The organism is Agromyces subbeticus DSM 16689 (assembly GCF_000421565.1).
GTDB classification, from domain to species: Bacteria; Actinomycetota; Actinomycetes; order Actinomycetales; family Microbacteriaceae; genus Agromyces; species Agromyces subbeticus.
In genome coordinates, this window is sequence record NZ_ATXG01000001.1 from 514942 (window position 1) to 570875 (window position 55934).

Below are 55934 nucleotides of genomic sequence, written 5' to 3' on the forward strand. Positions count from 1 at the left end.
TGATGGGCCTGAACACGGGTCTCGTCTCCAACGCCGCCGCGCCGTTCGGCGGCATCAAGCAATCGGGCATCGGCCGCGAGGGCGGGCTCGAGGGCATCCACGAGTACCTCGACACGAAGTACACCCTCATCCCCGTCAGCTGATCCACACCGCCGGTCGAGTAGCGAGCGCAGCGAGCGTATCGAGACCAGCAGCAGGGTCTCGATACGGCCCTGGAGGGCCTACTCGACCGGCGGAAACGAACTGAAGGAAGTACCTGCACATGGAACGCATCGACTGCGACGTCGTCATCGTCGGCGCCGGGGCATCCGGCCTCACCGTCGCCAACCGCCTGAAGGACGCCGGCCGCTCGGTCGTCGTGCTCGAGGCGCGCGAGCGGGCGGGCGGCCGTCTCTGGACCGACGACATCGACGGCGCGATGCTCGAGATCGGCGGCCAGTGGGTCTCGCCCGATCAGGATGCGCTCATCGAGACGCTCGACGAGCTCGGCCTCGACACCTACCCGCGCTACCGCGAGGGCGAGAACATCTACATCGGCCCCGACGGCGAGCTGAAGAAGTTCGAGGGCGAGATCTTCCCGGTGCCGCGCGAGACCGAAGAGCAGATCGTCTCGCTCATCGACAAGCTCGACGCCCTCGTCGCCGAGATCGACCCCGACCGGCCATGGGCCCACCCGCGGGCCAAGGAGCTCGACGAGATCTCGTTCGCGCACTGGCTCGAGACCCAGACCGACGACCTCGAGGCGCGCGAGAACATCGGCATGTTCATCGCCGGCGCGATGCTCACGAAGCCCGCGCATGCCTTCTCGGCCCTGCAGGCGCTGCTCATGGCGGCATCTGCCGGTTCGTTCTCGAACCTCGTCGATGCCGATTTCATCCTCGACAAGCGGGTCGTCGGCGGCCTGCAGCAAGTGCCGCTGCTGCTCGCCGAGCGACTCGGCGAGGCTGTGCGCCTCGGCCAACCGGTGCGCACCATCCGCTGGGGCGGCCTCGGTCAGGGGCGAGCGGATGCCGCGCCGACGGGTGTCGTCGCCGTGACCGACTCGCTCGAGGTGCACGCACAGCACGTCGTGCTCGCGCTGCCGCCGATCCTGATCAACCGCATCTCGTACGACCCGCCGCTGCCGCGTCGTCAGCAGCAGTTGCACCAGCACCTCTCGATGGGCTTCGTGATCAAGGTGCACGCCGTCTACGAGACGCCGTTCTGGCGTGCGGCCGGCCTCAGCGGCACGGCGTTCAGCCCGTACGAACTCGTGCACGAGGCCTACGACAACACGAACCACGACGACCCGCGCGGCACCCTCGTCGGCTTCGTCTCCGACGAGGAGGCCGACGGCGTCTTCTCGCTCACGCCCGAGGAGCGCAAGGCCAAGATCCTCGAGTCGCTGTCGCATTACTACGGGCCCGATGCGCTGAACCCGGTCGTCTACTACGAGAGCGACTGGGGTTCCGAGGAGTGGACCCGCGGCGCCTACGCCGCGAGCTTCGACATGGGCGGCCTCGCCCGGTACGGCTCCGACCTGCGAGCGCCCGTCGGGCCGATCCACTTCTCGTGCTCCGACATGGCGGGCAAGGGCTACCAGCACGTCGACGGTGCGATCCGCGTCGGCCGCGAGGTCGCCGCCGAGATCCTCGAGGCCGGCTGATGAGCTCGCCAGCCCGCATCGTCGTCGGCTACATCGCCAACGACAGCGGCGCCGACGCCCTCGCGCTCGCGACTCGCATCGCCCGCGCCAGCGAGGCCGTGCTCGAGGTCGTCATCGTGCTGCCGAGCGAGGCGCGCACGAGCATCGTGCCGAAGGATGCCGGGTACGAGCGCTTCCTCAGGGAGCGCTCGCGCACGTGGCTGGCCGAGGCCTCGGCCGCGCTCGGCGACGACGTCGCCCAGTCGCTGCACATCCGCTACGCGGAGTCGTTCGCCGAGGGGCTCATCGCCGCCGCGCACGAGTTCGACGCGGCGCTCATCGTCGTCGGCGCGGCTCGCGGCGGCCTGCTCGGGCGATCGCGCATCGGCTCCGTCGCGAACGAGCTGCTGCACTCCTCAGACGTTCCCGTGGCGCTCGCGCCGTCGGGCTCGCGAGAGGTGTCGCCCGGGCAGGGCGTCACCCGCATCACCGCCGCGGTCGGCACCCGGCCCGGCGCAGACGGGCTGATCGAGGCATCCGTTCGCCTGGCCCGGCTGACCCACGCACCGCTGCGCCTGCTCTCGCTCGTCTCCATCGACCTGCCCGCCGGCATGGACGAGGAGCTCGCCGAACTCACGAGCACCGTGCACGCCGACGAGGTGCTGCTCGCGGCCCGGCGCTCGCTGCCGGCGAGCGTGGAGGCCACGGCGGTCACCGCGAAGGGCGCCACCATCGAGGCGGCCGTGCAGTCGCTCGACTGGCACGCGGGCGAGCTCGTGCTCGTCGGCTCGAACCGGCTCGCGACGCCGAGCCACCTGTTCCTCGGCTCGACCGCAGCGAAGATGCTGCGCGAGCTGCCGGTGCCGATGATCGTGGTGCCGCGCACCGCGACGCCCGGCGCCACAACCTGAAAGAGATCGCAATGACGCACCCAGCAGAACCGACCGCGCCGCTCACCGAGGCGTCGCGCGCTATCGACGGCGCCGACCACGGCATCTCGAAGAAGGGCCTCTCGGCCGGGTCGGTCGGCCTGATCGGCGCCATCGTCATCGGCATCTCGTGCATCGCGCCGGCGTACACGCTGACGGCCGCGCTCGGGCCGACCGTGTCGGAGGTCGGCGTGCAGGTGCCGGCGATCATCCTCGTCGGGTTCATCCCGATGCTGCTCGTCGCGTTCGGCTACCGCGAGCTCAACCGTCGCATGCCCGACTCGGGCACCTCGTTCACGTGGGCGACGCGCGCGTTCGGCCCGTGGGTCGGCTGGCTCGCCGGTTGGGGTCTCATCGCGGCGACGATCCTCGTGCTCTCGAATCTCGCGGGCATCGCGGTCGACTTCCTGTTCCTGCTGATCTCGCAGATCGCCGGTAATCCCGATATCGCGGGCATCGCGGCGAACCCGCTCGTGAATGTGGTGGTGTGCCTGCTGTTCATGCTCGGCGCCACCTGGATCTCGTACCGCGACATGCAGACCACGCAGAAGCTGCAGTACTGGCTCGTCGGGTTCCAGGTGCTCGTGCTCCTGATCTTCTCGGTCGCCGCACTCGTCGAGGTCGCGAACGGCAACGCCTTCGACGCCACGGCGATCGACCTCTCGTGGTTCAACCCGTTCGCCGTCGAGTCGTTCTCGTCGTTCGCGGCGGGCCTCTCGCTCTCGATCTTCATCTTCTGGGGCTGGGACGTCACGCTCACGATGAATGAAGAGACGCGCGGCTCCGAGAAGACGCCGGGCCGCGCGGCGACGATCACCGTCGTCATCATCGTGGTGCTCTACCTGCTCATCGCGGTCTCGCTCATCGCGTTCGCGGGCGTCGGCGACGGGGAGTTCGGGCTCGGCAACCCCGACATCCAGGACAACGTGTTCTTCCACCTCGCCGGCCCGATCCTCGGTCCGCTCGCGGTGCTCGTCTCGCTCGCGGTGCTCACCTCGTCGGCGTCGTCGTTGCAGTCGACGTTCGTATCGCCTGCTCGCACGCTGCTCGCGATGGGCCACTACGGCGCCCTGCCCGAGAAGTTCGCGAAGGTCAGCCCCCGCTTCTTCACCCCCGGCTACGCGACGATCGTCTCGGCGACCGTGGCGTCGGGCTTCTACGCCGTCATGCGCTTCGTGAGCGAGAACGTGCTGTGGGACACCATCACCGCCCTCGGCATGATGATCTGCTTCTACTACGGCATCACGGCGTTCGCGTGCGTGTGGTTCTTCCGGTCGGTGTGGTTCCGCTCGGTGCGGAACTTCGTCTTCACGCTGCTGTTCCCGCTCGTGGGCGGCGTCATTCTTGCGGTGCTGTTCTTCACGACGCTGATCGACAGCATGGACCCCGACTACGGTTCGGGTTCGTCGGTCTTCGGCCTCGGGCTCGTCTTCGTGCTCGGCATGGTGGTGCTGCTCTCGGGCGCCGTGATCATGCTCTGGCAGTGGCGCAAGCGTCCGGCGTTCTTCCGCGGCGAGACGCTGTCGCGGGCGGTCGCCGAGGACTGAGCCGCCGCGCGCTCCTCATCGCCGCCCCAGCATCGAGTCGCCCGCTTCGGCCGGTGTGCGGGCGGCCGTACCCGCAGAAGTGGGCGAGTCGACGTCCGTGAGCGGGGTCAGCCGATCGGGGCGAGTGGTGGTGGCGTCCAGGCTCCGGTTCGAACGGCGTCGCGCGGCAGGTAGAGCCGCAAGTCGGCCGTGAACGGCTTGCCGGCCGGCGTGGGAAGCCAGTTCGACTCAGGGGTTCCGGCCGGCAGCTCAGGCGCGAACGTCAGGGTTGTCGCCCCGTCGGCGTCGGTTTCCAGGGGCCGACCGGATCCGACGGTGAATCGGCCCGCGCTGTTCGGGACGAGCATGTAGTCGGGCTTGCCGTACACCGTCAACGACCAGAATGCGTCGACGACCGCGTCAGGAAGCGCGTCCGGAGCGAACCTCATCCGGTACACGTGGTCGCCCGTGGTCGGGGCGCCGTTCGCGTCGACGTGAAGGAGTTCGTAGACGGCTTCCCTGGAGGAGTTCCACCAGATGCCGCCGAAGTTGGCGGTGGCGCGGAACCAGTAGTCGTCGCCGAACTTCGGGTACGCGGCGGTCGAGGACCATCCGTTGGTGACGTTGCCGAAGTGCACGACGAAGTCCATGAACGCAGGCACCGCGGCCGAGTGGATCTGCTGGTCGAGGTCCGCTGCGCGGTCGGGGTCGTCCCGCAGGAACGCGCTGATGCGGCGCACGATGGGCTGCAGCTCATCGGCTCTGCCGCAGGCATCCACCGGGGTGAGCGCGGCCGACAGGTATGGCTCGGTGAACATCCATGCCCCCGGCAGGTGCGCATTGTCGAACGCGGGGATCTCGATCGGAGTCGATACCGCCGGCGACCCGGTCGAGGAGAGCTTGAACCCGTGCTGGAGCTGCACCGCGGTATCGACGTCGTCTCCGATCTGGACGCGAGTGAGCAGCTCCGCCTTCGGCGACGGGATATCGACCCGGTAGCAGCCCTCGGGGATCTCGGGAGAACTGCCCGCCAGGCAGATCGCGTACCGCCCATTCGGATGATCCGGGAAGTTTCGGTCGTTGATGTTGTGCGTGATCTCCGCCCACTCGTCCACGATCTGGGCCGTGTAGTACCTGCCGGCCGGGACGACAGGGATCTCGAGGATCGAGGGGGTGTGCTCGTCGACGGCGATCCACGCCTCGGAGTAGACGACATCGAGGTTCGGGTTCACGAATGTGGGCGCGGATGCCGCGGAAGAGCCCACGACCACTGCCGGGTTGTGCTTGAGGACGTTGTACCCGACGCCGTCCTCGGCGAGATCGATCCCCTCCTGCCGCATCACCAGGTAGCGGCCCAGCAGGTACACCCACGCTTCTGTGACCTGCTCGTTCGTCGGCGAAGTCGTGTCAACCATCTACATCCCCCCAGATGCGCGATCCAGGTGATCGCTGCGCTTCCACCATATGTCGAGACGCTCCGAGAGCCCCGGTAGCGACGAAGAGTTGAACGAGCTGTAACAGGGGCTTTGCACGTGTGAGGCGCGGACTACTCCCAGGTCGCGGTATCCGGATCGATGCCGTGGTGGCGCGCTGATTCGTCGATGCTCTGACGGAACCACGTAGTGAGCCCGGCGGCTTCAGCCTGATGCTGTCCGGCCGCCCTGGGTCGAGCAGCGTCCGTCATGGAGATCTCCGATCCGTTCGTCTTCCGCAATCGCTCCCGCCTTACGAACCCCCGGGCACCCGCGGATCCCCCGCGCGACGGATTCAGCACCACGGGACACTCATCCGCCGACGCCGCTCAGCGTCGAGTCGCCCACTTCGGTCGGCGAGCGCGCAGTCGAACCCGCCGAAGTGGGCGAGTCGACGCGAACGACGCCAATCGCCACGAAACGGAGGTGTCGCAGGCGACGGTTCGCGACGGCGGTCGCGAGAGAAGAATAGGGTCGGCCCATGAGCAGAACAGACCGTGCGAGCCTTCTCGTCCATGTTCCTCGCGAAGACGCGTTCGCGGCGCTGACCAGTGAAGTCGCGCTGCTCAGCTGGTTGCCGCCGAAGGGCATGCACGGCCGGTTCGAGCGATTCGACCTGCGCACCGGCGGCTCATACCGCCTCGTGCTGACGTACGACGACGCCTCCGATTCACCGGGCAAGTCCTCGCCGGACTCAGATGTCTCAGAGGTTCGCATCTCGCGCGTGGACCCGGGCGAGCGGATCGTGCAGGAGGTCGATTTCGATTCCGAAGACCCCGCGATGCAGGGGACCATGCAGATGGAGTGGCAGCTGCGAAGCATCGAAGAGGGCACGATCGTCGAGATCGTGGCGCGGAACGTCCCCGATGGTATTCGCGCTCGCGACCACGCGGAAGGCATCACCTCGTCGCTCTCGAACCTCGCCGCGTACCTCGAGCCGTAGTCGCGGTCACGACCGCGCCGGCCGTCCCACGGTCGGCTGATCGATCCGCGTGACATCACGTGGAGCAGAGTGCGCGCCGCTTCCGTCGCATAGCCATGGCCCCATGCGGCCTGATTGAGGCAGTAGCCAAGGGAGGCGCTCCGGAAGTCGGGATTCCAGCCGTTGAAGGTGCACCAGCCGACAAAGGCCCGGTCGGACGTGCGCTCGATCGCCACGCGCGCACCGCTGCCTTCTTCCGCCATCCGCTGGCATCCAGCCATGAAGCGTGCGACCGAAGCCCTGTCGGTCCACGGCGGCGAGTCCCAGTAGCGCAACACGTGGGCGTCGCTCTGCAATGCATAGAGGTCGTCGGCGTCGGCATCATCGAACGGACGCAACCGAATTCGCTCAGCCTCCCCAAGACTCCGCGTACGACGCTACGCGGGTATCACGGGGGCCGGCGTCCACGTCTGGTCGAGGATGGCTGTGGTGGGCCCGTATGCGCGGAGGTAGAGCGAGAACGCCCCGTCGGGGGCAGGGAGCCAGTTGGCGATTGCCTCAGGGTCAGTGGGCATCGGGCCACCGGCTGTGATGGTGAGAGCTCCCGCGTCGTCGATGTGGAGCGTCTTGTTCTTGGTGCCGAGTGAGTAGCGGTTCAGGTCGTTGGCGTGGAAGAAGTGGTGCTCGTTGTAGAGCGTGAGCGACCAGAAGCCATCGACTGGGGGCAGGTCGCCTGCAGCGAACGTGACACTGTACGAGTGCGCGCCGTCGAGGCGGTCTCCGTTCGCGTCGAGGTCTTGGTAGTAGTAGCAGGTCTCGTTGGGACTGTTGACGAAGATGTTGGCCTTGGCCATCGCCGTGCGAGCGAGGTAATCGGTGCCGAATTGTGCGCCGTTGCGTTGCGTAGTCCAGTGGGCGGCACTCGGGATGCCGATATTGCGGAACTCGAAAAGGTCCTGGATTGGTCCTGCATCGGCTTCCTTGGCTGCCTCGACGACCAGGTCATGCACGCGCGGATCAACAGCCGCAGCGTCCACGAGGGTCCGGAACCAGTCGTAGAGCGCCGTCTCGCCGGGGCGTGGGGGGACCTCGTCGAGGACCGCGGAGAGATCGGTGACGAACGCCCCCGGGTCAACCCAACGTGTCTCGACCTCGCCGTCACTGTCATCGGCGTCGCCGTATGAGGGAACGGCACTCCAATCCATCGTCTTCGTCGTGCCGTCGAACTCGGCAAGGGGGTACATGCAGATCTGGTCGACCAAGGCCGCGATCGCGAGACGGTCCTCGGCGGTGTCGTCCATGAACACCCTCGGGATCACGACCCCGACCGCCGTGTCGAAGCGGAACACCCCGGCGATCTGGTCCGGAACATGCCCCTCCCACCCGGTCGGTGCCAGCAGATAGAAGCCAGGGGCGGTGTCGTACATCGCCCCCAGACTCACGAATGAATCGGTGCGCTGATCGACTGCTTGGTACACCCAGAACCTGCCACCGAAGTCGGGGACCTGAATGATTGACGGACCGACCTCGGCCGCGACCATCCCGAATCCGTAGGCGACGTCCTGGTTCGGGCATGCGACCAGACGCTCAGCCGGCTCCACGTAATCGCGCAGCATCGCCAACCGACCCAACGGTGCCACTGGCGCGATCCCCTTCAGCAGCCCCGGAGCCGGCAACTGACGCATGACCGACTGTCGGTTGTGCATGTTGATCAACGGCCACGCCCACAGATATGCCGAGGACGTGAGTAGGCGAACATAGCTGTCAGGGAGCTGGAACGTCGAAGAAGCCATGCTGCCATGCTGACAGTGCCGAGCAGGCGCGTCCAGCAAGTCGACGACCGGGGTCGAGGCCGTAACGGGGCAGAAGCAACCAAGGCGAGCGTGCCGCAGCTGATGGCAACGATGAGCATCGCAACAACGCCCGTGACACGAATTCGGTTTCTCCGTTGCGGCATCCGTGAATCGATCAAGAGCGTCGCCAGCGCGACCAACACCACTGCGCCTGCGCCAGCGAAGCTCCAGGCCGCCTGCACGGTGTAGTCCGACAATGGCCGCGGCGGCATCACGAGCGGGATAGCAAATCGCAGGTTCGCGAGGCAGACGAGCAGCCCGGCGAGTAACGCCGCCACGATCACAACGCCCACGGTCGCAGGGGCGACCCTGTGTCGTCTTGAAAGGTCATCGCGACCATCCTGCACTCAGCTGACTATCGACTGACGAATGACACATCGAGGTACAGCAGATGCTCGCGGGCGAGCACCGCGGTGAGAACCCGATCGCCGAGGTTCGCTGCAACTCCCAGAACGTGCGGGTCGGTGCCGATGCGCATGCCCTTCATGAGCCAACCGGGCCGCGCTGAGGCTGTCCGTCTGCAAAGCTCGATCGCGTGACCGTCCTCCGAATTGCGATCCTGTTCGTCCTCGCGGCCGTCGCGGAAATCGGCGGAGCCTTGCTCATCTGGCAAACCGTGCGCGAATCTAAGCCGTGGTGGTTCGCCGGCCTCGGCGTGGTCGCCTTGGGCGCGTACGGGTTCATCGCTGCGTTCCAACCCGACGCCAACGCCCAGTGAGGGCTGGACGTATCTGGTTCTGCGGCCTCAAGCCGCTTGCGCAGTGTGACAAGAAACCCGGGGTTTCGGATGTTTGTGGCGCCAGCCCCGAACTGCCGCCGACGCAGCCGCTCGAAACGGGAACTGCTGGCTCGATCTCGACCGAGTCGGAGTAGCGGGCGGGGTCGCAGAGTGTCCCTCGCCGCCGCGCCCCGCCCTGAGTACGATCTGGAGATGGGCAACCTCGACGATGTGCGCCCGCAGGGTGAATCCGAAGCCGCTCCCGAGAAGGAGCCGCCGTACCAGGCGCTCTTCCCGAACCTCGACCGCGTCTCGTCCTCATCGTTCAGAAGCGGCACGGTCAGTCGTCGACGCATCAATCGGGCGCTCGCTGTCATCGCGGTCATTCCCGTGGTGGTGCTCGCGGTCGTCTTCCTGCCCCAGCTCTTCAACCGGTGAGCCGAGGTCGCCCCTGCACCAGCATGGGGCGACCTCGCCGTCGGAGAGGCGCGGTGCGTCAGCCCGCGGCGACCGCGATCTCGTTGGGGGTCGCCTCGAGGTCACCGGTCGCGATGACGTCTCCGGTGCTCAGATCGACCGCGTGAACGCGGTTCGCGGCGGGCTCGGTGACGTAGGCGATCTCGCCGGAGATGACGATCGCGGGGTGGGCATCCTGCCATTCGGCCGGACCCTCCCAAGCCTCGATCACGGGGAAGGAATCGGTGATCTCGCCCGTTGCGGGGTCGAGCACGTGGATCGACCCATCGGTGGCCAGGATGTATGCGAGGTCGGCCGGCCCGCGCGCGACGTCGCGGAAGGTGTACTCGACGCCCTCGGGAAGCTCGACGACCTCGAGCGTCTGCGCAGCCGTGTCGATCAGCGTGACCGCGTCGAGCAAGTAGCCCTCGGCGTCAGGGTCGTTCTTGTAGTCGCCGACGATGATCGGGCTGGTCTCGCTGACGTAGGCGTTGCCGATGCGGCCGTACGGCTGGTCGGGTGAGTCGACCTTCACGATCTCGCCGTCGGAGTAGATCAGTGCCCCGTTCTCGCAGCCGAAGACGACGACCTCGTTCTCGGCGGTTCCCTCGCCGTGCACGCCGGGGCACTGGTCGCTCTCGGCGATCACCGCGCCCGAGGCATCCCGCACCGCGATGCCGTTGCGACCGTCGGCGTTGCCGACGGTCGTGAGGAACGTACCGTCTTCGAGCACGACCGAGACCCCGTGGTGCGCCTCGACGCCCTCGACGGTTTCGGTCTCGGGCAGTTCGTCGGAGCCAGCGAGGCCGGCGAGGTCGGCGGTCTCGAAGATGGTGGTGTCACTCGTGCCGTCGGCGTAGAGGATCGTCTTGCCGCCGTGGCGCACGACGTGGCCGGGGGCGTCGGCCTCGAACACGAGGTCGGTCAGCTCGGCGTCGCCGGTCGTGCCCGCCGCGGTGTCGAGCACCTGGAAGCCCTCGCTCATGGTCACCATGACGTGGCGGCCGTCACCGGCGGGGTTCAGGCGGGTGAACTGCTCGGCCTCGAGATCGGCGACGGTCTCGAGGGTTTCGCCGTCGAGCACGAGGATGCCGCCGTCGTAGGAGACGGCGAGACGGGCGCCCGCTTCGGCGGGGCTCGAGTCGCCGGCGTTGTCAGAGGCCGAGCCCGCGCTCGCGCCAGATGAGCAGGCCGCGAGTGTCACGACCGCTCCGAGGGTGAGTGCGGTGAGGCCCGCGCGGCGGAGGGGTGAGGTGTGCATGTGTGCTTCCTTCTTTCGGTGGTGGAATCGGGCGCTCAGGGCGAGAGCCCGGCGGTGATGCGCTGCGTGTTGACGCGCATCATGGTCAGGTAGTCGGGCGCGCCGCCGTCGGCGTCGGTGAGCGACTCGGTGAAGAGCTCGATGACGTCGACGTGCACGTCGGCTTCGCTCGCCAGGACCTGCACGAGCCGGTCGGGCGACGACGATTCGGCGAAGATCGCTGGCACCCCGGTCGACTCGATGGCGGTGGCGAGGTCGGCCAGGTCGGAGGCTGACGGTGCGGCGAGCGTCGTGCCCCCGGGAATCACCGCGCCGACCACCTCGAAGTCGAATCGCTCCGCGAGGTAGCCGAAGACGTGGTGGTTGGTCACCAGCGCCCGCCGCGCAGCGGGAATCGCCGAGAATGCGTCGGTCATCTCCGCATCGAGCGCCTCGAGGTCGGCGCGGTAGTCCGCGGTACGCGAGGCCACCGTGGCGGCATCGATGCCGTCGAGGCCGGCGAGCACGGGTTCGAGCGCGTCGATGACGTCGAGCATGCGGGCCGGGTCGGTCCAGAAATGCGAGTCGGGCATGCCGGCCGCGTCGCCCTCGCGGTAGTCGAGCACGTCGATCACCTCACCCGCGACGAAGGTCGCGACGTTGTCGGCGGCGGCACCGCTGAAGTGCTGCTGAAGCCCCTCTTCGAGGCCGAGCCCGTTCGACACGATCAGATCCGCAGTCATCAGCCGGCCCGCCTCCTGTGCCGAGATCTCGAACGAGTGCGGGTCGGCGTTCGGCTTCATCAGGGTCATCACCTCGGCCTGGTCGCCGACCAGCTGATCGACGACATCGCCGAGGATGTTCGTCGAGACCACGACGAGTGGGCGCTCATCGCCGACGCCCGAAGCGCAGCCGGCGAGACCGGCCGCGGCCGCGACCACGACGGCTGCCATCGCGGTACGCCGAGTGCGGATGCCGGATCGGAGCATGATCATCGCCCCGTCTCGGCGGTGAATGCCGGCGGCGTCGCCGTGTCGAAGGTGCGTGCGATTCGGGCGCCATCGGCGAAGTCGATCTCGAACAGTCGCTGTTCGACGGGCGCGCTGAGGTACGCGCGCTGCTGGTCAGCGATGAGCGCGGGCGCATGCCCCGCGGCCAGTGACTCGGCGACGAGCGCATCGGTCTCCCCGAGCACCGAGCCGTCGGCCCCGCTCAGCACGAGCACGCGCCCGTCTGCAGCGAGGGCGAGCACATGCTCGTCGTCATCGTCGACCGCCGTCGCACTCACGAGCGGGGCCGGTGCCGGCAGCAGCCGCCACGACCGCGCACGGGTGTCGAGCAGCCAGATGCCGTTCGTTCCGGCGAGGCCGGCCACCGTCGGGCGGCCCTCGCGGTTGGCGAAGGCGGTCGCCGCCGGTGCGGTCGCGTCGGCGGGATAGGGAACCCGTTCGAGCGTGAGCTCGTCGTCGTCCACGGTCGCGAGCAGGGCTCCGTCGCGGCATCCGATGACCGCGCCGACCCTGGTCGTGATCGTTCCGGATGCGTCGGCGCACGGTTCCCGGAGTCCGGTCGGTTCACCGTCGGCGGTGTAGCCCGCCACGGATGTCGCGACGCCGTGCTGCCCCTCGGTGACGAGTGCGAACGAGCCGACCGGCACGGTCATGCCGGCATGCCCGTCGGTCTCGAGTCGGAAGCGTTCGACCACTTCGCCCTTCGAGAGGGCTTCAGTGTCGAGGAGCACGGCCTCGCCCGAGCCGGCGAAGAAGAGGCCGGTGCCGCCGCTGGTCGAGAGGTTGGTCGTCGCGACCGTGAGCGCACCCTCGCCATCGACCGTGCCGAGGAGGCTCGGGTCGGCCCGGTAGTAGTGGAAGTGGTCGACGTGGTCCCACGTCCACACGCCGCTGTCGACGATCTCGAGGCCAGCGTCGGTCTGCACGAAGAGGTACCGGCCATCGGTGGTCATCGCGAGCGGTGCGTCGATCGTGCCGAGATTGCTGACGCGTTCGGAGAGCAGGTCGAGGTGGGTCACGGCCCCGGCGGGATCGATCGTCGTGAGCCCCAGCTGCGGCTCCGCGAGTTCGGCGGCGCCGGCGACCGCGCCATGGCCAGCGGTGGCGCTCGCTCGATCATCGGAGGTCGAGGTCGAGGTCGAGGTCGTGGAGGCCGGTGCGCCGGCGCAGGCGCTGAGCGTCAGGCCGAGGGCGGCGAGCATGGTGAGGGGGAGGGTGCGGGAGCGCACGGTGTCCTTCCAGGAGGGTTCGGATCAGGCGAACCGAGGCAGTTCCGGCCGGGGATCGCAAGCAGGTCGTCAGGCGGTCATGGGTACGGCGAGTGGTCGAGGTCGCACGAGATCGATAAGCGATCGAGTCGCCCACGACAGCGCCGCGAGGAGGATCGCGGCAGCGGCCACGGATGCGCCTGCGGCGGTCGCCGCGTGCCAGGAGACGAGCAGTCCGATGACGACGGCGGCGACGCCGAGCACTGCGGCGAGCAGCATCCTGCTGGGAATCCGGTTCGTCCAGTGACCGGCGGCGACGGCGGGTGCGAGCAGCAACCCGACGACGAGGAGGGAGCCGACCGCCTGATACGAGGCGACGACGGCGATCGTGACGAGGCCGACGAGTGCGGCCTGCGCGAGGCGCGGCTTCAGGCCGAGCACTGCGGCGATGCGTGCGTCGAGGGCGAGCGCGACCAGCGAGCGGTGCGCGACGACGGCGACGATGATTCCGACTGCGGCGGCGATCGAGAGCAGCACGAGGTCGGCGGGCGCGATGGCGAGGATGTCGCCGAACAGGATGGAGGTGGCGTCGGTGGCGAAGCTGCCCGAATGGGAGATGATGATGACGCCGAGAGCGAGCATCGACACGAAGAGCAGGCCGATGCTGGTGTCGTACGACAGCTTGCCGCGGCGCTGCAGCGCCCCGATGCCCACGCTCATCGCGATCGCGCTCAACGCGCCGCCGGCGAGCACCGGCAGGCCGAGCACGGTCGCGAGGGCGACACCCGGCAGCATGCCGTGGGCGAGCGCTTCGCCAAGGAACGCCATGCCGCGGATGACCACCCAGGTTCCGACGACTCCGCACAGCACGGCGACGAGGCTGCCGCCGAGCAGGGCGCGCTGCAGGAAGTCGAGCGCGAACGGCTGCAGCAATGCTTCGGTCATCGGGGTCACGATGTCCGACCGTAGCGTTAACGATAATGATTCTCAAACTCATATACTGACCAGGTGCCGCTCCTTCCCGCCCTGCCCCCTGCCGTCGTTCGCCTTCGCGGTATTCACGTCGCCTTCGCAGGTCGACCAGCTCTCAGCGATGTCGATCTCGACATCGAACCGGGCGCGGTGACGGTCATCGCGGGCCCGAACGGCGCCGGCAAGTCGACGCTCCTCGAGGTGATCGCGGGCACCCGGCGGCCGGTGTCCGGTACCCGCGCTGCGGCCGGCGCGATCGCGTTCGTGCCCCAGCGCACCGCGGTCTCGGACCGACTGCCGGTGACCGTCAGGGATGTCGTGACGGTCGGCGTTTGGGGGCGCATCGGTTCATGGCGGCGACTGGACGCCGACGCCCGTGCCGCCGTCGATGACGCGCTCCAACGGCTGAGGATCGCCGAGCTCTCAGCGCAGTCGTTCGCCGCGCTCTCGGGTGGGCAGCGTCAGCGAACCTTGCTCGCGCAGGGCGTCGCCCGAGGCGCCGAACTGCTGCTGCTCGACGAGCCGACGACCGGGCTCGACGCCGACAGCGCCGAACGCATTCGCGCGGTCATGCGCGTCGAGGCCGACCGTGGGGCGGCGGTCGTCTGCGTCTCGCATGATCCGGCCGTGATCAACGACGCCGACCGCATCGTGCGCCTCGCCGACGGTCGCGTGCTCGCCCACGCGGAGCGCTGACACTCCAGCGCGTGAGCAGCCCCGCGGCCCTGCTGCCCGCTCTCCGCCCCCGCCTCGCCGCTACGCTTCGTAGACCGTCGTTCCGGCGACCACCGTGCGCACGACCGCCGCAGTGAGCAGCGACTCCTCGCCGGCGGCGAACACGTCGGTGTCGAGCACCGCGAAGTCGGCAGCGAGCCCGGCACGGATGCTGCCGCGCACGTGCTCCTCGCCACATGACGCCGCGGCATCCCGAGTCGCGTGCACGATCGCCTGGGCGAGCGGCAGCGCGAAGTCGGGCCGGTTCGGCTCGAACGACGAGTCGAGCGCCGAGCGCCGCGTCGCGGCGATGTACATGTTCGGCAGGGCTCCGTGCGGCGCGGTCGGGGCGTCGGTCGAGAAGGCGAGCCGGGCGCCGGCATCGACGTACTCGGGCCACGCGAAGCCACGGTCGGCGCGGTCGTCGCCGAGCATCGCGGCCCAGTTGTCCCAGATCGCGGGGTCGGCGTGCACGGGCTGCATCGATGCGGTCACGCCGAGCCGCGACATCCGATCGGCCGTGCCCGGCGCCGCGTACTCGAGGTGCTCGATGCGGTGCCGGCGCTCGCGCTCGCCGTTCTCGAGCTGCGCGTGCTCGATCGCGTCGAGGGCGAGGTCGCTCGCGAGGTCGCCGATCGCGTGCATCGCGACCTGCAGGCCCGCGGCATCGGCCGCGGCGACGACGGGCTTCAGCCGGTCGAGCGGCCAGATGGGGTCGGCGTTCGAGCCGTCGGCGTACGGATGCCGCATGGCCGCGGTGCACGCATCGATGACGCCGTCGAGCACGAGCTTGATTCCCGCGACGCGCAGCCAGGGCGAGCCGATCTCGCGCGCGAGCTGGGCGGCGCGCTCGACCTGGGCCAGGTTCTGCGCGTCGTCGCCGGTGTTGCCGACGAACCAGTGAGCAGCAACGCGGATCGGCAGGGCGCCGCCCCGTCGCTCGGCGGCGCGCTGGAACGCGGCGAGGCCGAGCTCGTCGAACGCCATGTCGACGACGCCCGTGACGCCGGTGGCCAGATAGGCGTCGATCGTGCGCTCGACGGCGCGGTCGCGGTCGTCGTCGGTGGTGACGGTGGCGAGGTGGCCCCACACGTACTGCTGCGCCGCGGTCTCGTAGAGCATGCCGTTCGGCTCGCCGTCGTCGTCGCGGCCGATCGTGCCGCCGATGGGATCGGGCGTGTCGCGCGTGATTCCGATCTCAATGAGCGCCGCGCGATTGAGCCAGCACGAGTGGTAGTCGTTGGCGTCGAGATACACCGGCACGTCGGCGACCACTGCGTCGATCATCGCCGCGGTGGGCGAGCCGCCGGGAACCGAGTCGAAGAGCCAGCCGCGCCCGAGCAGTCGAGGCGCACCGAGGTCGGCGGCCCGAGCGGCCACGAGCCGCGACTGGATCGCGTCGAGCGTGCGGGCGTCGGTGAGTGCCACGCGCCCGAGGGCCTCGCCCATCATGACGAGGTGCGTGTGCGCGTCGGTGAACCCCGGCAGCACGAGGCCCCCGGCCAGGTCGATGGCCGCGACATCCGTGCCGGCCGCTTCGCGAGCGCCCGACTCGTCACCGACGTAGACGAGCGTGTCGCCGTCGACGACGAGCGCCTCGGCCCATTCGGTCGCGGCGTCTGCGGTGAAGACGCGGGCGTTGGTGTAGAGCGTGCGAGTCACGCGGAAACCTCCTGGTCGTCGAGTGAGAGTGCGAGAGCGGCAGCGGATGCCTCGGCGCGCTCGCGCCGCGTCGAGAACAGGGCGACGCCGGCGACCGGCACGGCGAGCACGAAGCTCGCGATGCCGAGCACCACGGCGAAGCCCTGGAAGCCGAAGACCTCGACGAGCGCAGCGCCGATGACGGGAGTGAGGCTCGAGCCCACGAGGTAGATCGCGAGCAGCGGCGCCGACCAGCGTCCGTCAGCGTCGAGCGCCGATGACGTCGAGACGAAATACATGAAGGCGACGGCGTAGAGCGAGTTCCACGCGATGAAGACGACGATGAACATGGTCGGGTCGGTGACGAAGCCCTCGACGAACTTCAGGACGCCGCCGCCGACGAGCAGCACGGCCAGCGGCACCGCTCGACCGAGCCGGTTGCCGACGATCATGAGCAGCACGGAGCCGATGAGGCCGCCGGCCGTCGCCCCGCTCAGCGCGATGCCGAGACCCTCGGGGGTGAGCGCCGCCTGCGCTTCGCCCATCACGCCCGCCATCGCCCAGAGCGAGTCTTCACTGATGGCCCAGAGCGCGAAGGTCACGAGCAGCGTGAAGCCGGCGATTCGCACCGCGCGCGGTGACGGAATCGCCCGCGATGCAGCTGCTGCCGCCGACAGCGCGGGCACAGCGGCGGTCGGCGGCACCTCGACGGGAACGGCTTCCGCGACGCCTGCGGCGGCCTGCGCGTCGAGGACCGGTGCTGCCGGCAGCCAACGGCTCACGGCGAGTCCGATGAGCGAGAAGATCGCCAGCGCGCCGAAGACGTCGATCGGCGCGAGCCCGATGAGCGGGATCACGGCGAGGATGACGGTCACGACGGCACGGTTCGCGAGCCCGTTGAAGCCGGCGACCCGGTCGGGGTTGGTGAACGCTGCGATGGCGGCGCCGCCCGCGGCGACGGCTCCGCCGGCGCCGATGCCACCGACGATGAGTGCCGTGATGACGACGGCGGGTGTCGGCACGAGCGCGGCGAGGGCGAACCCGAGCACCGAGACGGCGAGTCCGGCACGGGCGACGACGAGGCGCCGCGGCCCGGCGCAGAGGGGTGCGATGGCGAGGCCGGTCAGCGCCGTCGCGAGCAGGGTGGCGGTGATGATCCAGCTCGCGGTGAGCACGTCGGCGCCGATGGCCTGCTGGAGCGCGCTGATCATGTACGGCGAGAGGTTCACGCCGAGGTAGCCGGCGATGCCGATGGTGAAGGTGGCGGTGGCGCTCGGCAGGCGGAGCGGGACTCGCGCGGTGAGATCGGAGTAGGACACGGAGGTCTCCGGAGGGGTGCGGGCACGTCGATGTGCCGAGGTGGGGGAGCGCGGCGGGGTGTCGTCGCGATAAATGAATGGTGTTCGTTTATTATGCATTCGAGAGCCGCCGATGGGAAGCGCGAGTTTCGATTCTCGCCACATAGGCTGGTTCGAGGCTTGATCGAGGAGGTTCGGATGGCGCGGCCGAGAGTGCCACTGCTGTCGACCGAGCGCATCGCAGACGCCGCCATCGAGCTCGTCGACTCGGGCGACACGTTCGGTGTGAACGCGCTCGCGCGTCAGCTCGGCGTCACGCCCTCATCGCTCTACAACCACGTCGACGGGCGCGACGGCATCATCGAGGTCATGCGGGGCCGTCTCGGCGAGCGATACCTCGCTGTACCGCCGACCGGCACGTGGGACGAAGTCGTCGAGCAGATCATGCGCGCCTCGCGGCGCATGTATGCGGAGCATCCGTTCGTGGTCCCGCTCATCGTCGGCAAGACGATCACCCACCCGCTCGTGATCGCCAGCTACGACACCCTGGCGACCGCACTGCTCGGCGCCGGATTCCCCGACGACGAAGTGCTCGTCGTCGTCGCCATCCTCGACGCGTTCGCGATCGGCTTCGGACTCGACCTCGCCTCGCCCGACCACATCTGGCAGCCCGAGACGCCCACCGTGAACCTCGCCCGGCTGCTCGCCGACGCCGAGACCGGCGACGAGCGATCCGACCGCGCCTTCGAGATCGGCCTCGAGCTCCTGCTCGACGCCCTGCGCATGCGGCTCGGGCGGCTCGACCTCGACTGAGCGGATGCCTCTTCCGCCCGCGGCATCCGTATCGATACGGTGATCGGTGGGCGCCCCGTTCGCGGGCGCGAGAAACGGGGACCCGAATGGCTGCACTCGACGACATCATCGCCAACCTTCCGATCGGCGACATCGCCGCGAAGCTCGGCGTCGATGAGGCGACCGCGAAGCAAGCAGTCGACGACGCGCTGCCCGCGCTGCTCGCCGGCATGGGCGCGAACGCCGCCGATCCCGCGGGCGCCGCCTCGCTCGAGAAAGCGGTCGCCAAGCACGACCCGAAGCTCATCGAGGGCGGCGTGAACCTCGACGACGTCGACGAAGACGACGGCAAGAAGATCGTGAAGAACGTATTCGGCGGCAACACCGACCAGGTCGTGAAAGCCCTCGACAAGAAGGAGGGCGGCGCGGGCGATCTCATCGGCAAGCTCCTGCCGATCCTCGCGCCGATCGTGCTGAGCTTCCTCGCCGGGCAGTTCCAGAAGAAGCAGGCCGAACCGGCCGCCGCGTCGAAGGAGTCGAGCGGCGGCGGCATCGGCGACCTGCTCGGGGGCCTGCTCGGCGGCGGCTCCGGCTCATCGGGCACCGGTGGCGGTGGCGGCATCGACCTCGGCGGCATCGTTGGCGGTCTCCTCGGCGGCGGCTCGGGCTCCGGCGGCGGCGGCGGCCTCGGCGACCTGCTCGGCGGTCTGCTCGGCGGCGGCAAGCGCTGACCTTCGCTGGTCGAGCAGGGCGCTGTACCCCTTCGCCGGTCGAGTAGGGAGCGAAGCGAGCGTATCGAGACCTCTCGCGGGGTCTCGATACGCGTCCTCCTTCGTCGGTCGCTACTCGACCGGCGGTGCTCGACCCCACTGCATAGACTGACGGGGTGCCAGTGAACCCCGAGCTGCAGGGGCGGGTCCTCCCGCCCACCGAGCCCTACCTCGTCGGTCGTGAGAAGGTGCGCGAGTTCGCGCGCGCGGTCTTCGCGACGAATCCGATCAACCTCGACCCCGAGGCGGCGCGCGCCGCCGGGTACGCCGATGTCGTCGCGCCGCCGACGTTCCCGATCGTGGTGCAAGAGCTCACGCTCGCCCAGCTGTTGGCCGAACCCGACGCCGACATCGACTTCTCACGGGTCGTGCACGGCGACCAGCGCTTCAGCTACACCCGCCCGGTCGTCGCCGGCGATCAGCTCACCGCGACCCTCACCGTCTCGAGCGTGAAGTCGCTCGGCCCGCACTCGATCGTCGTGGCCGAATCGGTCATCGTCGATGCCGACGGTGCCCACGTGGTCACCGCCGTGTCGCAGCTCGTCGTGCGAGGAGAAGACTGATGCCCACCCCCGACTTCGCATCCCTCACCGTCGGCGACGTCGTCGCCGAGCGCTCGTTCCCGCTCACCCGCGACTCGCTCGTGCGCTACGCCGGTGCCTCGGGCGACTTCAACCCCATCCACTACCGTGACGACGTCGCGGCAGAGGTCGGCCTGCCGGGCGTGCTCGCCCACGGCATGCTGACCATGGGGCTCGCCGTGCAGCCCGTCGTCGACTGGGCCGGCGACCCCGGCCGCATCGCCGACTACCAGGTGCGCTTCACCCGCCCCGTCGTGGTCGACCCGCAGGCGGGTGCCACCATCGACGTCACGGCCAAGGTCGGGCAGCTCGACGAGGCGGCATCCGTCGTTCGCATCGACCTCACCGTGAAGGTCGGCGACGAGACGGTGCTCGGCAAGGCGCAAGTGCGCGTCTCCCTCGGCTGACATGAGCGGCGACATCCGCTTCTCCGAGCTCACGACCCTGCAGGTCGGTGGCCCGATCGACCGGCTCGTCACGGCCACGACGCAGCGCGACCTCGTCGACCTCGCGGTCGAGACCTGGGCGACGGATGCCCCGTGGCTCGCGCTCGGCGGCGGTTCGAACCTGCTCATCGGCGACGAGGGCTTCGCGGGCACGGTCATCAGGGTCGCGACGCGCGGCATCGAGGTGCTGCCCTCCACCGGCTCGGGGCTCGGGTCGGGCAGCGGCGAAGCATCCTCTCGAGACCATGAGCACTCCGCGCGACTGCGAGTGCAGGCCGGCGAGTCGTGGGACGACCTCGTCGCCTGGACCGTCGAGCACGGGTACGCGGGCATCGAGGCGCTCTCGGGGATTCCGGGCTCGGTGGGCGCGGCTCCCGTGCAGAACATCGGCGCCTACGGCCAAGAGCTCGCGTCGACGCTCGTGGCGATCGAGTTCCTCGACGAGGGTACCGATGCCCCTCGGCGCATGACGGCCGACGAGCTCGAGCTCGAATACCGCACGTCGGTGCTGAAGCAGGGCTTGCGCGGCATCGTCGTGACCGTCGAACTCGAGCTGCACGACACCACCGCCGAGCGGGCCGTGCTCGGCGAGGCCCTCGGCCGGCCGATCGCCTACGGGCAGCTCGCCGATGCGCTGCACGTGCAGCAGGGCGACCGGGTGCCGATCGCGAAGGTGCGCGAGAGCGTGCTCGCGCTGCGCGCCTCGAAGGGCATGGTGCTCGACCCTTCAGACCCCGACTCTGTGAGCGCCGGCTCGTTCTTCACGAACCCCATCGTCAGCGAGCACGTCGCGCGCCTGCTGCCGGCGTCGGCGCCGCGCTGGTACGTGGAACCCGATGAGCCCGACGAGGTCGTGCCGCTCGGGCCGCTGGCGTCGGCCACACCGCTCGACGACTTTCTCGCGCACCAGGCCGAGCTCGACGCATTCGATGCCGACGCGCTCGAAGCTCCTGAGGCCGAGACCGGGCCGCTCGTGAAGCTCTCGGCGGCATGGCTCATCGAGCAGTCGGGCGTCCGGCGCGGATTCGCACTGCCGGGCTCGCGCGCCGCGATCTCGTCGAAGCACACGCTCGCCCTGACGAATCGCGGCGGCGCGACCGCCGAAGAGGTCGCGTCGCTCGCGCGGTTCGTGCAGAGCCGGGTGCAGGCCGAGTTCGGCATCGTGCTGCGGCCCGAGCCCGTGCTCGTCGGCCTCGAGCTCTAGCTGTACGAGGCGGGCAACTGCAGGCGGTGGCGCGGTGTGAGAGCAGCGTTTGGATGTGTCATGAGTTCCCTCCAAGACGGAAAGGGGCCAGCCGAATCCGGCTGGCCCCTTCAGGTTGCGAGTGCAGTTCAGCTGGTCTGCGACGCCGCCGACCGAATGACCTTGGCGAGGTCGCGGGGCCGGCTCCACATAGGCCAGTGCCCCGTGGGGAGGTCGACGATGTCGACGTGTTCGAGATTCGCGACCTCGGCAAACATAGGGTGACCTGCCTGGACCAGCTCCATCACCTGCTCGCCCGACATTGAGCAGCACACCAAGGTCGTCGGGACGCCGTGGCGGGCCTCGTTCGCGAGCTCGACGGGCTGACGAAGCACTGAGGCAGGCTCCGGGACAGCCCTCACCCGGAATCGCTCAAGGGCCTCGGCGCTCAGGCCTTCGAGGCTCGCCTGCTGCCCGAGGGCATCGAACGACGGCAGAGGCAGTTCTTCGAGCTCATCCGGAAAGTCAGGGGCGAACACGCTACCGTCCGCCACCGGGCCGGAATCGACCCATACCACCCGGGAGACAAGCTCGGGGTGCCGGTCGAGGATGAGGCTGACGGGGGCGTTAGCCCCGCTGTGCGCGACGAGAATGGCAGGCTGATCGCCGTGCTGAGCGATGACGTCTCGGATCGCTGCTGCCTGGTCGTCGAGAGTCTTCGCCGCGCGGTTGGTGTCGTCTCCGTCGAGACCAGGCAGAGTCATCGCGACTGCGCGAGTGTGGTTGGTTTCGAGGTGTTCAAGGACTTCGTCCCATGCCCATGCCCCCAGCCAATGGCCGGCGATGAGAACGGTGATCGGACTGCTCGTGGGAGTTGTCATGTGACAACCCTCCCAGCCGGGATCGACAAGAGCGTGTCACTATTTATGTCATGAATTTGCCAAGGCCTGAACAGTGAGGCGAGCCGAACGTCTTCATGCCCTGTCCGAGATGTTGCGTCGCAGCGGCGTGCGGGGAGTCTCCGCTGAACGGTTGGCGCGAGAGTTCGAGGTGTCGGTGCGCACTGTCAAGCGAGACCTCGATGCGCTGGAGAACAGCGGCGCGCCGATCTGGTCTCGCCCGGGTCCGGGTGGTGGATACGGGCTGGCCAAAGGCGCATCGCTGCCTCCTGTCACCCTGTCCCCGGCGCAGGCCGTGGCGCTCATGACAGCTGTGTCCGCCGCACCCGATGCTCCTTACGCGGATCTGGCTGCAGCTGGCATCCGGAAGATCATGGACGTCCTCGATCCCAGGACCCGAGCGCAAGCCGACGAGCTGGCCCACCGAGTCTGGGTCAATGTGCTTCCTTCCTCCTCGCGCGCCATCAGGTCAGCACTCGAGGAGGCCATGGCCGAGCAGCGGGTGATTCGCATCCGCTACACATCACGAGACGGCACCACGACCACCCGTGACGTCGAGCCCGTGCTGTTCGCTTCCACGAGCGGCCGGTGGTACCTGGTTGGGTGGTGCCGTCTGCGCGACGCGATGCGATGGTTCGCCGCGTCACGCATCGAGTGGGCCAGCGTCACCAAGATGGCCTGTAGCGGCCACACCATCCACGAGGTCGGAGAGCCCCCGGAGAACGCCAGACCGGTGCACGGCTGGGGCGAGTGACTGCCTCGATCAACCTCTCCTGTCAGTACATCAGCGGCGGGCGCGCTCGCCTCGGCGAATGAGGCCGACGATGCCGAACAGGGCCACGATCACCCCCAGGGCGACGACAGCGTAGAGCGTGGCGGTGAGCGGACTGAGTGTCGTGAGCCAGCCGCCGACCGAGTCGCGGCGGGATGGGTCGATGAGGATCCAGAGCGTCGTGGCGGCGGCGGATCCGTAGAGCAGCGCCCAGACGATGGCTCCCCATCGCACGGTCGGTCGTGCAGCGGCCGACGCGACCGACGTGTCGACGCTCGCCGGTGATGCCGGCGGAGCCGGTGGCGCCGGCGCGACCGGCGGGGTGCCACTGGCGGGGCTGCTCCAGTCGGCGAGGATCGCCGTGACGGCGGTCTCGGCCGAGCCGGCCGGCTTCTCGGAGTCGGGCGTGTTCGTGGTCATGTCAGTTTCCTTCCCGGATCTCGATGTGCACCATGCCGGAGTTCTGTTCGAGCACGATCCGCGCGTCGACGGGGTCGCCGCCTGCGGTGTATTCGCCGATGCCGCCCTCCCCGCCGAGCAGCAGTGCCTCACGATCGAGGCCGCCGAGCTGCGGGGTCGAGCTCGATGAGAAATCGGGTGACCACACGACGACGTCGACGTGACCGGCTTCGCTCGCGTCGAGCACCACCCGGGCGTTCGGCTCGACCGTGATCCAGGAATCACCAGTGCCCTGCCGCAGTTCGATGACGGGGGTGGTGTCGTCGACGCGTCTCGGGCCGACATGCATGTACGCATCACCGAACGGCTGCACGAGCCGTTGCGACTGGGACAGCGGAATCCCGTACCCCGGCGGAACGAGCACCCCCTGCGGCAGGATCGACGCCACGAGCACGCCGATCGCCATCGCAATCGCCGTCAGTGTCGTCATGAAGGCGAGCCCTCCGCTGCGCCGCCGCCGAAGTCCGGCGATGAGCATGCCCACGGCGAGCGTGAGCGTCGCGACCCCGAGCGCGATCGGGATCGCGAACTCCGCGACATCCGAGCTGCCGAGCGACCAGATGGCCCCGACCGAGCCGGCGACGATGGCCAGCCCGAGGAAGGTGAAGACGAAGGCGGCGCTCGCTCGCGGGCGGCTGGTGCGCCGCGCTGCCCGTGCCTCGTCGGCCTGGGCCGTGAGCAGGCGCGCCTTCTCCTTGTTCTCGGCGGCGGCCAGTGCTCGCGCCGCGCGTTCGGCGTCGTCCTGGCCCGTCTTCCATTCGGCGTGCGACACGCGCCAGGCCTCGTGCTGTGCGCGCCAGTCGGCGATCGCGGCGGCGTCTGCGCCCTCGGCCGGCACCGCGGGTTCGACGTTCGAGACCGGTGCGGCGATGCCCACCGCGGCCGGGGGAGCGCCTGCGTCGCTGCCGAACTGGGCTGCGCCCGTGGCGGAAGCGGACGCGGGCGTCGACGTCCCGGTCGCCCACGCGGCATCCGGCGTGTACGCCGTGGCCGACGAGTGGTACCCCGGAGCGGCGGCGGTCGCCGCGGAAGCCATTCGCGGCCCGCCACCGCCCGGGGGGTTCTGGGCGGCCCGCCGCGCGAGCCACACGACGAGCGCGACGACCGCACCGACGACGATGAGCACCCACAGCACTCGCAGCGGCCAGAGCAGGTTGAAGCCGAAGAGTTGGTTGTCGAGGGTCGGCCAGTCGGGCCACCAGCGCCAGCCGAGCCACCCGCCCTGCACGAGCGGAACGAGGCCGATGACGCCCATGACCGCGATGCCGACCATCGCCGGGTCGACGATGCCCCGCGTCAGCCGTTCGAAGTGGATCTCGCCCTCGGTGTCGGGCAGCAGCAGCCAGGCGATCGCGTAGAGCAGCACGAACGGGGCACCGAGCACCGCGATGACCACGACGATGCCGCGCACGATGATCGGGTCGATGCCGAGGCGCGCGGCGACACCGGCGCAGACGCCGCCGAGCCACCCGGCACGCCGGGGCAGGCCGAGTCGGTGCAGCCAGGCGTAGAAGCCGTTGCCGGTGCCCGGCGCAGCCGCGGCGTCAGCTCGCTGATCGGTACCGGCCGCGCCGGGAGCACCGGAGGATGGAGTCGACCCGGTCGCCCCTTCGGCGGACGCGCCGGGCGCCGCGGAGTCCCCCTTCGCGTCGTCGTGCACGTTGTCCGCCTCTGGGGCAGTCGGGTTCGTCTCCATGCTTCGATGCTGGCAGCGATGACGGATGCCCCGCCATGGGGTGAATCCCTGATTCGACCCTGAGCGTGGCGCACCGACCGCGGCGGCCGCGTCAGGGTCTGCTTGGATGGCTGCATGGATAGCGGGGCGGTGAGGGCCACGGATGCCGCGGCATCCGTCGACGCCGAAGCCGCCGACGCCGCCGAGAACGTGTCGACGACGGCGCGATCGTCGACCGCCGCGACCATTCCGCGAATGACCCGGCCCCGCGACTGCATGGCCACCGGCGTCGCCGCCGGTCTCGCCGACCATCTCGGCTGGTCGGTCTGGTTGGTTCGCGCGGCGTTCGTGCTCGCGACGATCGCGGCCGGTGCCGGCGTGCTGCTCTACCTGTGGCTGTGGGTGTTCACGCCGTGGCGCGAGGGTGACCAACGCCCGACCCGAAGTGCTCCGGTCGCGTGGCTGCTGGTCGGGGCATCCACCGTGTGCCTGCTCGGTGTCTGGATCGCCAGCGGCGTCTGGACGCTGGCCGCTGCGGAGATCGAGGGATCGCGAAGCCTCGTCACGCTCGCAGGCATCGCGTTCGCCGTCGCGGCTGCGGCGTGGGCGACCCTGATCGACCGACCCGACCCGGCTCGAGGGCCTCGCCACGAACTCGCGGTGCGCGCGTTCGCCACGGTGCTGTTGGCGATCACCGCGCTCGTGCAGATCTTCATCGTGAGTCGCCAGTCCGACACCGTCGTGAGCTTCGCCGTGGCGCTCGCCGCGGTCTTCGGCATCGCGCTCGTCTACGTGCCGACCCTCATCGCCGCGTGGCGCGACCTCACGGTCGAGCGAACCAAGCGCATCCGTGAGGAGCAGCGCAGCGAGATCGCCGCGCACCTGCACGACTCGGTGCTGCAGACGCTCGCACTCATCCAGAACCGAGCGGGCGCGACGAGCGAGGTGGCTCGCATCGCGCGGGCGCAGGAGCGTGAGCTGCGCGACTGGCTCTTCGCCGGTGACGCACCCGCCGACAGCGACCTCGGCACCGACCTGCGCAACTTCGGCGCCGCGCTCGAGATCGACTACGCGGTGACGGTCGACGTGGTCGTCGTGGGGGAGTCGCGCGAGAGCGCGAGCGGCGAGGTGGCGGCGGCGGCTCGTGAAGCGATGCTCAACGCGGCCCGACACGCGGGCGGCGAGGTGTCGGTCTACGTGGAGTCGTCGCCCGACGCCGTGGAGGTCTTCGTGCGCGACCGCGGGCCGGGCTTCGCGCTCGCCGAGGTGCCGGGCGACCGGCTCGGCGTGCGCGAGTCGATCATCGGCCGCATGCGGCGCTCGGGCGGATCGGGCGAGGTGCGGCCGGGCGCGGGTGGCATCGGCACCGAGGTGCGGCTGCGGTTCCCCTCCGAGCGGGTGGAGGCGAGTCGTGGCTGAGCGCGTGCGCGTGGTGATCGTCGACGATCACTCGATCTTCCGCTCCGGCCTGAAGGCCGACCTCGACGACTCGATCGAGGTCGTCGGCGAGGCGTATGACGTGGAGTCGGCGGTCGCGGCGGTGACGGATGCCGCGCCCGACGTCGTGCTGCTCGACGTGCACCTGCCCGGTGTGGCGGTACCGGCGGGCACGAGCGGCGGCGCCGAGGTGATCCGTCGCGCCGCGGCATCCGTGCCGTCGACTCGCTTTCTGGCACTCTCGGTCTCGGACAAGGCCGAAGACGTCGTGGGCGTCATTCGCGCCGGCGCCCGTGGCTACATCACGAAGGGCTCATCAGGAGCCGATGTCAGCCGAGCGGTGCAGGCCGTCGCAGGCGGCGACGCCGTGTTCTCGCCGAAGCTCGCGGGCTTCGTGCTCGACGCCTTCGGGGCGGCGGTCGGCGAGACCGCGGCAGCGAGCGACGAACTCGACCGGCTCTCAGCTCGCGAGCAGGAGGTCATGCGGCTGATCGCCCGCGGCTACGCCTACAAGGAGGTCGCGGCCGAGCTCTTCATCTCGACGAAGACGGTCGAGACGCACGTCTCGGCCGTGCTGCGCAAGCTGCAGCTCTCGAGCCGGCACGAGCTCACGGCCTGGGCGAACGCGCGGCGGCTGCTGTAGGCCGCTGCTTGTCGAGGTTCGTGCTCGCCGGCCGGTAGACGTCGAGCGCCGCGGGCACGATTCGCACGGTCGTGCGGTAGCCGGGTGCTGCGGTACGAGCGGATGCCTCGACCGGCTCTTCGATCGACACCTCGCCGTCGTGCGCGAACCCGGGCGGCTGACCATGTCTCGGCCGCACGAGCACCTCGATCGACTCGCTCGTGAACGACTCGAACCGCTTCGGCAGCAGGCGGATGCGCCGCAGCAACGTGCTCGTGCGCCGGCCGAAGGCGAGCGCTCCGGCCGCCCGCACCCGCGAGCCGGCGTGCAGCATGCGCACGTCGAGCACGCCGCCATCGAGGCGCCGGCGCTGCATCGGGGCGGGGATGCCGGGGTCGTTCAGCCCGACGCCGACGTAGAGGGTCCAGACCAGGGCACGCCGGCCCTCGACGATCACGGTGACCGGGGCCGAGCGCCGCAGCACTCGCACCGCGGCGATGAGCGCCGCGGGCCACTTGCCCCATCGAGGTTCGCGTCGCTCCCGCTCGGCCACGAAGTCGGGGTAGAGACCGACCGAGGCGGTGTTCAGCACGGTGATCGGCGGCCCGCCGGCGAAACGCAGCTCGGCGACGTCCACCCGCACCCCCTCGCCGCGCTGCAGGGCATCGACGGCGAGATCGACGGATGCCGCGCCCGCCGCGCGCGCGAAGTGGTTGAACGTGCCGCCGGGCACGACCAGCAGCGGCACACCCGCCGCGCGGGCCTCGTGTGCCACCGCGGCCACGGAGCCGTCGCCCCCGCAGATGCCGACGATGCGCGGCGGATGCTCGCGGGCGAGTGCGGCGCGAACCGCGGCGGCCGGGTCGCCGTCGTCGCCTGCATCGTCACCGTCGACCAGGTGCAGCTCGGCAAGTGGCAGCCTTCGCTCGAGCACCCGCACCGGGTCGCCGCGCAGCACGCTCGTGCCCGAGGCGCGGTTGACCGCGATGAACACGCCGCTGCCGTCGGGAGAGGCTGGCAGCGGTCGGTCGTCCCCGCTCGCCGCCCACGCGTCGAGCGGCGTCGGCCCTGGTCGCGCGACGAGCGCGCTCAGCCCCGCGACCCCGGCGCCCAGGGCGAGCCCGCCGACGACGTCGGAGAGCCAGTGCGCACCGGTGTGCAGCCGCGAATAGGCGACGCCGAGCGCGGCCGGCGCGAGAGCTGCGCCGAGCCGCGGCGACTCGATGGCGATTCCCGTGGCGAAGGCCGCGGCGCTCGCCGAGTGCCCTGATGGGAACGAGGGCGTGATGGGCGGCTTCGGCAGGTGCCGGCCGATCGGCACATCCGCCAGCAACGGCCGGTCGCCGCCGAAGACGCGCTTGGCGATGACGTTGGTGAGCGCGCTCGCCATGAGCAGCGAGCCGAGCCCGCGTGCCGCCACGCGGCGACGGCCGATCACGGCGAGCACGCCCGCGATGGTCCACCACAGCACGCCGCGGTCGGCGAAGCCCGAGACGCGCGACCAGAACCGGTCGGCCAGCGGATGGGTGCGGCGGGCGTTCACGGCTCGTGCGGCCGCGGCATCCGCTCGCCGAACCCAGGCGGGCAGAATTTTCGTACGTTGTACGGCGACGCGAACGTTCCGGAACACCACGCCGTCATCGTAGGCGCGTGTGATCGCCCCGTCGACGGGTTGTCAAATGGTTCGGCGATGGGGTCGGCCCGGCCGGCCGACCCCGGGCTGCGCGCCTCGGCACGCTGTTAGCCCTGGCCCCAGAACGCGTCTTCGCCATGACCGTCTTCGGAGAACAAGTGCACCTCGACGATCCTGCCGTCGCGAACGGTGAGCAGGTCGACGCCCGACATGTCCATCGAGGCTCCCGCACGACTGCCGGTGAACCGCACCGGCACGGCGACGAGCTCGCCGTTGACCATCGAGGGCCCGGTGACCGCGAGCTGGAAGCTGCCCTCGCTCGCCTCCATCATGCCGCCGAGCAGGGCGCCGACGCCGGCGACGCCGTGGTGGTCGCCCGAGAACCGGTTGGCGCCGGGCTGGTGCCAGGTGACGGTGTCGCTGAACTGCGCCATCACCGTGGGGATGTCGCCGCGCCCGAGGGCGTCGAAGTAGGTTGCCGCGACTGCCGCGGGGGTCTGTTCGGTCATGTTGTCTCCTTCGTGAGCTGGTAGGAGCCATAGTTTCAGATGGTAACTTGTTACCTCAACGTAACTGGAGGCGAACCATGACAGCACCGGCGACCGAGCCATCGACGGCGCAAGCACCGGTGTGGAACGTCATGCTCGCCACGTGCCCGTCGCGCACCTCGCTGGCGAAGATCGCCAACAAATGGACGGCGATGATCGTGATCGCGCTGAGCGACGGCCCCGCCCGGTTCGGCACGATCCGCCAGACCGTCGGCGGCATCAGCGGCAAGGTGCTCGCAGAGACGCTGCGCGACCTCGAACGCGACGGCGTGCTCACGAGAACCGCCTACGACGAGATGCCCCCTCGCGTGGAGTACGAGCTCACGCCGTTGGGGCTCACGCTCCGCGAGCCGCTGACCGCACTGGGCCTCTGGGCCGAGCAGCACATCGAAGAGGTGCTCGACGCTCGCGACGTCTACGACCGGCGAACCGACGGCGACGGCGCCGGCGCCTGACGAGGCGCGCGTGCGCTCAGTCGCGCTCGAGCAGCGACTCGCGCACCTCGCGCCGCAGCACCTTGCCGATGAGTGAGCGGGGCAGCTCGTCGAACGGCTCGATGCGGCGCGGCACCTTGTAGGCCGTGAGGCTCGCCCGGCAGAAGTCTCGCAAGGCCGACTCATCGAAGACCGCGCCCTCGCGCAGCTCGACCGCAGCGGCGACCGCTTCGCCGCCCGAGGCGCGTGGCAGCCCGACGACGGCGGCCGCGCGCACGTCGGGGTGCGCGAGCAGCGCCGCCTCGACCTCCGACGGCGAGACGTTGAAGCCGCCCGTGATGATCAGCTCCTTCACCCGGTCGACGATCGTGACGAAGCCGTCTGCCGAGACGCGCACGATGTCGCCGGTACGCAGCCAGCCGCCGGGCAGCAGCGTCTCGGCCGTCTCGGTCGGGCGACGCCAGTAGCCCTGGAACACCTGCGGGCCGCGCACGAGCAGCTCGCCGGCCTCGCCAGCGGGCCGGTCGGCGTCGGGTTGCGCGGGGTCGACGACGCGGATCTCGGTGCTCGGGAACGGCACGCCGACGGTGCCCGGGCGGCGGGTCGGTCCCATCGGGTTGCCGAGGGCGACGGGCGAGGACTCGGTCATGCCGTAGCCCTCGACGAGGAGGCCGCCGGTCGCCGTCTCCCAACGGTCGACCGTGGCGATCGGCAGACTCATCGCGCCCGAGATCGCGAAGCGGATGCTCTCGAGCGCGCGCGGGCGGCCCGCCGAGGCATGCACGAGCTGGTCGTAGATCGGGGGCACGGCCGGCAGGAACGTCGGCGGCGAGTGGCGCGCCGCGGCGAGCACGAGCGTGCTGTCGAACTTCGGGAACAGCACGAGTCGCGCGCCGATGCTCATCGCGAACGTCAGGCACAACGTCATGCCGTAGGCGTGGAAGAGCGGCAGCACGGCGTAGAAGACCTCGTCGCCCTCGACGAGCCCCGGCACCCATGCGCGGCCCTGCATCGCGTTCGCGCGCAAGTTGCGGTGGCTCAATACGGCGCCCTTCGGCGTGCCGGTGGTGCCGCTCGTGTACTGCAGCACGGCGGTGTCGTCGAGCGATGGCCGCGGATGCCGCTTGGCGATCGCCCGGCGCGAGGTGAGACGTTCCCACGGCACGAGCCCGCGGGCGCGCGGGGTCGTGGTGAGCGCGGCACGCGAGCGTCGCGCCCGGGGGAGCGGCAAGCGCAGCGCCATCCGCTTGCCGAACGGCAGCGCACGAGCGAGATCGACCGCGACGATGTGCTCGGGCCGGATATCGCGGGGAAACTCGGCGACCGTGTCGGCCACGTTGTTCCACACGATCGCGACGCGGGCGCCGTGGTCTTCGAACTGATGCCGCAACTCGGGCGGCGTGTAGAGCGGGTTGTGCTCGACGACGATGGCGCCGAGGCGCAGCACCGCGTAGAACGCGACGACGTGCTGCGGGCAGTTCGGCAGCACGAGGGCGACCCGGTCGCCGGGCCCGATGCCGAGCCGGCGAAGCCCCTCGGCGGCCGAGGCGATCTGCGCGCCGAGCTCGCGGTAGCTCGTCTCGGCGCCGAAGAACTCGAGCGCCGTCTGCCGCCGGAATCGATGCACGGCGTCGTCGATCATGTCGACGAGCGTCTGCGTCGGTTCGTCGATCGTGGGCGGCACGCCCTCGGCGTAGTGGTCGAGCCACGGTCGGTCGTCGTACGGGTTCATGCGTCGCGTTCCCCTCGAATCTCGCCGTTCCAGCGTAGGCCGCTCGCGCTGAGCCTGTGCTGTGTCGGCTGAGTGATCGGTCAGATGAGGCCGAGTTCCATCGCTCGGGTGACGGCGCGCGTGCGGTCGTTCACCTCGAGCTTCTCGAACACGTGCAGCAGGTGCGTCTTCACGGTCGCCTCGCCGATGAAGAGCGCGCGGGCGATCTCGGGGTTCGAGCGGCCCTCGGCCACGAGTCGCAGCACCTCGAGCTCGCGCGGCGAGAGCGACGGCGGAGCGACGGATGCCGCCTCGGCACGCACCCTCGAGACGAGCTTCGCCGCGATCGACGGCGCGAGCACGGTCTCACCGGCAGCGACCGCACGGATGCCCGCCACGATCTCGGCCTGCGGCGCCGCCTTCAGCAGGTAGCCGCTCGCCCCCGCCTCGATCGCGGCGAGGATGTGATCGTCGGTCTCGTACGTCGTGAGCACGAGTACCCGGGTGCCCGGTGTCTCGGCGACGATTCGGGCGGTCGCACCGGCGCCGTCGAGCCGCGGCATCCGCAGGTCCATCAGCACGAGGTCGGGGCGTTCGGATGCCGCGACGGCGACGGCCTCTGCACCGTCGGCGGCCTCACCGACGACCTCGAGCCCCGGCTCCGCTTCGAGCAGGCCGACGATGCCGGCGCGCACGATGGGGTGGTCGTCGGCAACGACGATGCGGATCGTGGCGGTCACGGGGTCTCCTCGATGGTGGGGGACGATTCGCTTGCTGGGCGGGGGATGCCGACGCGCAGCACGGTGCCGCCGGTGGGTCCGGGCTCGATCGAGAACGTGCCGCCGACGAGTGCGGCGCGGTCGCGGATGCCGGCGAGGCCGAAGCCGGACTCGCCGGGTGCTGCCGTGCCCGGACCGACGCCGTCGTCGGCGACGGTCAGCACGATCTCGCCGTCGCGCGCCTCGACGGTCACACTGGCGTGCGCCGCCCGGGCGTGCTTGCGCACGTTCGCGAGCCCCTCTTGCGCCGAGCGCAGGAGCACGACCTCGTGCTCGCGGCTGAGGCCCGCGGCATCCGTCGTCGCCGTGACCACGACGCCGGTCTCGCGCTCGAAGTTCGCCGCCAGTCGGCCGAGTGCGTCGCCGAGGCCGGCGCCCGGCTCGACTGGCGCCAACGACGCCACGAGGCCGCGGGCCTCGGTCAGGGCCTCGCGCGCCATCTGCTCGATGAGCTCGACGTCGGCGCGAGCGGATGCCGCGGCCTCGCCGTCGACCGGCGCGAGCCGCGTGCCCGTGCGCTGCGCGACCATGACGAGGCCGGTGAGGCTCTGCGCGATGGTGTCGTGGATCTCACGGGCGAGCCGGGCGCGCTCGTCGACGACGCCGGCGTCGCGGTGCATCGCGGCGAGTTGCCCCTGCGCCGCCTGGAGCTCGTCGAAGAGCCGTGCCCGCTCTTCGCCGATGCCGGCGATGTGGGTGATCCACAGGCCGAGCGCGAGGCTGAAGGCGAGCGACAGGGTGCCGACGCTGATGCCGGCGACGATGCCCGTGCCCGGGTCGTCGGCGAAGTGCATCGCGTAGCCGACGGAGACGGCGAGGGCCATGCCGACGTTGACGACGATCGCCCGCTTCGTCGACGGCGCGGTGACCCAGATGTACGGGTAGGCGAACGTCTGCATCGTCGCGAAGGAGGCATCGAAGGCGGTGCCCACCCCGAGCAGCACGGCGAGCACGGCGGCACCCACGAGATGGTGGCCGGCATCCTCACTGCCGATGCGGCCGCGCAGGTAGCCGAAGTACACGGCAAGGAACGCCGTGGCCGTGGCCCACGCGCCCCAGTCGTTCGGGCCGTACGGCGGCTCGATGACGGTGAGGATCACGGTCACGGCGGTCACCGCGACCGCCGCGACATCCCACCATCGCCTGTTCACCATGCTGCGAGTGTCGCACGCCGCCTAGGCGTCGCGGCGGATCCAGCGAAAGGTGACCCGGCTCACGATGAGGCCGACGACGAGCCAGGCGAGCAGTGCGACGGCGACCCAGCCGAGCTCCCACGCGCCGTTCATCTCGCTCGCCGCGAACTCGTCGGGCAGGAACGCCGCGCGCATGCCCTGCGCCATCCACTTCAGCGGGAACAGGCTCGCGATGTTCTGCATCCATTCGGGCAGCCTGTCGAACTGCAGGTAGACACCCGAGATGAACTGCAGCACGAGCACGATGGGAATGACGACGGCGGTCGCCGACTTGCCGCTGCGCGGCAAGGCCGACAGTGCGATGCCGAGCAGTGCCGACGCCGTCAGCCCGAGCACGAAGACCCACGCGAAGGTGAGCCACGACTCGAGGTCGGTGGGCAACGCGATGCCGAACACGGTCGCCGCCGCGAGCAGCAGGAGCGCCGCCTGCAGTGCGCCCGTGACGAAGACCTGGCCGATCTTGCCGAGGAAGTACGACACTGGCGACAGCGGCGTGCCGCCGAGGCGCTTCAGTGTGCCGTCGCTCTTCTCGGTCGCGATGTCGACGGCGAGGTTCTGCACCCCCGAGAGCAGCACGCCCGCGGCGAGCATGCCGGGCAGGTAGTAGGCGCCCACGCTGATCTCAGCGCCGGGCGGGCCGATCTCGCCCGCAGAGCTGAACGCGGCGGTGAAGATGCCGAGCATGATGAGCGGAAACAGGAACGTGAAGAAGACCGCATCGAGCGAGCGGAAGTAGCCCTTGGTCTCGTAGCCGACGCGGGCGGTGCCGATGGTCATGATGCCGGTGCTCATGCGAGCGCCTCCTCGTCGTCGTGTGCGGCTGCGCCGGCGCTCGCGGCGTGCACGAGTTGCAGGTAGATGTCTTCGAGGCTCGGGCGGATGACCTCGAGCCCCACGGGCTCGCCGCCGGTGTCCACCGTTTCTGGAGCCTGCCGAAGGGATGCCACGAGCTCGGCCGGTCGCTCGGTGCGAACCTCGCGCTGGGTGCCGTCCCCGGTGCGCCAGCGCACGATCGGCACCCGTGCCTCTTCGCCGCCGAGGGTGGCGACGGGGCCGACATCGACGAGACGCCCGTCGATGATGACGCCGGCCCGATCGCCGAGCTGCGCCGCCTCGTCGAGGTAGTGCGTCGTGAGCAGGATGGTGGTGCCCTCGGCCTTGAGGCGTCGGATGAGCGCCCAGAACTCGCGCCGCGCCTCGGGGTCGAAACCCGTGGTCGGCTCGTCGAGGAAGAGCAGCTCGGGCCGGCCGACGATGCCGAGCGCGACGTCCACGCGTCGGCGCTGGCCGCCCGAGAGCTTCGCGATGCGGGTACCGGCCTGCCGTTCGAGACCGACCGCGGCGATCACCTCATCGACGTCGCGCGGCCTCGGGTAGTAGCCGGCGAACTGCCGCAGCTGCTCGCGCACCGTGAACTGCCCCGACTCGCCGCTCGACTGCAGCACGATGCCGATGCGGGCCTTCCAGTCGAGGCCGCCGCGCGCGGGGTCGACGCCGAGCACGCTCACCTCGCCGGCGGTGCGCAGACGGTAGCCCTCGAGGATCTCGACCGTCGTCGACTTGCCCGCCCCGTTCGGGCCGAGCAGGGCGAAGGTCTCGCCGTGCGCGATGTCGAGATCGATGCCGTCGACGGCGGCGACCCCGGCGTAGTCCTTGCGGAGGCCGCGGATCCGCACCGCGGCATCCATGCGTGTCATGTCCATACCGGAAGCCTCTCGCGGCGGGCCGGCGACCGACAGCCCCCGACGGTTCGATTCGCCCATCCACCGATCGGTGGATGTGTGCGGACCGCCCGGGGCGGGCCCGCTCGTGGCTAGCCGGGTGTACCGGGATCGGGCCGAGGCGCGGCCGAACGCTCGACCTCGGCGAGGCGCCGCTCGAGGAAGCGTCGTTCAGGTGCCGTCGGCGCGAGGGCGATCGCCTCGCGGTACCGGGCGGCGGCCGGCTCCGCTCTGCCGGACCGGCGCAGGAAGTCGGCCTGCGACGCCGGCAGCAGGTGGTATCCGGACAAGCGAGCGGATGACTCGAGCGCCGCGAGTGCCGCAAGGCCGGCGTCGGCGTCGGTCGCCATGCCGATCGCGATCGCGCGGGCGAGTTCGACGAACGGAGATGCGCCCTCGGTGATCGCCATCAGTTCGTCGTAGCGGTGCACGATCGCCGCCCAGTCGGTCGCCTCTGCCGCCTCCGCGCGAACGTGCACGGCCTGGATCTCGGCCTGTACCCGATAGGGGCCGCGATCCACCGCAGGAATCGGGTCGAGCAGCGCGAGCCCTTCGGTGATGAGTGCTCGATCCCAGCGGTCGCGGTCCTGCTCTTCGAGGGGCACGAGCTCGCCGTCGGCATCCACGCGCGACCCCGCCCGTGCGTGCTGCATGAGCATGAGCGCGAGCAGGGACCGGGGTTCGGCGGTGTCGGGAAGCAGGTCGACGACGAGTCGCACCAAGCTGATCGCTTCGAGGGCGAGATCGACTCGCTGCAGGCGATCGCCCGAAGAGGCGACGTAGCCCTCATTGGCGATCAGGTAGAGCACCGCGAGCACTCCGTCGATCCGGGCGGGGAGCGCCTCGGGCAGCGGCACGCGGTACGGAATGCCCGCGTGCTGGATCTTGCGCTTCGCGCGCACGATGCGCTGCGCCATCGTCGACTCGGCCACGAAGAACGCGCGTGCGATCTCGCTCGTCTCGAGCCCGCCCACCGTGCGAAGGGTGAGCGCGACTCGCGACTCGATCGTCAGGGCGGGGTGGGCGCACGTGAAGATGAGGCGAAGGCGGTCGTCCCACTCGAGCTCCTGGTGGGCGGCCGCGATCTCGGCCGGGTCCGGCGGTCCACCGATGCGGCCGGCCAGTGCTTCCTCCGACATCCACTCCCTGACCTTTCCCGACTCGACGGCGCGACGGCGCAGCCGGTCGAGCGCGAGGTTGCGTGCGGCGGTCGTCAGCCACGCGCCCGGATTCGACGGCACGCCATCGCGTGGCCACGTGGCTGCCGCGCGCTCGAACGCCCCCGAGGTCGCCTCCTCCGCGACATCCCAGTCACCGGTCGTGCGGATGAGCGTTGCCACGACCCGCGCCCACTCCGTCTCGAACGCGGAATGAAGGGCGAAGCCGACCGCCGCCCGTTCGCGATTCAGAGGGCCGCTCCGATGGCCGCGTCGAGCGCCTCGGCGGCGGGCGGCTCGAGCCGCACTCCACGCTCGTCTGCCTCCCTCCGGGCGCGGGCGGTGTGGTCGTCGTGCACGTCGAACGGCCAGAGCGGACGCAGCTCGAGGATGCCGCCGCTGGCCATCGGATGCTTCGACGCGACTTCGATCGCCTCGGCGAGGTCGCGCACCTCGAGCAGGTCGAAGCCCGCGATCCACTCCTTCGACTCGGCGAACGGGCCGTCGCTCACCAGTAACTCGCCTTGCCGCCGGCTCACGAACGTCGCGTCGTCCGGGCCGTGCAGCACCTCGCCGAAGAGACGGGTGCCGCGGGCGTCCATCTCGGTGACCCAGGCGTCCGGATCGTCGCTCGCGGCGGCTTCGGCCGGAGCCGCTGCCGCTGCCGCTGCATCTTCGGCCGTTGCCGCCTCGCTGCCGCCGTCGTCGCCGATCACGGCGCGTCGCTCACTCGACTCGGCCACGACGAGCATGAGGTAGCGGCGGCCGCTCGCCGTGCGCTCGAGGAAGTCGGCCGGGACGACGCGCGCCGCGGGGTCGGCGTCGGGCCACCGCATGAAGGGGCGCACCTCCACTCGCCCGAAGGCGGCCGCGGGATGCCGCGACGCGATCTCGATCGCCTCGTCGAGGTCGGCGACGTCGATGATGTCGAATCCGCCGATCGATTCCTTCGACTCGGTGAAGGGCCCGTCGGTGACGAGCAGTCGCCCGTCGCGCACCCGTACGGTCGTGGCGTCGTGGTCTGGCCGCAGACGCTCGCCGTACTCGGACGCGCCTCGACGCCCGAGATCGTCGACCCAGTCGCCGATGTCGTCTTGCGCGGGAACGTAGGCGATGGGCTCGTCGCCCTCGGCGTAGAACAGTGCGTATTCCATGGTGGAATCCTCTCTCTCGGTCACGCTACGCAAGTACGACGAACGGCGACAGCCGTTCTCGACACTTGTGCCGTGATCGGTGAGATCGGGTTGCGTGGGCTGCGTCAGTGCGGCAGCACGAGCAGCACGCCGAGCACGACCATCACGACCGCGATCACGCCGTCGAGCACGCGCCACGCCCGAGGGCTGGCGAGCACCCCGCCGAGCAGCCGCGCTCCGTAGGCGAGCCCGAAGAACCAGAGGAGGCTCGCGAGCCCGGCGCCGGCCGCGAACACCCAGCGCAGTTCGCCGTGCGTGTTGGCGACCGAGCCGAGCAGGAACACCGTGTCGAGGTAGACGTGCGGGTTCAGCCAGGTGAGGGCAAGGCAGGTCAGCACTGCGGTCGCCAGGGTGCCGGTGGTGCGTCGCGTGAGCGTCGCCGTCGACGAAGCGGATGCCCCGGGGCGAGGGGGCGCCGCGGGTGTCCCGACCCGGGCGTCCTCCCGCCACGGGGCATCCGTCGTCTCGGATGCGTCTCCGGCCTCCCCGTCGGCGACGAGCGCTTCACCGCTCGGCCGCAGGGCGCGCCGGGCGGCGAGCACGCCGTAGGTGACGAGGAACGCGGCGCCCGCCCAGCGGATCACCTCGACGAGCCAGGGCACCGCCGTGAGTACGGCGCCGATGCCCGAGACGCCGACCATGATCAGCGCGAGGTCGCTCAGCGCGCAGATCGCGGCCACGACGAACACGTGTTCGCGTCGGATTCCCTGACGCAGCACGAAGACGTTCTGCGCGCCGATCGCGATGATGAGCGAGAGGCCGAGGCCGAGGCCGGCGAGGGCGGTGGAGATGAGCACGGGATCGACGGTACGGGTCGCGGCATCATCAATCCAGCTCAGGTTTCTGCAGCGCCATTAGCATTGCTTCAGATGGAGATTCCGCTCGACCTCGCCCGAACCCTCGCCGCCGTCATCGACGAGGGCACCTTCGACGCGGCCGCCCGACGCCTGCGCATCACGCCGTCGGCGGTCTCGCAGCGCGTGAAGACGCTCGAGCAGCAGCTCGGCCGCGTGCTCGTCGTGCGCTCGAAGCCCACTCGCGCCACCGATGCCGGTGCACCCATCGTGCGGCTCGCCCGCCAGCTCGCCCTGCTCGAGCACGATGCGCTCGCCGAGTTCGGGCTCGACGAGGCATCCGCCCGGCCGGTCTCGATGCCGCTCGCGGTCAACGCCGATTCACTCGCGACGTGGTTCCTGCCGGCGCTCGCCCGCGTGGCGGAGCGATTCCCGGTGGTCTTCGACCTGCACCGCGACGATCAGGACTTCACCGCCGGGCTGCTCGAGTCGGGCACCGTGATGGGCGCCGTCACCTCGCAGTCGACGCCGGTGGCCGGATGCCTCGTGACCGCACTCGGCGTCATGCGCTACGAAGCCGTGGCGACGCCCGCGTTCGCGGCGCGGTGGTCGCTCGATCGGCGTCGCGCTGGGTCCGACGAGATGGCTGCCGCGCTCGCCGCCGCGCCGCTCGTCGACTTCGATCGCCGCGACGATCTGCAGCGCGAATACCTCGCGGCCGCGGAGGTCGACCCCGATGCGCCGCCCCGGCACTACGTTCCCGCGTCGAGCGATTTCGCGAACGCGGTCAAGCTCGGCCTGGGCTGGGGCATGCTGCCGGCGTTCCAGTCGGTCGACGAGCTCGCCGCGGGTTCGCTCGTGCGGCTCGGCGGCGCACCGATCGACGTGCCGCTCTACTGGCAGCAGTGGAACCTGCGATCGACCCTCCTCACGGCCGTCGCCGACGAACTCGCCGCCGAGGCGCGCATCGCCCTCGCGCGGCCCTGAGGCCCGCGCATGCTGCGAGTCGGCGGAAATATGAGACGACGCGCCGCAGGCCGGCGGCGCGTCGTGCGGATCATCCGCCGACTCGCAGACCGGATGCAGCGGCGTCAGGTCACGCGAAGAGGCGCTGCAGGCGCTGCACGCCCTCGAGCAGGGGGGCGTCGCCGAGCGCGTAGCTCAGGCGCAGGTAGCCCGAGGGGCCGAAGGCCTCACCGGGCACGGCCGCGACCTCGGCCTGATCGAGGATCAGGTCGGCGAGCTCGAGCGAGGTTGTCGGCGTGACACCGCCCCATTCGCGGCCGAGCAGTCCCGAGACATCCGGGTACACGTAGAACGCGCCCTGCGGCACCGGCACGGTCATGCCGTCGATCTTCGAGAGCTCGGCGACGATCGTGCGGCGTCGGCGATCGAAGGCCCGGCGCATCTCTTCGACGGCGTCTTGCGGGCCGTTGAGTGCGGCGATGGCGGCGCGCTGCGAGATGTTCGAGACGTTCGACGACAGGTGCGACTGCAGGTTCGCGGCGCCCTTGATGACGTCGGCGGGACCGACCATCCAGCCGAGGCGCCAGCCGGTCATCGCATAGGTCTTCGCGACGCCGTTGACGAGGATCGTCTGGTTCGCGAGCCCCGGCACCGCCTCGACGATGGAGACCGAGCGCGGCGGCACCCCGTCGGCCTCGTCGGCGTAGGTGAGGTTCTGGTAGATCTCGTCGGCCACGACCCAGATGTCGTGCTCGAGCGCCCACTCGCCGATGGCCTGCACCTGCTCGGCCGAGTAGAGCGCGCCTGTGGGGTTCGACGGCGAGACGAAGAGCAGCACCTTCGTGCGGTCGGTGCGGGCGGCCTCGAGCTGCTCGACGGTGACGAGGTAGCCCTGCTCGGCGCCGGCGAAGACGTCGACCTGGCGCCCACCGGCGAGCTTGATCGCCTCGGGATACGTGGTCCAGTACGGCGCGGGCACGAGCACCTCGTCGCCCGGGTCGAGCAGCGTCTGGAACGCCTGGTAGACGGCCTGCTTGCCGCCGTTGGTGACGACGACATGGCCGGGCGAGACCTCGAGCCCCGAGTCGCGCAACGTCTTCGCCGCCACGGCCTCGCGCAGCTCGGGCAAGCCGGCAGCGGGCGTGTAGCGGTAGTTCTTCGGGTCGTGCGTGGCCGCGAGCGCCGCCTCGACGATGTAGTCGGGCGTCGCGAAATCGGGCTCGCCCGCCGCGTACGAGATGACCGGGCGACCCTCGGCCTGCAGGGCCTTCGCCTTGGCATCGACCTTCAGGGTCGCGGACTCGGCGATGGCGGCGATTCGGGCGGAAAGGCGGGGCTTCTCGGTCACGCGACCAGCCTACGGCGTGTGCCATGCCGTGTGACAGGGGGCGGATGACCCGAATCGACACGAACCACGGGCGATCCGTCCGGCTCGAGATTTCTCTGGGACGCGCGTCCCACTCTTGCTACGCTGCCCACGTGATGGCGCGAACCCGACGGGGTCTCCTCGCCGGTGTCGCGCTCACGGTGCTCGTGGCGCTCGGCGCCGGCGTCGCGGTGGTGCTCGCCGACGAGCTCGGCATCCGCAGCGAACCGTCGGACATCCCGGCCGAGGTGCTCGCGGCCTCGCCCGAGACGGCGCCGATCCTCCCGCCCGACTTCACGGCGATCACCGCACCGGCCTCGTTCCGCATGGAGCTCGCGGTCGACGAGCTGCGCGACGCTGTCGTCGATGCCGAGGCGACCGTGGGCTCGGCGACACTCGACGTCGTCATCGTCGAGGGCGCGAACGCAGGCGAGGGCGACATCGACGAGTCCTACCGCATCGAGGGCACTCCCGACGCCCTGCGCGTGGTCGCGGCATCCGAAGCCGGCGCCGTGCTCGGCGTCTACGATCTCGCCGCAGCCGTGCGCGACCGCCGCTCGGTGAACGAACGCCTCGGCGATACCGTCGACTCGCGGCTCGGGTTCCGAATGGTCGACCTCGGCGCCGTCGGCGTCACGGTCGACGAATCGGAGTGGATCGCCGGCGACGACTATTCGCACAACTCGAAGGCCTTCGCCGACGTCATCCTCGCCGACGCCCCGTACATCGATGAGACGGCCCTCGCGGCCGCCCGCACCGACTTCGAGACGTACGTGCGCCACGCGCTCGCCGAGGGCTACAACGCCATCGCCATTGCCGGCTTCGTCGAGTACCTCACGTTCTCGGGCGTCGGCGACGGCACCGAGGTCTACGACGCCGACGACTCGCACATCGCCCGCGCGCAGGCGATGCGCGATGCCTTCGGCCCGATGTGGGAGTACGCGCACGACGCCGGCCTCGACGTCTACTTCCGCACCGACATGCTCACCCTCACGACGCCGCTCGAGGAGTACCTCGTCGACCGCTTCGGCGGCCTCGCGACCGAGGACCCGGCGTTCTGGGACGTGTACGCCGCCGGTCTCGACGAGCTGTACGCCGAGATGCCGTATCTCGACGGCGTGCTCATCCGCATCGGCGAGGCGGGTCGCGTCTACGACCTGCCCGGCTGGGACTACTACTCGAAGCTCGCCGTCACGACGGTCGGTTCCGTGCGAGCCATGCTCGAGGCGTTCACCGCGCAGGCCGAGCGCACCGACCGCGAGGTGATCTTCCGCTCGTGGAGCGTCGGCGTCGGCGCCGTCGGCGACATGCACACGAACGACCACTCGTACGAGGCGGTGCTCGGCGGCATCGACTCCGACGCGCTCATCGTCTCGACGAAGTACACGCTCGGCGACTTCTACAGCCACCTGCCGCTGAACCACACCCTCGAGATCGGCGAGCAGCGGCGCATCGTCGAGTTCCAGAGCCGGCGCGAGTTCGAGAACTTCGGCGCCTTCCCGAACGACCTCGGCATGCTCTACCAGGAAGCCCTGCAGCGCTTCATCGAGGTGAACCCGCACGTCGAGGGCATCTGGACCTGGACACAGGACGGCGGCCCGTGGCGCGCGGGCCCGCTCTCGCTCGAGCTGAAGGCCGGCTTCTGGCAGCTCTACGAACTCAACACCGAGCTCGCCGTGCGGCTCGCGCGCGATCCCGGGGCCGATCCCGCCGCGATCACCGCCGACTGGGCGCGGCGCTGGTTCTCCGGCGACCCGGCCACCGTGCAGGCGATCGGCGAGGCGATGGCGCAGTCGCGCGAGGCCATCACCGACGGGCTCTACATCGGCCCGTTCGCCGACCGCCGGGTCTTCGCGATCGGCCTCGAGCCGCCGCCCATGATGTGGATCTTCGAGTGGGACATCCTCACCGGCGACAGCGCCGTACTGAACGTGATCTACGAGATCAGCCGCGACGAGCTCGACGAGGCGATCGCGGGCGGCGACCGCGCGATCGCCGCGGTCGAGCGCATGCAGTCGGCGATCGAGGCGACGGATGCCGCGAGCTGGCGCGATCCCGCACTGCGCACGGCGTTCCTCGACACCCTCGACTACCAGGCCAACACCTACGCGATGCTCGGTGACTACCGCGAGATGTTCCTCCGGCAGGCTGAATGGCACGACACCGGCGACCCGGCGGCCCATGAACAGTGGGATGCCGCGCGGCGGGCGTTCGAGGCATCCGCTGCCGCTCACGAGGCCGCCTACGAGGGCGACCCGTACCTGCCCGCGTACAACCTCACGGCGGCGGAGCTCGGCGTCGAGCGAGCCGTGCGCGACCTGCCCATGGCGTGGGCGGCCAGGATCGCGCTCGTGCTGCTCGCCGCGTGGATGGGCTACGGCATCGCCGCCGGCTACGCCAGGGAGCGATGGCCCGGCGCCCGCGCCGCACGTGCCCTCTGGGTGGCAGGCACCAGGCCGTGGCGCGCCCGCGAGGTCGTCGACGGTCTCGGTGGCCTCGACCGTGTGTTGCTCGTGGCCGTGCCCGCGGCGTTCCTCGTGGCGAGCCGAGGCATCCAGACCTGGTTCCTGGCACCGTCGCACCTGCTTGTGACCCTCGGCGGTTGGGCGGTGTTCGTCGGCGTGCTCTGGCTCGCCCTCGGCCGACGTTCGGCGTGGCCGGTGATCGCGGCGATCGGGGGAGCCGCGGTGCTCCGCGTGGCGCTGTTGCTCGTCGTGCTCGCGCCGACCGGCCCGGGCGGCTACTGGTTCGGGTTCTGGACGAATCCGCTCGGCCGTTCGGTGTACATCGCCCTCGCGTTCGCCGCATTCGGGTGGGTCGTGGTCGCCGCCGCGTGGGCGATCGCCGTCGAGCGAGGAAAGCTCTGGGCGACCGGTGCGGTCGTCGCCGGCGTCGGCGCCGTGCTCGCGGTGTTCGGCTCGCTGATCGGCCTGATCGGTCTCGAGGCGGCGCTCACCCGGTGGAACGACGAGATGGCGCTCTTGCCCTGGGGTCTCTCGCGCATCCTCGGCATCAGCGTCTACCTCGACATCCCGACCGACACGGCATGGTGGGTCGCGATCGCAGGTGGCGTGATCGTCGCGGTGGGTGCGATCTGCATCGCGCTGGCTCAGAGGTTCTGGCCGATGTCCCACAGCTTGTCGGGGCGGCCGTCGAGCGCCTCGGACACCGCGAGCGCCTGATCGTCGGAGAGCGAGGCGACGTAGTCGATCACGCCGCGACCGACCCCGAGCCGGCGTACGTCGCCCGGGTCGGGCAGCAGGACGCCGTCGGGGCGCGCCTCGCGAAGCCGGAGGTAACCGTCGGTCGCGATCTCGACGAGCTCCTTGAGGCGCTGCGGCACTCGCTCGCGATCGTGGTCGTCGGTCGCCCAGGCGCTGAGGCCCTTGACGGCTCGCGCCAGCACCCGGCTGAGGCCGCGCTGGTACATCACGATGTCGGCCCGGTCGAGGATGAAATGCCGGTGCACGAACTTCAGGATCTCGACCTCGTGCCAGGCGCGGCGATCGAGTGTCACGAGGCCCGAGCGCACGACATCGGCGGGCGCGGGCACGACCGATGACTGCAAGTGGCTGATCCAGCGGTTGGTGAACGACGAGAGCGCGCGCTCCGACGCGATCGAGCCGTCGAACGAGCTGGCGAGCAGGCCATCGACGAGGTCGTCGGCCACGACGTGCACTGCATCGGCGAACGCGTCGTCGTCAGCGATCCAGGCATCGCTGCGCTGCATCTTTCGACGCAGACCCTCGAGCGCACTGCCGGGCGGGGCGGCTCGTGCGGCGAGGGCCTCGTCGTCGAGTTCGCGGAGCTCTGCCCCCGAGGCCATCCAGCCGCGGAACTCCCGTGCCACGGCGCCCTGGCTGAGCACGCCCGCGCGGTAGAAGTCGTCGACGTCGTGGATCGAGTATGCGATGTCGTCGGCGATGTCCATGATCGAGCACTCGAGCGATTGCTGCATCGGCGGCTGACCGGAGCGAGCCTGGCCGAGATCGATGGCGTCGATGCCGTAGGCCGAGAACTTCAGCGCCTCGACCCCTCGCGTCGTGCGACGGAGCCCACGCGGGAGCGGGCCGTCGTCGAAGGCCGCGTCGTCGACGAAGCGCGTCCACGGATACTTGGCGACAGCGGTACGCACCGCTGCCGTGAGGTTGAGCCCGCGTGGCGCGGCTTCGCTGACGTCGAGCGCGGTGAGGATCCGGTAGCTCTGCGCGTTGCCCTCGAAGCCGTCGACGAGGCCGAGGGTTTCGCGGGCGAGCCGATCGAGCACGCGTTCGCCGAGATGCCCGAACGGCGGGTGGCCGAGGTCGTGCGCGCTCGCTGCGGCCTGCACGACGACGGCGTCGCAGCCGTGCTCGAGGGCGAACGCGCGGGTCGGTGCCGCGGCATCCGTCAGCTTGACCGCGATCGCACGCGCCACGGCCGTCACCTTGATGGAGTGCGTCAGCCGATTGTGGATGAGCGGCCCGGCACCGGGCTGGGCGATGACCTGGGTGACGGCCGAGAGGCGCGAGAAGTAGGGCGAGAACCGGATGCGTTCGAGATCGAGCCGGAATTGCGAGTGCTCCCCGGTGACCTCCGCGCTGCTGCGCGGCTCCGGAACGAGACGCGATGCGCGATCGATGGGCATGACTCCCAATCTAGGCCGATCGGTGCATTGGCGCGCATCGCGGGGTGCTGAGGGGGTCGTGCCCGAGGCGGCATCCGCTCGGCTTTACTCTGCCTTCGGCGTCGCATACACTTGGTGAGGTTGTTGAAGTCAACCAAGATTCTCTGCGCCTATTTTCGGGCTTTTTCTCGCGAAGAACGCAGTGGATCCGGGTGCTTCGACAATCGGTGGAACAGTCCGGTCAGCCGGTCGTTTCCATAGGGCGGTGGCTCAATTGGTAGAGCAGCGGTCTCCAAAACCGCAGGTTGCAGGTTCGAGTCCTGTCCGCCCTGCGAGCCGGCAGCGATTGCCGGCCCACGAAAGGTGTACGAGGTGGCACGAAAAGTAATCGACGAGCCGAGTGAAGACGTCGTCGCCAATGCGAAGCGCGATCGCGCAGCGCGTCGGAATCCCTTTTCGCGCGTGGCCCTGTTCATCAGGCAGGTCATCGCCGAACTCAAGAAGGTGGTCACGCCGACCCGCAAGGAGCTCCTCAGTTTCACGACTGTGGTGCTCGTGTTCGTCGTCATCATGATGGCGATCGTGTGGGCGTTCGACCAGGTGTTCGGCTGGGTCGTGCTGTACGTCTTCGGAACACCGGGGGTCTGATCGGGCCTTCGGGTTCGACGGATCCGGTTCGCCGCTGGCGCACCGGAGAAAAGGATTGAGAGAAGTGTCAAGGACTGAGCGCGACGACGTCGACTGGGCCACGGCCGCTGAGCAGTCGGCTGAAGACGACGAGGCGCAGACGGGCAGCACGCTCGAGCAGGCAGAGGAATCGGTCGAGCCGGCCGAGCACCGTGCCGTGCACGTGGTCGATGACGAGGGCAACGATGTCGATCTCGACGCCGTGCTCGACGCCATGGCCGAGTCGAGTGACCCCGAGGCCGACGCCGTGATCGACGACGCACTCGACATCGACTCCGCCGAAGAGGCAGAGGCCGCTGCAGAAGCCGTCATCGAAGAAGAAGAGGAGCAGGCCGACCCGTACGCGGAGTTCCGTGCCGAGCTGCGCTTCCTTCCCGGCAAGTGGTACGTCATCCACTCCTACGCGGGCTTCGAGCGTCGCGTGAAGGCGAACATCGAGCAGCGACGTGAGTCGATGGCGATGGCCGACTACATCTACCAGGTCGAAGTGCCGATGGAAGATGTCGTCGAGATCAAGAACGGCCAGCGCAAGATGGTCACGCGCGTCCGCATCCCCGGCTACGTGCTCGTGCGCATGGACCTCAACGAGGAGAGCTGGTCGGTCATCCGCCACACTCCCGGGGTCACCGGCTTCGTCGGCAACGCGCACAACCCGACCCCCCTTCGCTTCGAAGAGGCCTTCGGCATGCTGAAGAGCCTCGTCGAGATCAAGGATGTCGCGCCCGTCAAGGGTGCGAAGGGCGGCGCCGTCGCCGGTGCCACTCGCGCGATTCCCGCCGAGGTCGACTTCGAGGTCGGCGAGACCATCACGATCAAAGACGGCTCGTTCGCGGGCCTGCCCGGCACGATCAGCGAGATCAAGCCCGAGAGCGGCAAGCTCACCGTGCTCGTCTCGCTCTTCGAGCGCGAGACCCCGGTCGAGCTCAGCTTCGACCAGGTCACCAAGCTTTGACGCGAGCCGGATCAATGTCGCGAAGCGGCGTTGATGCGGCTCGGGGCAAGGTCGAGTAGGCGCGCCAGCGCCGTATCGAGACCCGCTCACGAGGTCTCGATACGCTTCGCTACTCGACCGGCGAATATCCGTTACCATAGATAGGTTGTGCGCTCGCGCGCAGCCGCACAGATCACCGCATCCCGGAACGGCCGGGTTGCGGGAGAGTGCCCCGGCAACCGGGGCGTTCGAACAGAAAGAGAGAAATCATGGCACCGAAGAAGAAGGTCACCGGTCTGATCAAGCTTCAGATCAAGGCCGGCGCCGCGAACCCGGCCCCGCCCATCGGCCCGGCCCTGGGTCAGCACGGCGTGAACATCATGGAGTTCTGCAAGGCCTACAACGCAGCGACCGAAGCCCAGCGCGGCAACGTCATCCCCGTTGAGATCACGGTCTACGAAGACCGTTCGTTCACCTTCATCCTGAAGACCCCGCCCGCCGCCGAGCTCATCAAGAAGGCTGCCGGCGTCGCCAAGGGTTCCGGCGTTCCCCACACCACCAAGGTCGGCAAGCTGACCCAGGCACAGGTGCGCGAGATCGCCGAGTCGAAGATGGTCGACCTCAACGCCAACGACCTCGACGCCGCGTCGAAGATCATCGCCGGCACCGCTCGCTCGATGGGCATCACGGTCGAATAGGCCTCGTCTCGTCGGTCGAGTGGCGCGAAGCGCATCGAGACCCGAGACCGGCGGATGCCACGCGGCATCCGCTCACCAGAACTCAGCATCCGTGGCAGCGCCCGCCAGGCGCAGATGACCACACTCTCTCAAGGAGAACAACATGGCACAGAAGTCCAAGGCCTACCGCGCCGCGGCCGAGAAGATCGAAGACGGCAAGTTCTACACCCCCAGCGAGGCCGTGGCCATCGCGAAGGAGACCGGCTCGGTCAAGTTCGACTCGACCATCGAGGTCGCGCTGAAGCTCGGCGTCGACCCGCGTAAGGCCGACCAGATGGTGCGCGGCACCGTCATCCTCCCGCACGGCACCGGCAAGACCGCCCGCGTCATCGTCTTCGCAACGGGCCCCGCGGCCGAGGCTGCGATCGCGGCCGGCGCCGACGAGGTCGGCGGCGCCGAGCTCATCGAGAAGGTCGCCGGCGGCTACACCGCGTTCGACTCGGCGGTCTCGACCCCCGAGCTCATGGGCCAGGTCGGCCGTCTCGGCAAGGTGCTCGGCCCGCGCGGCCTCATGCCCAACCCGAAGACCGGCACCGTCACCCCGAACGTCGGCCAGGCCGTCTCCGACATCAAGGGCGGCAAGATCGAGTTCCGCGTCGACAAGCACGCCAACGTGCACTTCGTCGTCGGCAAGGCATCGTTCTCGCTCGACCAGCTCGAAGAGAACGCCAAGGCCGCCCTCGAAGAGGTCGTGCGCCTGAAGCCGTCGAGCTCCAAGGGCCGTTACATCCAGAAGGGCGCCGTGTCGACCACGTTCGGCCCCGGCATCCCGCTCGACGTCAACGCCATCTAGCAACTGACGTCGAACGGCGCACAAGCGCCGTCTCGCACCAGCACGAAGGGCTCGCCGGTTCGCCGGCGGGCCCTTCGTCGTTCGCTGGATACCGCGATCCGCTCTCCGGGCCGGCGCCTCAGTCGGTGATGCGGAACGCGACTTCGCCGAGCGGAGCGGTCACCGCGACATCCGTGCGCTCGATGACGGCGCCGGGTGGCCCGGCGGCCAGCCAGCCGAGCATCGCCTCGACGGATGCGTCGTCGCCCTCGATCTCGCATTCGACCGTGCCGTCAGGCCGATTGCGCACCCACCCGACGAGGCCGCAACGCTCGGCCTCGCGTTGCGCGGAGTAGCGGAAGCCCACGCCTTGCACGATCCCGTGCACGAGCACGTGCCTTCGGATCATGTCTCCAGCGTAGGCTTCCGCCTCTGGCGCGGTGAACCCGCGAGTCGAATGCCTGGGGGTGACCGGCCGGAGTCTGGGATGATCGGGGAATGACCCGCTCTCCGCAGCACCCCGGATCGACCGATGAGGCCGGTGATGGTGCCGTGCGGCGCACCACGCTCGAGCGCATCGTCGCGGCGATCGAAGGCCCCGACTTCGAATACGGCGTCATTCCGTCGGCCATGTACCAGCGTCTCGTGCCGGTGTGCGCCGAGATCGAAGCGGAGCTCTCGGGGCGCCACAAGCCCGAGGCGTGGAACCGGGCGACCGACGCCGGCTGACGAACCCGTGGCATGCCGCCAACCTGGGGTACTCGCTCCACGTGTTCAGCCTGCCGCTCGGCCCGGTCTGGGCGCTGCACACCTTCTACCTCGTCTCGTGCCTCATCATGCTCGTGTTGTGCGTGCTCGACCGCCGCAGCCGCACCCGCCCCGCGCTTCAGACTCGGTCGACCACGCGCGTCGCTCCCGTGCGCAGGCGGATCTCGTCGGCGACCGCGATCGCGTCGCCAGACGGGGCATCCGACTTGCGATCGGGTCGCGCGATGAAGAGGTAGAGCAGCCCGGTGACCGCCACGACGCCGAGGCCGATCAGCACGACGAAGTCAGTGAAGACGTCGCCCGAGGTGCCGGGCGTCGCGAGCAGCACCATGGCGAAGATGCCGTAGGCGAGCGCGACCGCGTTGATCGCGAAGCCCCAGCGACCGAGCGAGAACGGACCGGCCGGCTTCCAGCCCTTGATCCGCTGCCGAAGCGAGGCCAGCACGACCATCTGGAACGCGACGTAGATGCCGAGCACCGCGAACGCGGTGATCGGCACGAGCAGGTCGTTGTTGAGCCAGATCAGCACGCAGATGAGCGCCGGCACGGTGCACGCGACGATGAGGGCGTTCGTCGGCACCTTGCTCTTCGGCGAGACCCGGGCGAGCCAGCGGTGGCCGGGAATCATGCCGTCGCGGGCGAAGGAGAAGAGCAGCCGGCTCGCGGCCGCCTGCAGGCTGAGCACGCACGAGAGAAACGCAGTGACGGCGATCACGAGGAACACCTTCGCCCCGACGACGCCGAGCGAGGCCTCGAGAATGCCGGGGATGGGGTCGGCGTCTTCGCCGGCGACGATGGAGCCGAGATCGGGAGCGGCGAGCACGTAGCCCGCGAAGGCGAGCAGGGCCGAGATGCCGCCGACGAAGATCGTCATCATCATCGCCTTGGGGATGCGCCGCGCGGGGTTCTCGACCTCTTCGGCGACGTCGCCGCACGCTTCGAAGCCGTAGAACAGGAAGAGCCCGGCGAGCGCTGCGCCGAGGAACGCCGCGCCATAGCCGCCATCGCCCTCGACACCCATGCTGTCGAAGAAGATGCCGAAGTCCTGCTTGCGCTGGAAGACGAGCAGGTAGAGTCCCACGGCAATGACGCCCACGAGTTCGGCGGCGAGCCCGATGCGGGCGACGCGGGCGAGCCACTTGGTCCCCGAGAAGTTGATCGCGAACGCGATCGCGAGGAACGCGAGGGTGATCCAGAGCGTCGTCTCGTTGGTGATCTCGAGACCGAAGAGGCTCGCGGCGAAGCCCGATCCGTACTCGGCGACGGCCGTGATCGTGACGATCATCGCCCAGATGTAGACCCAGGCGGCCATCCACGCGTAGCGGCGGCCCCAGAGGCGTCTCGCCCAAGGATAGATGCCGCCGTGGATCGGGTACTGCGAGACCACCTCGCCGAAGACGAGCGAGACGAGCAGCTGGCCGGTGGCGACGATGACGATCCACCAGATCGACGGCGGGCCGCCGATCGACAGGGCGACCGCGAAGAGCGAGTACACGCCGACGAGGGGCGAGAGGTAGGTGAATCCGAGGGCGAAGTTCGCCCAGAGGCTCATCGATCGGTTGAACGAATCCTCGTAGCCGAGCACGCTCAGGTGCTCGCCGTCGGAGAGGCTCGCTGCGGGCCTACGATCTTCGGACATCGCTGCCTTCCACTGTCATCGCTACGTCGGCCACCCCCGCCGACGACACCACGCCGTCGTGGTGTCGCGCCAGCTTAGCCAGACATCCGGTCATAAAGCTATAGTTCCGGATGATTAGTTCTCGGCATGATTCGAGGGGTCAGCGGATGCCGCGGCATCCGCTCGGCGTAGCATGGCCGCCATGGGGGAAGTCAGCGACTACATCGCGGGGCTCGACGGGCCCGAACGAGACGTGATCGAACGCATCAGGGCGCGAGCGATCGCCCTCGTGCCCGAGGCGGTCGAGGGGGTGAGTTACGGCATGCCGGCCCTGCGCTATCGCGATTCGCCGCTGCTCAGCATCAAGAAGGCGGCGACGCACATCGGGCTCTACCCGTACAGCCCGCCGGTCATCGAGGCGATCGCCGCCGAACTCGGGGGTTACTCTTGGGCGAAGGGCACGATCAGGTTCACGCCCGAGCATCCGCTGCCCGACTCGCTCGTCGACCGCATCATCCTGCTGCGGCGCGACGAGATCGACGGGAAGAAGAAGTCGGCCAAGGGCTAGCTAGCCGGCATCGAGGCACGAGGCTGCGACGACGAGGTCCTCCCAGCCCATGCCGACGCTCTTGAAGACCCGTGGGCGCGTGCGGTCGACGGATGCCTCGCCGCGCACGATGCTCGCGAGCGGCACGAGGTGCGCTTCTCTCGTGCGGCCCTCGGCAATCGCGATGATCACGTCGCCCGCCTCGCGGAGCGCCGTGGCCGGGTCTTCGACCACGAGTTGCGAGCGGCCGACGAGCCGGCCGTCGAGCTCGCGCAGGCCGGGCTCGTGCGATCCGACCGCGATCACGAGCGCATCGTCGTCGACAGCGGCACCGTCGAAGACGGGACTCGCCGCGGTCGTCGCGCACACGACGATTGAGGCGGTCACGACATCGGCCGCACTGCCGGCGCGAGCGGTGAACCCCTCGTCGCGGAGCCCGCGAGCGAGCGCTTCGGCGCGAACGGCCGACCTGCCGGCGATGACGACCTCGTGGAGGTCGCGCACGGCGGCGATCGCGTGCACGTGGCCCCACGCCTGCGGTCCCGAGCCGAAGACGAGCAGGCGCGCCGGCCCATCGGCCGCGAGGTGGCGCGCGGCCACCGCCGACAGCGCTGGGGTGCGCAACGTCGTGAGCGCCGTCCCGTCGAGCAGCGCACGCGGCGTGAGCGTGGCCGAATCGAGCACGACGTAGAGCGCCTGGATTCGGGGGAGGCCATGGGCGGGATTGCCCGGTGCGACACTCGCGAGCTTCACGCCCGCGAAACCCGCGACCTCCGACGGCATGAGCAGCAGCTGGCCGTGCTGCACCGGCACGATCGAACGTGCGGAGTCGGCGGCCGGGTCGTGTCCTTCGGCGAGGGCTCGTTCGAGGGCGTCGATCGCGGCGGGGAACCCGACGGCCGAGAAGACGCGCTCGGCGTCGAACCAGGGCAGCGCGCTCGTCATCGCAGCACGAAGCCGGCGCCGAGCGCGTCTCGTGGGTCGAGCACGAAGGTGTGCTCGCCGGTCTGGTACGCCGTGCCGGTGATCTCGGGAATCACATGGCGGGTCGTGTTCGCCGGGCCCGAGGCATCCGCCCGCTCGAAGCGCGCCGTGAACCGGGTGCCGACGATGGAGTCGTGGGTGAGCGTCTCGCCCTCGGCGAGGGTGCCGTCGGCGGCGAGCAGGGCGACGCGCGCACCGGTGCCCGAACCGCACGGCGAACGGTCGACCTCGCCGTCGGCGAACACCGTGACGTTGCGCTGGTGCGGCCCGTCGGCGGTGCGACCGAGGTCATCGAAGATGATGGTGCCGTAGACGCCCGAGAGGCGTGGGTCGGCCGAGTGCTGTGCGAGCGGCGAATCGTTCAGCGCCCACTTGATGGCGCGGCCGGCCTCGATGAGCGCGGGATAGTGATCGGGCGTCACCTCGAGGCCCAGCGCGGCAGCCGGCACCGAGGCGTAGATGGCGCCGCTGAAGCTGAGGTCGACGGCCACCTCGCGGCCGTCGATCGAGACGGGAACCCCACGCGCGATGACGTGCGACGTGACGTTGCGGAACGTCACCCGCCGAATGCTGCCGCCCTGCTGCTCGACGCTCGCCGTGACCCTGCCCGACGGCACGTCGATCGTGACGACGGTCGTGCCATCGGGGTCGGCGACGACCCTGCCGGTCTCGACGGCCCACACGCCGAGGGCGATCGTGCCGTGACCGCACGCCGTCGAGAAGCCGTCTTTGTGCCAGAAGAGCACCCCGAAGTCGGCGCCGTCGTCGTCGGGCGGCACGATGAAGCCGCCGTACATGTCGGCGTGGCCGCGCGGCTCGAAGCAGAGCAGCCGGCGCAGCGCGTCGAGCCCGTCAGGGTCGTCGTCGCCGATCGCGGAGAGGCGTCGCTCGGCGACGGTGGCTCCCGCCGGCACCGGGGCGCCGTCGGCGACGATGCGGAACGGCTCGCCGGCCGTGTGGTAGTCATCGGTGCGGATGCGCCGGGGCGATGGCGTCGTTGTCATCGTTCGAGCCTAGCCGGGTGCGTTGGCATTTGGTATGTCACGCATTACAGTGCCCATCAAACGGAAACCGAGTGCGCGCCACTCCCGCACGAAGAAGACGCGACCGGAATCCCGGTCGCGTCTTCTCTGGTGCCGTCTCGTGCCGGCGCGAGCGCTGCGCCGCGCTCAGCCGATGCGGATCATCTTCTTGTTGACGAACTCGTCGGCGCCGAAGCGGCCGAGCTCGCGGCCCGAGCCCGATCGCTTCACGCCACCGAAGGGCAGCTCGGCCCCGTCGGCGCCGACCACGTTCACGAACACCATGCCGGCCTCGATCGAGTCGGCAACGCGCAGCGCCTGCTCGGCGTCGGTCGTGAAGACGTAGGAGCCGAGCCCGAACGGGGTGTCGTTCGCGAGCTGCACGGCCTCTGCCTCATCGGCCACCTTGAAGACCTGTGCCACCGGGCCGAAGAACTCCTCGTGGAACGCGTCGGAACCGGGCTTCACGTCGGTGAGCACCGTGCCGGCGTAGAAGTTGCCGTCGGCGGTGCCGCCGGCCACGAGGGTGGCGCCCTGCGCCACGGCGCGCTCGACCTGCTCGGTGAGCGTCGCGGTCGCCTTCGCCGACGAGAGCGGGCCGAGACCTGTGGTCTCCTTCGTCGGGTCGCCCGTCTCGACGGCCGTGATCGCCGACGTGAACTTCTCGAGGAAGGGCTGGTAGAGCTCGTCGACGACGATGAAGCGCTTGGCGGCGTTGCAGGCCTGGCCGTTGTTGTCGAGTCGCGCGGCGACGGCCGCCTCGACGGTCGCGTCGAGGTCGTCGGTCGAGAGCAGGATGAAGGGGTCGCTGCCGCCGAGCTCGAGCACGACCTTCTTGAGGTGGCGGCCCGCGATCTCGGCGATCGCGGCACCCGCCCGCTCGGAGCCCGTGAGCGAGACACCCTGCACGCGCTTGTCGCCGATGACCGTGGCGATCTGGTCGTGCGAGGCGTAGATGTTGACGTAGGCACCCTCAGGGAAGCCCGCGTCGCGGAAGATCTGCTCGATCGCGGCGGCCGACTCGGGGCACTGCTCGGCGTGCTTCAAGAGGATCGTGTTGCCGATCACGAGGTTCGGGCCGGCGAAGCGGGCGACCTGGTAGTACGGGAAGTTCCACGGCATGATGCCGAGCAGCACGCCCAGCGAGCCGCGGCGGATGAGTGCCGAACCCTCGCCGGCGAGCAGCTCGATCGGCTCGTCTTTCAGCAGCGACTCGGCGTGGTCGGCGTAGTACGCGTAGATGTCGGCGCTGAAGTCGACCTCGCCGTAGGCCTGCTCGATGGGCTTGCCCATCTCGCGCACGATGATCGAGGCGAGCTCGTCGCGGCGCTCGGTGTGCAGCTCGGCCACCCGACGGATGAGGGCGGCGCGGTCGGCGACGGAGGTCGAACGCGACCACGTGCGGTGCGTCTCGTCGGCCGAGGCGATGGCTGCCTCGAGCTCGGCGTCGGTGATCGTCGGATACGTCTTGACGGTCTCACCGGTTGCAGGATTGATCACGGCATAGCTCATGGGGTTCTCCTTCTCGGGGTGCACACGCGCCAGAGCCTCGTCTGCCGCGGTGCATACGCTCACGTCAAAGATATAACAACGGATGATTCATTTCGACCCGGATGCCGCAGGCTCGACCAATACCCGGAACGGGGTGCCCGGGCAGGCTTCCGTCTCGGCCGCCGAATCCGCGAGCTGCCCCACCTGCAGTGCGGGATCGGTCGACAGCACCACGCGGCCCGCCTCGTTGACGAGCGCGAGCGGCTTGGGCACCTCGAGGAACGCGGCGAGCAGTTCGTGCTCGAGTCGGCGCACCGAGATGTCGGCGCCGACGACGCCGACCATGCCGCTGCCCCCGTTGCCGCTGCCGTCGGCTGCAGCGGCGTGCACCGGCATCGTCAGCGTCAGGATGTAGTCGCACGTGCACAGGTGGTCGACGTACGGCCCGGTCACGTGCGCGTGCCGGGTCGAGGCGGGGATCGAGTACCACTCGAGGGCGCGGAAGTCGCGCAGGTATTCGGTGTAGCCCCTCGTCGAGAGGTCGAGTCGCGTCGGCTCGGTCGTCGAGCCGAGCACGGGGTTGGCCTCGAGCGGGCCGAGCCACCAGGCGAAGTGCACATCGCGACCCCGCACGATCGCGCCGTCGGCGATGAAGCCGGCGCCGACGAGCAGCGGGTCGGGCTCGGTGAGGCGCGGCAGCACGAGCTCGGAGACGACCGCATCGAGCTCGGCGGGGCGCACCTCGGGCGACGCGTCGATGACGGCTTCGATGGGATGCCGCCACTCCGCCAGCAGGTCGAACACTCCGGCGAAGACCTCGCCGACGCCGACGGCGACCTCAGGCGCTGATCGGCTCATCGAGACCGCCTCCCCGTTCGATGCGGGCTTTCGCGGCGAGCAGGAGCTCCGAGAGCCCGCGCACGAGATCGCCGGCCGCCTCGCGCGCCCGCGCCGGGCGGTTGCCCGCGACGGCCCGCATGATCGCGTGGTCGTGCGCTGCGGCATCCGTGCGGGCCTGCTCGTCGTCGAGGCCGAGCAGCAGCAACGGCCCGAATTC

The 55934-nt window shown here is 69.9% G+C and carries 55 protein-coding genes, 1 tRNA gene and 2 pseudogenes (2 of these 58 only partly in view); 26 read left to right on the forward strand and 32 right to left on the reverse strand.

The window, feature by feature from the left end; all coding sequences use genetic code 11:
- From H521_RS0102325 to H521_RS0102340, 4 genes are all read left to right on the forward strand, one after another.
- Window positions 1–143: the end of an NAD-dependent succinate-semialdehyde dehydrogenase gene (locus H521_RS0102325; protein ID WP_022891422.1), read on the forward strand. The gene continues 1327 nt to the left of window position 1, outside the view; the window shows 143 of its 1470 coding nt (coding positions 1328–1470); its start codon lies beyond the left edge, outside the window; the stop codon is at window positions 141–143.
- 119 nt (window positions 144–262) lie between these two features.
- Window positions 263–1645, forward strand: a complete 1383-nt coding sequence (locus H521_RS0102330) for a flavin monoamine oxidase family protein (RefSeq protein WP_022891423.1) — start codon at window positions 263–265, stop codon at window positions 1643–1645.
- Entirely contained in the window at window positions 1645–2535 is an 891-nt protein-coding gene (locus H521_RS0102335; RefSeq protein ID WP_022891424.1) for a universal stress protein, read from the forward strand. Before H521_RS0102330 ends, H521_RS0102335 begins: the two co-directional genes overlap by 1 nt.
- 11 nt (window positions 2536–2546) lie before the next feature.
- Window positions 2547–4100, forward strand: a complete 1554-nt coding sequence (locus tag H521_RS0102340; RefSeq protein WP_022891425.1) for an APC family permease — start codon at window positions 2547–2549, stop codon at window positions 4098–4100.
- 107 nt (window positions 4101–4207) lie between these two features.
- Here the strand turns inward: H521_RS0102340 and H521_RS0102345 are convergent, their stop codons facing one another.
- Entirely contained in the window at window positions 4208–5494 is a 1287-nt protein-coding gene (locus tag H521_RS0102345) for a DUF1214 domain-containing protein (protein WP_022891426.1), read from the reverse strand.
- A gap of 538 nt (window positions 5495–6032) precedes the next feature.
- Between H521_RS0102345 and H521_RS25690 the strand changes: the two genes are divergently transcribed.
- On the forward strand, window positions 6033–6494 hold the full coding sequence (locus H521_RS25690) for an SRPBCC domain-containing protein (RefSeq protein ID WP_022891428.1): 462 nt from the start codon (window positions 6033–6035) through the stop codon (window positions 6492–6494).
- A 65-nt stretch (window positions 6495–6559) separates the two neighbouring features.
- Here the strand turns inward: H521_RS25690 and H521_RS25695 are convergent.
- The 3 genes and pseudogenes from H521_RS25695 to H521_RS26560 form a co-directional block, all read right to left on the reverse strand.
- Window positions 6560–6871: pseudogene (locus H521_RS25695) on the reverse strand (GNAT family N-acetyltransferase); the annotation flags it as partial.
- A gap of 39 nt (window positions 6872–6910) precedes the next feature.
- Window positions 6911–8266, reverse strand: coding sequence for a DUF1214 domain-containing protein (locus tag H521_RS21070; RefSeq protein WP_022891429.1), 1356 nt, complete (start codon window positions 8264–8266; stop codon window positions 6911–6913).
- Window positions 8267–8681: 415 nt separating this feature from the next.
- Window positions 8682–8804, reverse strand: coding sequence for a hypothetical protein (locus tag H521_RS26560; RefSeq protein WP_281167443.1), 123 nt, complete (start codon window positions 8802–8804; stop codon window positions 8682–8684).
- Between the two features lie 57 nt (window positions 8805–8861).
- Between H521_RS26560 and H521_RS21075 the strand changes: the two are divergent.
- Both H521_RS21075 and H521_RS0102375 read left to right on the forward strand, forming a co-directional pair.
- Window positions 8862–9035, forward strand: a pseudogene (locus H521_RS21075) (YnfA family protein); the annotation flags it as partial.
- 222 nt (window positions 9036–9257) lie between these two features.
- A complete protein-coding gene (locus H521_RS0102375; RefSeq protein ID WP_022891432.1) occupies window positions 9258–9482 on the forward strand; it encodes a hypothetical protein in 225 nt (74 codons plus the stop codon).
- Between the two features lie 58 nt (window positions 9483–9540).
- Here H521_RS0102375 and aztD read toward each other — a convergent pair whose 3' ends face one another.
- The 4 genes from aztD to aztB form a co-directional block, all read right to left on the reverse strand.
- On the reverse strand, window positions 9541–10761 hold the full coding sequence (aztD, locus tag H521_RS0102380) for a zinc metallochaperone AztD (protein ID WP_022891433.1): 1221 nt from the start codon (window positions 10759–10761) through the stop codon (window positions 9541–9543).
- Between the two features lie 35 nt (window positions 10762–10796).
- On the reverse strand, window positions 10797–11729 hold the full coding sequence (aztC, locus tag H521_RS0102385; protein ID WP_026481797.1) for a zinc ABC transporter substrate-binding protein AztC: 933 nt from the start codon (window positions 11727–11729) through the stop codon (window positions 10797–10799).
- A 2-nt stretch (window positions 11730–11731) separates the two neighbouring features.
- Window positions 11732–12979, reverse strand: coding sequence for a hypothetical protein (locus H521_RS0102390; RefSeq protein WP_026481798.1), 1248 nt, complete (start codon window positions 12977–12979; stop codon window positions 11732–11734).
- A gap of 69 nt (window positions 12980–13048) precedes the next feature.
- Window positions 13049–13903: a zinc ABC transporter permease AztB gene (gene aztB / locus H521_RS0102395; RefSeq protein ID WP_022891436.1), complete on the reverse strand. Its 855-nt coding sequence runs from the start codon at window positions 13901–13903 to the stop codon at window positions 13049–13051.
- Between the two features lie 63 nt (window positions 13904–13966).
- On the opposite strand from aztB, the gene aztA reads away from it, so the two are divergent.
- A complete protein-coding gene (aztA, locus tag H521_RS0102400) occupies window positions 13967–14626 on the forward strand; it encodes a zinc ABC transporter ATP-binding protein AztA (protein WP_022891437.1) in 660 nt (219 codons plus the stop codon).
- Between the two features lie 60 nt (window positions 14627–14686).
- On the opposite strand, the gene H521_RS0102405 is transcribed toward aztA, so the two are convergent.
- Window positions 14687–16306 (reverse strand): amidohydrolase, encoded by a 1620-nt coding sequence (locus H521_RS0102405; protein ID WP_022891438.1) that lies wholly within the window; start codon window positions 16304–16306, stop codon window positions 14687–14689.
- Complete coding sequence (locus tag H521_RS0102410) at window positions 16303–17604, reverse strand: MFS transporter (protein ID WP_022891439.1); 1302 nt, start codon at window positions 17602–17604, stop codon at window positions 16303–16305. Before H521_RS0102410 ends, H521_RS0102405 begins: the two co-directional genes overlap by 4 nt.
- 177 nt (window positions 17605–17781) lie before the next feature.
- Between H521_RS0102410 and H521_RS0102415 the strand changes: the two genes are divergently transcribed.
- From H521_RS0102415 to H521_RS0102435, 5 genes are all read left to right on the forward strand, one after another.
- Window positions 17782–18396: a TetR/AcrR family transcriptional regulator gene (locus H521_RS0102415; RefSeq protein WP_022891440.1), complete on the forward strand. Its 615-nt coding sequence runs from the start codon at window positions 17782–17784 to the stop codon at window positions 18394–18396.
- An 86-nt stretch (window positions 18397–18482) separates the two neighbouring features.
- On the forward strand, window positions 18483–19106 hold the full coding sequence (locus tag H521_RS0102420) for a DUF937 domain-containing protein (RefSeq protein ID WP_022891441.1): 624 nt from the start codon (window positions 18483–18485) through the stop codon (window positions 19104–19106).
- Between the two features lie 155 nt (window positions 19107–19261).
- The gene (locus H521_RS0102425; protein WP_026481801.1) at window positions 19262–19708 is read left to right on the forward strand and encodes a MaoC family dehydratase N-terminal domain-containing protein; all 447 of its coding nucleotides are present in this window, start codon (window positions 19262–19264) and stop codon (window positions 19706–19708) included.
- Entirely contained in the window at window positions 19708–20133 is a 426-nt protein-coding gene (locus tag H521_RS0102430; RefSeq protein WP_022891443.1) for a MaoC family dehydratase, read from the forward strand. Before H521_RS0102425 ends, H521_RS0102430 begins: the two co-directional genes overlap by 1 nt.
- Before the next feature lies 1 nt (window position 20134).
- Complete coding sequence (locus H521_RS0102435; protein ID WP_022891444.1) at window positions 20135–21376, forward strand: UDP-N-acetylmuramate dehydrogenase; 1242 nt, start codon at window positions 20135–20137, stop codon at window positions 21374–21376.
- A gap of 128 nt (window positions 21377–21504) precedes the next feature.
- On the opposite strand, the gene H521_RS0102440 is transcribed toward H521_RS0102435, so the two are convergent.
- Entirely contained in the window at window positions 21505–22236 is a 732-nt protein-coding gene (locus H521_RS0102440) for an alpha/beta fold hydrolase (RefSeq protein ID WP_022891445.1), read from the reverse strand.
- Window positions 22237–22309: 73 nt separating this feature from the next.
- Between H521_RS0102440 and H521_RS0102445 the strand changes: the two genes are divergently transcribed.
- Window positions 22310–23008, forward strand: a complete 699-nt coding sequence (locus tag H521_RS0102445; protein WP_022891446.1) for a helix-turn-helix transcriptional regulator — start codon at window positions 22310–22312, stop codon at window positions 23006–23008.
- Window positions 23009–23038: 30 nt separating this feature from the next.
- Here the strand turns inward: H521_RS0102445 and H521_RS24850 are convergent, their stop codons facing one another.
- Window positions 23039–23446 (reverse strand): hypothetical protein, encoded by a 408-nt coding sequence (locus tag H521_RS24850; protein ID WP_022891447.1) that lies wholly within the window; start codon window positions 23444–23446, stop codon window positions 23039–23041.
- A 1-nt stretch (window position 23447) separates the two neighbouring features.
- Window positions 23448–25181: a PspC domain-containing protein gene (locus H521_RS25700; RefSeq protein WP_022891448.1), complete on the reverse strand. Its 1734-nt coding sequence runs from the start codon at window positions 25179–25181 to the stop codon at window positions 23448–23450.
- Window positions 25182–25295: 114 nt separating this feature from the next.
- On the opposite strand from H521_RS25700, the gene H521_RS25705 reads away from it, so the two are divergent.
- Complete coding sequence (locus tag H521_RS25705; RefSeq protein ID WP_156891248.1) at window positions 25296–26579, forward strand: ATP-binding protein; 1284 nt, start codon at window positions 25296–25298, stop codon at window positions 26577–26579.
- Window positions 26572–27240 carry a LuxR C-terminal-related transcriptional regulator gene (locus H521_RS0102465; protein ID WP_022891450.1) on the forward strand — a complete coding sequence of 223 codons (669 nt, stop codon included), beginning with the start codon at window positions 26572–26574 and terminating at the stop codon, window positions 27238–27240. The genes H521_RS25705 and H521_RS0102465 overlap by 8 nt, the downstream gene beginning before the upstream one ends.
- Here the strand turns inward: H521_RS0102465 and H521_RS21095 are convergent.
- Together H521_RS21095 and H521_RS0102475 are read right to left on the reverse strand one after the other, a co-directional pair.
- A complete protein-coding gene (locus H521_RS21095) occupies window positions 27206–28852 on the reverse strand; it encodes a bifunctional phosphatase PAP2/diacylglycerol kinase family protein (protein WP_245560916.1) in 1647 nt (548 codons plus the stop codon). The two genes, H521_RS0102465 and H521_RS21095, sit on opposite strands and share 35 nt — an antisense overlap.
- 107 nt (window positions 28853–28959) lie before the next feature.
- Window positions 28960–29361 (reverse strand): nuclear transport factor 2 family protein, encoded by a 402-nt coding sequence (locus H521_RS0102475; protein WP_022891452.1) that lies wholly within the window; start codon window positions 29359–29361, stop codon window positions 28960–28962.
- Between the two features lie 77 nt (window positions 29362–29438).
- Here H521_RS0102475 and H521_RS0102480 point away from each other — a divergent pair, with 77 nt between their 5' ends.
- On the forward strand, window positions 29439–29855 hold the full coding sequence (locus H521_RS0102480) for a winged helix-turn-helix transcriptional regulator (protein ID WP_022891453.1): 417 nt from the start codon (window positions 29439–29441) through the stop codon (window positions 29853–29855).
- A gap of 16 nt (window positions 29856–29871) precedes the next feature.
- Here H521_RS0102480 and H521_RS0102485 read toward each other — a convergent pair whose 3' ends face one another.
- From H521_RS0102485 to H521_RS0102520, 8 genes are all read right to left on the reverse strand, one after another.
- Window positions 29872–31566, reverse strand: coding sequence for a long-chain-fatty-acid--CoA ligase (locus tag H521_RS0102485; RefSeq protein ID WP_022891454.1), 1695 nt, complete (start codon window positions 31564–31566; stop codon window positions 29872–29874).
- Window positions 31567–31646: 80 nt separating this feature from the next.
- Window positions 31647–32285 carry a response regulator gene (locus tag H521_RS0102490; protein WP_022891455.1) on the reverse strand — a complete coding sequence of 213 codons (639 nt, stop codon included), beginning with the start codon at window positions 32283–32285 and terminating at the stop codon, window positions 31647–31649.
- A complete protein-coding gene (locus tag H521_RS21100; RefSeq protein ID WP_022891456.1) occupies window positions 32282–33478 on the reverse strand; it encodes a sensor histidine kinase in 1197 nt (398 codons plus the stop codon). Before H521_RS21100 ends, H521_RS0102490 begins: the two co-directional genes overlap by 4 nt.
- Before the next feature lie 21 nt (window positions 33479–33499).
- A complete protein-coding gene (locus H521_RS0102500; RefSeq protein WP_022891457.1) occupies window positions 33500–34309 on the reverse strand; it encodes an ABC transporter permease in 810 nt (269 codons plus the stop codon).
- On the reverse strand, window positions 34306–35220 hold the full coding sequence (locus tag H521_RS0102505; RefSeq protein WP_026481802.1) for an ABC transporter ATP-binding protein: 915 nt from the start codon (window positions 35218–35220) through the stop codon (window positions 34306–34308). Before H521_RS0102505 ends, H521_RS0102500 begins: the two co-directional genes overlap by 4 nt.
- Window positions 35221–35330: 110 nt before the next feature.
- Window positions 35331–36578 carry an RNA polymerase sigma factor gene (locus H521_RS0102510; protein WP_245560917.1) on the reverse strand — a complete coding sequence of 416 codons (1248 nt, stop codon included), beginning with the start codon at window positions 36576–36578 and terminating at the stop codon, window positions 35331–35333.
- Between the two features lie 65 nt (window positions 36579–36643).
- A complete protein-coding gene (locus tag H521_RS26630) occupies window positions 36644–37549 on the reverse strand; it encodes a YciI family protein (protein ID WP_342663047.1) in 906 nt (301 codons plus the stop codon).
- 104 nt (window positions 37550–37653) lie between these two features.
- Window positions 37654–38379, reverse strand: a complete 726-nt coding sequence (locus H521_RS0102520; RefSeq protein WP_026481804.1) for a LysE/ArgO family amino acid transporter — start codon at window positions 38377–38379, stop codon at window positions 37654–37656.
- A gap of 78 nt (window positions 38380–38457) precedes the next feature.
- On the opposite strand from H521_RS0102520, the gene H521_RS0102525 reads away from it, so the two are divergent.
- The gene (locus H521_RS0102525; protein ID WP_022891461.1) at window positions 38458–39369 is read left to right on the forward strand and encodes a LysR family transcriptional regulator ArgP; all 912 of its coding nucleotides are present in this window, start codon (window positions 38458–38460) and stop codon (window positions 39367–39369) included.
- A gap of 109 nt (window positions 39370–39478) precedes the next feature.
- Here H521_RS0102525 and H521_RS0102530 read toward each other — a convergent pair whose 3' ends face one another.
- Entirely contained in the window at window positions 39479–40696 is a 1218-nt protein-coding gene (locus H521_RS0102530; protein WP_022891462.1) for a pyridoxal phosphate-dependent aminotransferase, read from the reverse strand.
- A 134-nt stretch (window positions 40697–40830) separates the two neighbouring features.
- Between H521_RS0102530 and H521_RS21110 the strand changes: the two genes are divergently transcribed.
- On the forward strand, window positions 40831–43896 hold the full coding sequence (locus H521_RS21110; RefSeq protein ID WP_022891463.1) for a hypothetical protein: 3066 nt from the start codon (window positions 40831–40833) through the stop codon (window positions 43894–43896).
- On the opposite strand, the gene dgt is transcribed toward H521_RS21110, so the two are convergent.
- Window positions 43824–45341: a dGTP triphosphohydrolase gene (gene dgt / locus H521_RS21115; protein WP_022891464.1), complete on the reverse strand. Its 1518-nt coding sequence runs from the start codon at window positions 45339–45341 to the stop codon at window positions 43824–43826. The genes H521_RS21110 and dgt overlap by 73 nt on opposite strands.
- A gap of 238 nt (window positions 45342–45579) precedes the next feature.
- Here dgt and H521_RS0102545 point away from each other — a divergent pair.
- The 5 genes from H521_RS0102545 to rplA all read left to right on the forward strand — a co-directional run bounded on the left by H521_RS0102545 (window position 45580) and on the right by rplA (window position 48468).
- Window positions 45580–45652 (forward strand) — tRNA-Trp (locus H521_RS0102545).
- A gap of 40 nt (window positions 45653–45692) precedes the next feature.
- Complete coding sequence (secE, locus tag H521_RS0102550; RefSeq protein ID WP_026481805.1) at window positions 45693–45968, forward strand: preprotein translocase subunit SecE; 276 nt, start codon at window positions 45693–45695, stop codon at window positions 45966–45968.
- A 64-nt stretch (window positions 45969–46032) separates the two neighbouring features.
- A complete protein-coding gene (gene nusG / locus H521_RS0102555; RefSeq protein WP_022891466.1) occupies window positions 46033–46959 on the forward strand; it encodes a transcription termination/antitermination protein NusG in 927 nt (308 codons plus the stop codon).
- Window positions 46960–47207: 248 nt separating this feature from the next.
- Window positions 47208–47636, forward strand: a complete 429-nt coding sequence (gene rplK, locus H521_RS0102560; RefSeq protein WP_022891467.1) for a 50S ribosomal protein L11 — start codon at window positions 47208–47210, stop codon at window positions 47634–47636.
- A gap of 142 nt (window positions 47637–47778) precedes the next feature.
- Window positions 47779–48468, forward strand: coding sequence for a 50S ribosomal protein L1 (rplA, locus tag H521_RS0102565; protein WP_022891468.1), 690 nt, complete (start codon window positions 47779–47781; stop codon window positions 48466–48468).
- A gap of 118 nt (window positions 48469–48586) precedes the next feature.
- Here the strand turns inward: rplA and H521_RS0102570 are convergent, their stop codons facing one another.
- Window positions 48587–48856: an acylphosphatase gene (locus H521_RS0102570; RefSeq protein WP_022891469.1), complete on the reverse strand. Its 270-nt coding sequence runs from the start codon at window positions 48854–48856 to the stop codon at window positions 48587–48589.
- A gap of 89 nt (window positions 48857–48945) precedes the next feature.
- On the opposite strand from H521_RS0102570, the gene H521_RS0102575 reads away from it, so the two are divergent.
- A complete protein-coding gene (locus H521_RS0102575) occupies window positions 48946–49176 on the forward strand; it encodes a hypothetical protein (protein ID WP_022891470.1) in 231 nt (76 codons plus the stop codon).
- A 157-nt stretch (window positions 49177–49333) separates the two neighbouring features.
- Here the strand turns inward: H521_RS0102575 and H521_RS0102580 are convergent, their stop codons facing one another.
- Window positions 49334–50854 carry an APC family permease gene (locus H521_RS0102580; protein WP_022891471.1) on the reverse strand — a complete coding sequence of 507 codons (1521 nt, stop codon included), beginning with the start codon at window positions 50852–50854 and terminating at the stop codon, window positions 49334–49336.
- A 181-nt stretch (window positions 50855–51035) separates the two neighbouring features.
- Between H521_RS0102580 and H521_RS0102585 the strand changes: the two genes are divergently transcribed.
- The gene (locus tag H521_RS0102585; protein ID WP_022891472.1) at window positions 51036–51401 is read left to right on the forward strand and encodes an iron chaperone; all 366 of its coding nucleotides are present in this window, start codon (window positions 51036–51038) and stop codon (window positions 51399–51401) included.
- Here H521_RS0102585 and H521_RS0102590 read toward each other — a convergent pair whose 3' ends face one another.
- The 5 genes from H521_RS0102590 to H521_RS0102610 all read right to left on the reverse strand — a co-directional run.
- Complete coding sequence (locus tag H521_RS0102590) at window positions 51402–52325, reverse strand: ornithine cyclodeaminase family protein (RefSeq protein ID WP_022891473.1); 924 nt, start codon at window positions 52323–52325, stop codon at window positions 51402–51404.
- A complete protein-coding gene (locus H521_RS0102595) occupies window positions 52322–53368 on the reverse strand; it encodes a proline racemase family protein (RefSeq protein WP_022891474.1) in 1047 nt (348 codons plus the stop codon). The genes H521_RS0102590 and H521_RS0102595 overlap by 4 nt, the downstream gene beginning before the upstream one ends.
- A 165-nt stretch (window positions 53369–53533) precedes the next feature.
- Window positions 53534–54898, reverse strand: a complete 1365-nt coding sequence (locus H521_RS0102600; protein WP_026481807.1) for an NAD-dependent succinate-semialdehyde dehydrogenase — start codon at window positions 54896–54898, stop codon at window positions 53534–53536.
- An 87-nt stretch (window positions 54899–54985) separates the two neighbouring features.
- Window positions 54986–55735, reverse strand: coding sequence for a PDC sensor domain-containing protein (locus tag H521_RS0102605; RefSeq protein WP_022891476.1), 750 nt, complete (start codon window positions 55733–55735; stop codon window positions 54986–54988).
- Window positions 55716–55934, reverse strand: the 3' end of a protein-coding gene (locus tag H521_RS0102610) for a FadR/GntR family transcriptional regulator (protein WP_022891477.1). The gene runs 552 nt beyond the window's last position; the window shows 219 of its 771 coding nt (coding positions 553–771); its start codon lies off the right edge, out of view — the gene reads right to left on this strand; the stop codon is at window positions 55716–55718. The genes H521_RS0102605 and H521_RS0102610 overlap by 20 nt, the downstream gene beginning before the upstream one ends.

Excerpts from the sequence above, each read along its gene's own strand:
- H521_RS0102330 (WP_022891423.1), top strand. The coding sequence starts at position 263 with ATGGAACGCATCGACTGCGACGTCGTCATCGTCGGCGCCGGGGCATCC.
- H521_RS0102335 (WP_022891424.1), top strand. The coding sequence starts at position 1,645 with ATGAGCTCGCCAGCCCGCATCGTCGTCGGCTACATCGCCAACGACAGC.
- H521_RS0102340 (WP_022891425.1), top strand. The coding sequence starts at position 2,547 with ATGACGCACCCAGCAGAACCGACCGCGCCGCTCACCGAGGCGTCGCGC.
- H521_RS0102345 (WP_022891426.1), bottom strand. The coding sequence starts at position 5,494 with ATGGTTGACACGACTTCGCCGACGAACGAGCAGGTCACAGAAGCGTGG.
- H521_RS25690 (WP_022891428.1), top strand. The coding sequence starts at position 6,033 with ATGAGCAGAACAGACCGTGCGAGCCTTCTCGTCCATGTTCCTCGCGAA.
- H521_RS21070 (WP_022891429.1), bottom strand. The coding sequence starts at position 8,266 with ATGGCTTCTTCGACGTTCCAGCTCCCTGACAGCTATGTTCGCCTACTC.
- H521_RS26560 (WP_281167443.1), bottom strand. The coding sequence starts at position 8,804 with ATGCGCATCGGCACCGACCCGCACGTTCTGGGAGTTGCAGCGAACCTC.
- H521_RS0102375 (WP_022891432.1), top strand. The coding sequence starts at position 9,258 with ATGGGCAACCTCGACGATGTGCGCCCGCAGGGTGAATCCGAAGCCGCT.
- aztD (WP_022891433.1), bottom strand. The coding sequence starts at position 10,761 with ATGCACACCTCACCCCTCCGCCGCGCGGGCCTCACCGCACTCACCCTC.
- aztC (WP_026481797.1), bottom strand. The coding sequence starts at position 11,729 with ATGCTCCGATCCGGCATCCGCACTCGGCGTACCGCGATGGCAGCCGTC.
- aztB (WP_022891436.1), bottom strand. The coding sequence starts at position 13,903 with ATGACCGAAGCATTGCTGCAGCCGTTCGCGCTCGACTTCCTGCAGCGC.
- H521_RS0102415 (WP_022891440.1), top strand. The coding sequence starts at position 17,782 with ATGGCGCGGCCGAGAGTGCCACTGCTGTCGACCGAGCGCATCGCAGAC.
- H521_RS0102420 (WP_022891441.1), top strand. The coding sequence starts at position 18,483 with ATGGCTGCACTCGACGACATCATCGCCAACCTTCCGATCGGCGACATC.
- H521_RS0102430 (WP_022891443.1), top strand. The coding sequence starts at position 19,708 with ATGCCCACCCCCGACTTCGCATCCCTCACCGTCGGCGACGTCGTCGCC.
- H521_RS0102435 (WP_022891444.1), top strand. The coding sequence starts at position 20,135 with ATGAGCGGCGACATCCGCTTCTCCGAGCTCACGACCCTGCAGGTCGGT.
- H521_RS0102440 (WP_022891445.1), bottom strand. The coding sequence starts at position 22,236 with ATGACAACTCCCACGAGCAGTCCGATCACCGTTCTCATCGCCGGCCAT.
- H521_RS24850 (WP_022891447.1), bottom strand. The coding sequence starts at position 23,446 with ATGACCACGAACACGCCCGACTCCGAGAAGCCGGCCGGCTCGGCCGAG.
- H521_RS25700 (WP_022891448.1), bottom strand. The coding sequence starts at position 25,181 with ATGGAGACGAACCCGACTGCCCCAGAGGCGGACAACGTGCACGACGAC.
- H521_RS25705 (WP_156891248.1), top strand. The coding sequence starts at position 25,296 with ATGGATAGCGGGGCGGTGAGGGCCACGGATGCCGCGGCATCCGTCGAC.
- H521_RS0102475 (WP_022891452.1), bottom strand. The coding sequence starts at position 29,361 with ATGACCGAACAGACCCCCGCGGCAGTCGCGGCAACCTACTTCGACGCC.
- H521_RS0102480 (WP_022891453.1), top strand. The coding sequence starts at position 29,439 with ATGACAGCACCGGCGACCGAGCCATCGACGGCGCAAGCACCGGTGTGG.
- H521_RS0102485 (WP_022891454.1), bottom strand. The coding sequence starts at position 31,566 with ATGAACCCGTACGACGACCGACCGTGGCTCGACCACTACGCCGAGGGC.
- H521_RS21100 (WP_022891456.1), bottom strand. The coding sequence starts at position 33,478 with ATGGTGAACAGGCGATGGTGGGATGTCGCGGCGGTCGCGGTGACCGCC.
- H521_RS0102500 (WP_022891457.1), bottom strand. The coding sequence starts at position 34,309 with ATGAGCACCGGCATCATGACCATCGGCACCGCCCGCGTCGGCTACGAG.
- H521_RS0102505 (WP_026481802.1), bottom strand. The coding sequence starts at position 35,220 with ATGGACATGACACGCATGGATGCCGCGGTGCGGATCCGCGGCCTCCGC.
- H521_RS26630 (WP_342663047.1), bottom strand. The coding sequence starts at position 37,549 with ATGGAATACGCACTGTTCTACGCCGAGGGCGACGAGCCCATCGCCTAC.
- H521_RS0102525 (WP_022891461.1), top strand. The coding sequence starts at position 38,458 with ATGGAGATTCCGCTCGACCTCGCCCGAACCCTCGCCGCCGTCATCGAC.
- H521_RS21110 (WP_022891463.1), top strand. The coding sequence starts at position 40,831 with ATGGCGCGAACCCGACGGGGTCTCCTCGCCGGTGTCGCGCTCACGGTG.
- dgt (WP_022891464.1), bottom strand. The coding sequence starts at position 45,341 with ATGCCCATCGATCGCGCATCGCGTCTCGTTCCGGAGCCGCGCAGCAGC.
- rplK (WP_022891467.1), top strand. The coding sequence starts at position 47,208 with ATGGCACCGAAGAAGAAGGTCACCGGTCTGATCAAGCTTCAGATCAAG.
- rplA (WP_022891468.1), top strand. The coding sequence starts at position 47,779 with ATGGCACAGAAGTCCAAGGCCTACCGCGCCGCGGCCGAGAAGATCGAA.
- H521_RS0102570 (WP_022891469.1), bottom strand. The coding sequence starts at position 48,856 with ATGATCCGAAGGCACGTGCTCGTGCACGGGATCGTGCAAGGCGTGGGC.
- H521_RS0102575 (WP_022891470.1), top strand. The coding sequence starts at position 48,946 with ATGACCCGCTCTCCGCAGCACCCCGGATCGACCGATGAGGCCGGTGAT.
- H521_RS0102580 (WP_022891471.1), bottom strand. The coding sequence starts at position 50,854 with ATGTCCGAAGATCGTAGGCCCGCAGCGAGCCTCTCCGACGGCGAGCAC.
- H521_RS0102585 (WP_022891472.1), top strand. The coding sequence starts at position 51,036 with ATGGGGGAAGTCAGCGACTACATCGCGGGGCTCGACGGGCCCGAACGA.
- H521_RS0102590 (WP_022891473.1), bottom strand. The coding sequence starts at position 52,325 with ATGACGAGCGCGCTGCCCTGGTTCGACGCCGAGCGCGTCTTCTCGGCC.
- H521_RS0102595 (WP_022891474.1), bottom strand. The coding sequence starts at position 53,368 with ATGACAACGACGCCATCGCCCCGGCGCATCCGCACCGATGACTACCAC.
- H521_RS0102600 (WP_026481807.1), bottom strand. The coding sequence starts at position 54,898 with ATGAGCTATGCCGTGATCAATCCTGCAACCGGTGAGACCGTCAAGACG.
- H521_RS0102605 (WP_022891476.1), bottom strand. The coding sequence starts at position 55,735 with ATGAGCCGATCAGCGCCTGAGGTCGCCGTCGGCGTCGGCGAGGTCTTC.